Genomic DNA, 57,671 nt, shown 5'->3' on the forward strand with positions numbered 1-57,671 from the left:
GACCAAACTCCTCATTTTGCATATGTTCAGGTTCACACCACTCTCTCGACAAAAATTCTGACATTCGATACATCACCGCACAAGCAGGTCCAACCGGCATCAAAAACCAAAAAAATACACCAAATACATTTCGATGCGAAGCAATCAAAGAACGCTCAACCGCACCGCGCGCCACATCAGATGCACTCATCGATGAACAATCCTTATTTATCCAATCGGACAAATATTTACGCGCAGCATCGTCATCGCCAGCATTCAACGCAACTTGTATCGAAGTAAAGTAATGGCTGTAACGACGAAACCCTAAAGTAAGGTAGACGATAAGAACATTCCAAATAAAGGCAGCAAATGGATTTAAGTGAAGACACAACCAATAAACCAAAGCCGTTGGAATTGTGAGTGCGCCAACCACAATAAACCAGCCAGTTCTTCCATGATGAGCTTTGCCTGCGTTACACCATGCTTCGACCTTTGCGGCAAAAAACTGTACTTGCGTATATACCGGATTATCCACTCTCAGTGGCTTGAGTTGCTCAATCAAGAGCGCGAAGAGTATGGAGAGAAATGTCATAGTGAGTCTGCAAACTTCCCTTTAAGGGATGACTTAGAAAAGGTCTCCAGTGTAAACTGATTTGACCCGTTTATGAAGTAGATCACCTACTCAATCAGGTAGATCTGCACGTAAAAAATGAAATAAGTTACGCAGCATGCCAGCGGTTGCTCCCCAGATAAAATATTCTTGATATGGGATCGCATAGAAACTACGCAGACCTCGGCCATCCGGAAAATCAAATTGACGACGTTGGTGATGTTGAGGGTTCATTAAGAAACTCAAAGGCACCTCAAAAATAGAAGCAACTTCAAATGGATCAGAACGAAACTCATAAGGCGGATGCACCAATGCAACCACCGGGGCAACCAAAAATCCTGTGCCAGTAAGGTATTCTGGCAAGCGCCCTAACACTTCAATCTGAGACTCCATCAATCCCACCTCTTCTTGCGCCTCGCGCAAGGCAGTATGCTCAACGGAAGTGTCGCTTGCATCTACTCGCCCACCCGGAAAACTGATCTGCCCTCCATGATGATGTAGATGTGCCGCTCTTTGCGTCAATAACACTTGCAAACCTTGTTCACGTACAAGCAATGGCAACAACACAGATGCGGGCTTGAAATCCATTCCTCGATACAAGCTTGATTCACCTGTATTTTCAGGCGACCAAGAAAGCTCCAACTGAAAACGTTGACGTAAAAATTCCAAAGTCATTTTACTGCTTGGAAGTGCCGTCTCATCTGCGTAGGAATGAATCGCTAAAGATTGAGGATCAAAGTTGAGTATCGCCATCATTACCGCGATCATGAAAAAAGTTTACAAACAAAAAAGGGATGCCATCGGCACCCCTCTTTCTAGAATCACAAAACAAACATTGTGTAGATTACACAGCTGCTGCTTTACGATTTGGCAATTTCTCTTTAATACGAGCAGATTTACCAGAACGGTCACGCAAGTAGTACAACTTAGCGCGACGTACGTCACCACGGCGTTTCACTTCGATAGAAGCGATCAATGGTGAGTACAATTGGAATGTACGCTCAACACCTTCACCAGAAGAGATTTTACGAACGATGAAGTTCGAATTCAAACCACGGTTACGACGAGCGATAACAACGCCTTCGTACGCCTGAGCACGCTTACGTGTGCCTTCAACAACGTTAACGTTAACAACCACTGTATCGCCAGGTGCAAATTCAGGGATGTTTTTACCTAAGCGAGCAATTTCTTCTTGCTCTAATGTTTGGATCAAATCCATTTTTTTCACTCCAATTACCATCTTGCTGACGCCTATATTCGCTTACGCTATTTTGCTCAGTAGAGGATGGGATTAAACATGTGAACTGATGACTGCTTCAGCTCACGCTAAACACATGCACTCATTTTGCATGCTTGACTCGCACATAAAGTCGCGAATTTCTTACATCGGTTTGAGCGATTTTAAAAATTGCTCATCCGCTTTACTAAGCAAACCCGCCTTGCGCGCTTGCTCGATTAATTCTGGGCGCTTTTGCCAGCTCACCAATAAAGATTGCTGACGTCGCCATTTTGCGATCTCTGCGTGATTACCACCTAACAAGACAGTTGGCACGCTTTGCTCTTCAAACACTTCTGGCCTTGTGTAATGCGGGCAATCCAATAAGCCATTCACAAAACTATCTTCAACTGCCGACGCTTCATCATGCAATACACCTGGCAATTGACGAATTACCGCATCCATTAATGCCATTGCGGGCAACTCACCACCAGACAAAACAAAGTCACCTAAGCTAATTTCTTCGTCGACTTCACGATCTAACAATCGTTGATCAACCGCCTCATAACGACCACACAACAAAACCAAACCATCTTGTGCCGCCCACTCCATCACGCGTGCGTGATTGATAGGTTTACCTTGTGGTGACAAATAAAGAACTTTGGGCTTTGTCAGACCTAGATTTTGCTGCCTTGTTTTCGCGGCATGCAGCGCCATCTGCAAAGGCTTGGCCATCATCACCATGCCAGGACCACCACCATACGGCCTATCATCAACGGTTCTATGTCTGTCTGTTGTGAAATCGCGTGGATTCCAAAACTGCAATGCACATTTATCTTGCTCAAATGCTCGACGCGTTATACCAGATTGCGTAATCGCAGCAAACATTTCTGGAAAGAGCGTAATGACATCAAATTGCATTCATCACGCTCCAATAGACGAACATCGATCGATTCCAACAAATTTTGCTTTAATAATCGATGCCCCAGTCAACGACGATCTTCTTCTCTTCGCGATCAACCTCTTTAATGAAGTGATCCACGAAAGGAATTAAACGTTCATGCTTCATCAATTCCGCTTCGGGTACATCACTGCCAGCGACGCGTAAAATTGATTGAGCACCGTTGTCCATCATAGCTCGGACAACACCAAGGTCCTCACCTTGTAAATTCTGAACAGACAAGCCAATCAAATCAACCCAATAAAACTCGTCCTGCTCTAAAGCAGGAAAAGCTTCGCGCGACACTTTGACGACACATCCTTTCAAAGCTTCCGCAGCAGTCCGATCTGGAACTTCGTCCAATCTTGCCACGACATCTTCGCCATGCACTTTCGAGCTTAAGCGTTTATATTCACTTAAGCTTGAGGCACCAGCAGTTTGCGCGCTATATTCTAACCAGAACGACGGCGCATCTAACAAAGCATCTGCAGTCGTCGAGTAAGGACGAATTTTCACCCACCCTTGAAGACCAAATGCCCCTGAGACATAGCCAACAATGACCAGATCATCAGGAGCAGATTGATTTGCAGATACTTGCACTGCCTGTCTTACTTCAATTACTGCAGACAATTAAGCTGCTTTTTTTGCTACTTGAGCAGCCAAACGTGCAACAGCTGGGGACATTTGTGCACCAACACCTTGCCAGTAAGCCAAACGATCAGCAGCAATGCGAACTTCTTCTGCATTGCCAGTTGCTACTGGGTTGTAGAAACCAATACGCTCGATGAAACGACCATCACGACGATTACGTGAATCAGCTGCAACGATATTGTAGAAAGGGCGCTTTTTTGCACCACCACGAGCTAAACGAATAACGACCATAATATTTCCAAAAAATTGTCAAAGGACGGAAAAAGCCGCAAATTATAGCCTGCAAAGCAGTATCTCTGCAAGAACTATTGAATCGTGGCTTCATAAAACCCAACATTTTACCTGATTTTTGCCTTCGCTTTCTACGCTATTCCAAAGAAATTTACTACGCCGAATGAATTCGCCTCGATTCATCATGAATGCAGATCAAAAACAACAAATCCGATAAAATGGCTATTTACTCAAAAGCATTAAAAATTCCACTATGACAATCAGCAAACACAAAAACAAAACCCTTACTGTGTTGATTTGCCTCCTCTTTGGCAGTTTGGGAGCGCATCGCTTTTACCTATATGGAAAACGCGACAATTTTGCATGGCTGCATTTCATGAGCTTGCCAATTTCTTTTTTGATTTCAAAACTCTATTTCAATTTGAACTTTTTTATCACTTTCGGACCATGGATGCTATCGTTCTTAATCAGCATCCTAATGTGCTTAGTACTTGGATTAAAATCGGATGAACATTGGGATGCGCAGTTCAACCCGCACTCAGGAAGACAAAGCGCTTCCTCATGGCCTTTAGCGATTCTGCTTGTATTTAGCGTAGGCCTCGGTGCGATTTCCTTGCTGTTTGTAATGGCACGTGGATTTGATCTACTTTATACAGGTGGCGCTTACGGCTAACAGCTAACAATCAAAAAAACAAATGGCGCCAAGTTTTTTTAACTTTGCGCCATTTTTTTAACCCTATCGAATTAAAAATTTAAAACTGATCGTTGCTCAACGCCATCACACCAGCACTTCCATCCACAATCGACACACTTAAACCAAACGCGGTCGTCAAGATATGATCCGCAAAGAAACGTGCTGTCGCCAGTTTTGCCTGATTAAAGCTAGCATCACCATCACCCGCTTGCAATTTAGCGTGCGCAATTTGCGCAGCACGCGCTAACTGCCAACCACCGAAAACGACACCAGCTAATTTCAAATACGGAACGCTGCCTGAGAATACCGCTTTGATGTCAGCTTTAAAATTAGCAACCACGAAGTTGACGACCTCTTCCAAAGCCGTTGCACCAACTGCCAATTGCTTAGCAATCGCTTGCAAATCAGCATTGCTGCTCGCTGCCAATTCAGCTTGAGTAGCACGAATTTGGGCAATAAAATGTTTTGCTACCGCACCCGCATCACGTGCTGTTTTACGACCAACTAAGTCATTCGCCTGAATTGCTGTAGTACCCTCATAGATCGTCAAAATCTGTGCATCGCGATAGTATTGGGCCGCGCCTGTTTCTTCGATAAAGCCCATACCACCATGTACTTGCACACCAGTTGATGTGACGTTCAAAGACATCTCAGTCGACCATCCTTTTACGATAGGCACTAAGTATTCGTAGGCCGCTTGATTTTGCTTGCGTACTGCCTCGTCGCTTGCATGGTGCGCTTTGTCGCTCATCGCTGCAGCGACGTAAGCCAAGGCACGTGCACCTTCGATTTGCGCACGCATCGACATCAACATGCGGCGCACATCTGGATGATTAATAATCGCCACAGGACCTGGGGATCCAGCCAAATCACGTGATTGCACACGGTCTTTAGCATAAGACACCGCCTTTTGATAGGCACGTTCTGCAACTGCAATGCCTTGCATGCCAACGCCAAAGCGCGCGGCATTCATCATGATGAACATGTATTCGAGACCGCGGTTTTCTTCGCCAACTAAAGTACCAATCGCGCCACCATTGTCACCAAATTGCAGTACGCAAGTTGGGCTGGCCTTGATACCGAGTTTATGTTCGATAGACACACAGTGTGCGTCATTGCGTGCGCCTAAGCTACCGTCAGCATTCACCAAAAATTTCGGCACGATAAACAGTGAGATACCTTTGACGCCTTCTGGCGCATCTGGCGTACGTGCCAATACCAAGTGAACGATATTTTCCGCCATATCGTGCTCACCATAAGTGATGAAAATCTTGGTACCGAAAACTTTATAAGTGCCATCACCTTGTGGCACAGCGCGTGTACGAACCATCGCCAAATCCGAACCAGCTTGCGGCTCAGTCAAGTTCATGGTGCCAGTCCACTTGCCAGATACCAAATTTTCGAGGTAAGTCGCTTTGTCGGCATCACTACCAGCGGTCAACAAGGCTTCAATCGCGCCATCGCTGAGCAATGGGCACAAAGCAAACGACAAATTCGCTGCGTGCAGCATTTCCATACAGGGCGTTGCTACCAATTTTGGCAAACCCTGACCGCCAAATTCAGTAGGATGTTGCATACCCTGCCAGCCACCTTCAGCAAACATCTTGAAAGCTTCTTTAAAGCCTTTGGTAGTGAAAACTTGACCGTCTTTCCAATAGCTAGGCTCTTGATCGCCAGCCCAATTCAATGGTGCAACGACTTCGCTGGTGAACTTCGCACTCTCTTCCAATACTGCTTCTACCGTTTCAGGCGTCGCATCTTCACAGCCCGGTAAGGCATTCACATCAGCAAGACCCGCCAATTCATTCATGACAAACAAAATGTCTTTTAATGGGGCAACGTAGCTCATACAATCTCCGAATAATAAAATTAATTTTCTTGCCGAGGAAGCATAAAGGGCGCAGAGACCACCCAAGTTTTCTCTGCGCCCTCTTCGGCTTACGAATTCCTTGCGTCAATGTCGCCGTGATTTTTCAACATTTTCACGCATCTTGAACCGTCATTCCCGCAAAAGCGGGAATCCAAATTTAACACACTGACTTGAGCAAACATGGATTCCTGCTTTCGCGGGAATGACGTGTCCGCATGTTTTTAAACTTATCCCAATTCCGTTACCAATTGCGGCACGATTTCGAATAAGTCACCAACAATACCGTAATCTGCCACAGAGAAAATTGGTGCTTCTGGATCTTTGTTGATTGCCACGATAGTTTTAGAATCTTTCATACCAGCCAAATGTTGGATCGCGCCGGAAATACCGACCGCGATATACAAAGTTGGCGCAACGATCTTACCTGTTTGACCCACTTGCCAATCGTTAGGAACATAGCCCGCGTCAACCGCTGCACGAGATGCACCCATTGCTGCGCCGAGTTTGTCTGCTAATGGCTCTAAAACTTTAAATGCGTCTGCAGAACCCAATCCACGACCACCAGAAACGATGACTTTTGCCGCTGTCAATTCTGGACGATCTGATTTTGCTACCTCACGAGAAACGAATGCAGACTTGCCACTATCCGCTACCGCAGCAACCGATTCCACAGCTGCAGAACCACCTGTCGCAGCGGCATCAAAACCTGTTGTACGCACTGTAATTACTTTGATGCTGTCGGTTGATTGCACGGTAGCGATCGCATTACCAGCGTAGATTGGACGTTCGAATGTATCAGCAGATTCCACTTTCGTGATTTCTGAAATTTGTGCAACGTCGAGTTTAGCTGCAACGCGAGGCAAAATGTTTTTGCCGTAAGCGGTTGCAGGTGCCAAGATATGTGTGTAGCCAGAAGCAATCGTCAAAACTTGCTCTGCGACGTTTTCTGCCAAACCTTCAGCGAAGTAAGCAGCGTCTGCGTGTAATACTTTGCTCACGCCCGCGATTTGAGCTGCAGCTTGGGCAACCGCACCAGCATTGTGACCTGCAACCAATACGTGTACGTCACCACCGCATTTAGCAGCAGCAGTAACCGTGTTCAATGTACTTCCCTTCAAGGAAGCATTATCGTGTTCAGCGATGACGAGTGTAGTCATGATGTTTTCCACTTGTTTCCGCAAATTCACAAATGAATTTGCTTAAAAATTTGATTGAAATGAATAAAGAAAAATGTTCTCAAATAAGAAATTTAGCCGATGACTTTGGCTTCGTTTTTCAATTTGCTGACTAATGTCGCTACGTCAGGAACAATAATGCCGGCTGAGCGTTTAGCTGGCTCTGCGACTTTCAAAGTCTTGATGCGAGAAGTCACGTCCACACCCAAATCGGCTGGTTTGACGTTATCCAAAGTTTTCTTTTTGGCTTTCATGATGTTTGGCAAAGTCACATAGCGTGGCTCATTCAAACGCAAGTCGGTTGTCACGATTGCTGGCAACGTCAAACTTAAAGTTTCCAAGCCGCCATCGACTTCACGTGTCACAGTCGCCTTACCGTCCGCAACCGTTACCTTGGAAGCGAAAGTCGCTTGTGGCCAACCCAACAATGCCGCCAACATTTGACCTGTTTGATTGCAATCATCATCAATGGCTTGCTTACCTAAGATGATCAATTGTGGTTGCTCTTTATCAGCCAAAGCTTTCAACAATTTAGCAACTGCCAAAGGTTGTAGTTCTTCATCCGTTTCAACCAAAATACCGCGATCAGCACCGATCGCCATTGCTGTACGCAAGGTTTCTTGGCATTGCGCAACACCGCAAGAAACAGCGACTACTTCCGTTACTACACCAGCTTCTTTTAAACGGGTCGCTTCTTCCACAGCGATTTCATCGAATGGATTCATAGACATCTTGACGTTAGCAACATCAACGCCAGAGCCATCGGATTTGACGCGGACTTTAACGTTATAGTCAACCACGCGCTTAACTGGTACTAAGACTTTCATAGTTTTGCCTTTACTGTGCTTACTAAGATAAATAAGATAAAAAACGAAGAATAAAGCTAAAAAATTCGATTGCTAGTCTACGCACGCAGAAAATCAAAAATCAAATTTGCTGACACTAATTGACGTAAACGTAAAGCAGATGATTATAGATGTTAACAGGAAACGCGTCTGCATTTTTAGAACGTTCGTTCTTTTTTATGAAAACTGATGAATTCCTCTATGAAATCACTTCGTTTTGATAAAAAAAAACCACAAAATAATTTGTGGTTTTTGCACTTTTTCGAGATCTCTCGCTTCAAACTGTCTCAAAATTTCTCAAATAATCGATCTGAATCAAGATTGCGTATCAAGCAAAGTTGAGTTGTAGCGAGCGTCTCTTGTCTATTTGCGCTTCAAAAAATATTCGAATTCATTACTTGCTTCTAAATGCGACAATAATTCATTACCGGTTTGCTTGGAAAACGCTTTGAAATCGCGTACCGAGCCTGGATCGGTCGCTATTACACGTAAAACCTCACCAGTCACCATTTCAGATAAGGCTTTTTTTGCTTTTAAGATTGGAAGCGGGCAATTGAGGCCGCGGGCGTCCAGTTCTCTATTGAATTGCATGGTTTTTCCTGAAGCTAGAAAATAAACTTAAACCGATTTATCCAGCAAGCAAAGTCAAATCTGAATGCTGAAACATTGTGCAGATGATTTTACCGTAAATTTCTAAATATTGTGCGTCGCAACAAGAAAAATCACTTTTTCTTTCAAAATTTAGCAATTCAAAAAAACGAACGTAATAAAAAGTTGCGATTTTTTTATAAAGACAAAGGGTTAAACACAGTAATAACCCTTTGTCAGTTCACATCACCACCAACAAGTAATTACAGCTTAGCAGTCAACCAAGCAGGCACCGCCGCCAAAGCCGCAGGCAAACCATCTGGATTGGTACCACCAGCCTGCGCCATATCTGGGCGACCACCACCTTTGCCACCTACTTGCTGCGCAACGAAATTGACTAAATCACCCGCTTTCACTTTTGCAGTGCAATCAGCACTAACACCAGCGGTCAAACTCACCTTACCATCGATCACCGACGCCAATACCACTACCGCTGATTTCAATTGATCTTTTAGACGCGTTACAGAATCGCGTAGCGCATTTGCATCAGCACCGTCTAGTGTTGCCACCAAGACTTTGACACCATTGATTTCTTCGGCCTGAGACAACATCGCATCAGCTTGGTTAGCCGCTAATTTTGACTTCAATGCGGCAACTTCTTTTTCCAGCGACTTCATTTGCTCTTGCCATTGATTCAAACGAGCACCGATGTCTTCTGGTTGTACTTTCATTGTTGCAGCTACTTGGCTGATACGCGCATTCATATCTTGTACCAGATTAAACGCAACCTCACCCGTCACCGCCTCAACTCGACGAATACCTGCAGCAATACCGCCCTCAGCTACGATCTTGAACAAACCGATATCGCCAGTGCGATGAACGTGAACACCACCGCACAATTCGCGTGAAGTACCAATGTCTAAGACACGCACTTCGTCGCCATATTTTTCACCAAATAAAGCCATCGCGCCGTGTTTTACCGCGTCATCAAACGACATCAATTGCGCTTGAGTCGCGACGTTCGCCAAAATTTCACGATTCACGATCACTTCAACTTGACGAATCTCATCAGCGGTCATTGGTGCATTATGGCTAAAGTCAAATCGCGTTTTTTCTGCGTCCACCAAAGAACCTTTTTGCGCTACGTGTGAACCTAATACTTCACGCAAGGCTTTGTGCATTAAATGCGTAGCGGAGTGATTACGAATCGTATGCGCACGTAATACTTTATCGACTTGCGCACTCACCGCATCACCGACTGTTAAGCTACCAGCACTTAAAGTACCATGATGACCAAATACATCGGCTTGAATTTTCTGGGTATCAGCAACCGCAAAGGCCACAACGTTAGCAGCTTGCAACACACCCGCATCGCCACATTGACCGCCTGATTCCGCATAGAATGGCGTGACATCCAATACAACAATAGCAGCTTGGCCGGCTTCAATTTTTTGTACCGCAGCACCATCGACGTACAGCGCAATCACTTTACTGTCATAGCTCAATTGTTCGTAACCGACAAACTTAGATTTTTCACCGTTGTACTCGATCGCCGTGCTCATCTTGAATTTACCAGCAGCACGTGCCATCTGCTTTTGGTTTTCCATCGCGGCATCGAAACCAGCTTCATCCAATACCACGCCACGTTCGCGGCAAATATCGGCCGTCAAATCTAATGGGAAGCCATAAGTGTCATACAGGGTAAACGCGGTATTGCCGTCGAGATTTTTGCTGTCTTTAGCAAGCGCCGCTTCCAAAATCTTCATGCCATGCTCAAGTGTTTCGCCGAAACGTTCTTCTTCTTGTTTCAACACTTGTGCAACACGCTCGCTAGCTTCAGCTAACTCTGGATACGCTGCGCCCATTTCTTTAACCAAGTCAGCAACTAATTTATAGAAAAATGGTTTAGTTTGGCCTAGCTTGTGACCGTGGCGTAATGCACGACGCGTAATACGACGCAATACGTAACCGCGACCTTCATTACCTGGAATAATGCCATCAACAATCAAAAAGCCCGCGCAACGGATGTGGTCAGCAATGACTTTCAACGAGTTGTTGTTCAAATCGGTACAGCCCGTTTCACGCGCGGCTGCTTTAATCAAAGCTTGGAAAGTGTCAATCTCGTAATTGGAATGAACATGCTGCAAAACCGCAGCGATGCGTTCCAAGCCCATGCCCGTATCTACACATGGTTTTGGCAACGGGTGCAAAACACCTTGTTCGTCTTTATTGAACTGCATGAAAACCAAGTTCCATACTTCGATAAAGCGATCACCGTTTTCGTCAGGAGAACCTGGAGGACCACCCCAAATTTCTGGGCCGTGATCATAGAAAATTTCACTGCACGGACCGCAAGGACCAGTATCTGCCATTTGCCAGAAGTTGTCAGAAGCGTAGCGCGCACCTTTGTTATCGCCGATACGAATGATGCGTTCAGCTGGCACACCAATTTCGTTTTTCCAAATATCGTAGGCTTCGTCGTCTTCTTGATAGACGGTGACCGTTAACTTCTCTTTTGGTAAGCCATAAGTAACCGTCAACAATTCCCAAGCATAGTTAATCGCATCACGCTTGAAATAATCACCAAAAGAAAAATTACCTAACATTTCAAAGAAAGTATGGTGACGCGCAGTGTAACCAACATTTTCTAAATCATTATGCTTACCACCTGCACGTACACTACGTTGTGCTGTTGTTGCACGCGAATAGCTACGTTTATCTTGACCTAAAAATACATCTTTAAATTGGACCATGCCCGAATTAGTAAACAACAAAGTCGGATCATTACCTGGAACCAAGCTTGAGGAGCGGACAATGCTATGTCCTTTAGATTCGAAGAATTTGAGGAATTTTTCGCGAATTTCTGACGAGTTCATAGTGTATTTAAAGGCAAAGGCCATGCAAAAAGTGAATTTAACCTTTGATTATACGTGAAGAAGCAAGCATTTTTCTTCTCGAAATAAAAAAGCCACTTAGTGCACACACTCGAACTCTTACCAAGAATTTTACAAAACAAATGAATCAGTTTGCTGCTCAGATTAATTTACACTCAATCACAACGCTTTTTTATCCGCTGCGCAGGAGGCCAACTCCATAGCTAGTAGTTCTTCAATAACTTACTTAGAGAGCCATCTTTACTACCACGTTCGATTGCTTTGTCGATTCTCTCAATCACATCCTGAAATTGCTGTTTAGCGCTAGCAAAATGAATGGTATCAACAAAAATAGGATTCAAAGAAACGTTAAACCTACGCCCATTAAGCTCAGGATCGTTAAAACTTGCGATGATTTTTTCATGCAGTGCTTGATCAATCTGATCGCGACTAATAAGACGATTGAACGGAATTAAAATCACGTCGCAGCGTTTAGTAAGCAATTTCTTAAATCGCTCTTGATAAGACAAATAATCTTCTTGAACGGTAAACACCACATTGCGTGCGCGTTCATACTCGAGACCATGAGAGATTCCAACACTCGCCACGACGACTTTGTTTTTCAAATCATTAAGATCAGCGATCTGCGCATTTTCTTCGCCATAAGAGATCGCCCACAATGGAAAACTTAACACCGGTGCCGAGTAACGATATTGCGCTAATCGTTCAATGGATTTTGAAAACCCGTAGATGATTCCCTCACCTCTTAGCACTTCTCGTTGCGCACGCTTCCAAGGCAAAGTCACGATAGAAAATTTTACATGAGCTTGACGCTCAAAGTAATCAAAAACTCGCAAGACTTCTGGAGTGATGGGAATGTGCTTACCTTTTCCGTCGATATTTTCCGGGTAATACAACTTAATCTGACGAAGCGTTTCCGCTTCAGACTGACCATTGACGAGATAAAGGCAGGAGACAAGTAACAGGTGCAAAAGGAAATGACGCATAAATAGGATGAATATGATGAAAAATTCAGCACTAACAGGATGCGTCGAGTATCAACGATTTTTATCTTTTACCCAAGAAAATATTTCCACACCACATCAAAATTACCACAACACTTTCTTATTTTTCAATGCAAATTGATCTCGCTTAAGCTTAATTAATCGAGATCAAATTTTGCTCACTTCACTCAAGCTAGTTTAAGAAGTACATGAACCATAAGCAATTGGGGCATTGCAAGCTTTTATTGCAATGGATTTCAGCTAGTTAACAGGCTGAAATCCAGCCGATTAATCTGCGTAATCTGTGTAATTTTCACATTCAATGCACATCACGATCGTTGTGCTTCTTGCGATAGATTTTTCGGCTAGTCCGATTTTCTTGTGCATGCAGTTTAGCGCGCTCTGCATCTGTGACGACGCCGTCTGCTTTGGCTGCACGTTTGTCAGCCTGGATCTTCGCCTCCCGCAATTCTAAGTTCGCAGTCTCTTTCGCAGTTAGTTCCCCTGAACGTACACCATCAGCAATACGCTTTTGCTGTTGAATTTGTCGTTTAGTGATGTTTGGTGTCGCGGCTTCTTGCGCGAACGTGCTTACTGGAATCAAAGTAATCAAACCAGTTGCGAGTAATCCAGAAATAATTTGTGCTGTTTTCATCATGTATCCTTTACACATTGTGAATTCAAATACGCTGTAATTTGGGTATTCAATTTGTCGTTCATTCGATAAGACACTTATCGAGCTATGCAAATCAAATTGCATGGGACTATAACGTTATCCGAATCGATTTGACGACGACATTTTTGTAAAGGAAGTAAGTGTTTGTAACAAGGCAGCTTAGCCAGGAAAATCAGCTGGAATTAAATCAATTCTATCGGTGCAAAAGCCATCAACGCCCCATGACAAAATTTGCCTCGCTCGCTCGACCGAATTTACCGTGTAACAAAAAAGACCATACCCAGCTTGCTTTATTTGCGTCGCCCACTCTGGCGTTAAGTTTTCATGATTAGTATGCAGCGCTACAGCTTCCAATGTATTTAACGACTGCTGCCAAGTTGGCTCATAACTGTCCATCAAAAAGCCACGTGCAATTTCTGGTGCTTGTTGCTGAGCGCTGCGCAATGCATCATAAGAAAACGACGAAAACAATGGTGGAATCGCCTGCGCTCCACATTCGCGCATGAGTTCTTGGGTCAGAGCGGCAACAACGGTACCAGTCACAGCCTCAAATCCTGGGGCTGGCTTAATTTCTACATTCATCCAAATTTGATGTTTCTGGCAAAATCGGAAAACTTCTTCATAACTTGGTACTCGCACATCAGAAAATGCAGAGTCAAACCAAGATCCTGCATCCATTTTTAACAACTCTTCTGCAGAAGTTGCTGCGACTTCACCACTCGCTTGAATTGTGCGTCCAAATTCAGAATCATGCATAAGCACCGGAATTTCGTCCTTGGATAGCATCACATCAAATTCGACCGCGCGATATCCATGACTAAATCCGCAAGCCATCGCGGCCAAAGTATTTTCGGGAGCGAGACTTCCACCACCTCGGTGCGCTACAATTTTAGGATATGGCCACATTAGCTACTCTCCATCAATAGAATAAGAAAACTTCAAGAATCCATCATCAACACGACATGCAAAACTCTACACCACCACCTTCACAAAAGTCAGCACTTGGGCACATTCGCGTATTAGATCTAAGCCGTGTCTTAGCCGGACCATGGTGTTCACAAAATTTAGCAGATCTTGGTGCCGAAGTGATTAAAATTGAACGCCCAAGCGGAGGCGACGACACTCGTCAATGGGGACCGCCTTACCTCCGTGATGCAGACGGCAATAATACAAGTGAAGCAGCATACTACCTATGCGCAAATCGAGGGAAACGCGCGATCACGGTTGATATTTCTACGCCACAAGGACAAGAGATTATCCGAGAATTGGCAAAGCAATCTGATGTCGTCATTGAAAACTACAAAGTTGATCAGCTGAAAAAATACGGCTTAGATTATGCATCATTAAAGCAAGTAAAAACTGATCTCATTTACTGCTCCATAACGGGCTTTGGACAAACTGGGCCTTATGCGCATCGGGCTGGATATGACTTCATCATCCAAGGTATGGGCGGCCTGATGTCGCTCACAGGCGAGCGTGATGAATTGGCGGGAGGTGGCCCACAAAAAGCCGGCGTCGCAATTACAGATTTAATGACAGGCATGTACGCCACGGTCGCCATCTTGGCGGCACTTAGCCATCGTGACCGATGCGGTGAAGGGCAATACATTGATATGGCTTTGCTCGATGTTCAAGTCGCGATGCTGGCCAACATGGGATCAAATTACCTCACTAGCGGCAACGCACCAAAACGTTGGGGCAATGCACATCCGAATATCGTTCCGTATCAAAGCTTTACAACTTCAGACAGCCACATCATCGTCGCCGCTGGCAATGATGCGCAGTATCAAAAATTTGTACAAATTGGCGGCATGCCAGAATTAGCCGATGACGATCGCTTTATCAGTAATCCACTACGCGTAAAACATCGCGATCTTTTGGTGCCGATATTAGCAGACATGGTCCGACGAAAATCCAAGCAAGAATGGATCGACTCTTTAGAATCGGCTGGAGTCCCTTGCGGGCCAATTAATAATTTAGAGGAAGTCTTTCAAGATCCGCAAGTAATAGCTCGCCAATTGCAGCGTGAACTGCCACATCCAACTGCAGGCTCAGTTCCCTTAGTTGCTAATCCAATTCGCATGTCTGCAACACCAATCGAATACCAAAATCCACCGCCCTTGCTCAGCGAACATACCACCACGTGTTTGCGTGATTTACTTCATTTCGATGATGAAAAAATCGCAAAATTGAAACGCGATGGGATTATTTAACTCTCCCCACAGTATCGATCAGTAATACCGAGCAAAATCAACTGCGGATATGCCCTAAACACAGGTCAACTAAGCATCTTGTCACGGCGTTAGATCAGCAATTGTTTCAGACTTACCAGAGTTACTGGCCTGTCTGAACATTGACTTAGCCAAGATTCCAATCAAATTAATGGAAATATCATGCGAAAAATTGCTCTTATTGCCGCTGTACTGGTACTCACTCAACTAACTGGATGCGTCGTGCATCGATATCGATCCGAGCCAGTACGAGATTACAACGCAAATTACTCCAGCTACAACACACAATATCCTAGAGCTTATCAAGAGCAATACACAACTAGATACTCAAACCAGTATAGCGAACAATATTCGTCAACCTACCAAGAAGAAGTAGCGCAAATTGTTGATATTCGCAATATCAGCGAAGTACGCGAAAGTAGCGGTGGCGGTGCAGTGGTTGGTGCGATTTTGGGCGGTATTATTGGTAATCAAATTGGTAGAAGTGACGACCACTCCTCGTACCGTGGTCGCGGTTACAGCCGCCATCGCGGCCGCGGTCATGACAATGATGGGGCACGTGCTGTTGCGACGGTAGGTGGTGCGATCATCGGTGGTGTCATCGGTAATGAACTGGATCGTGGCACGAGTGAACAACGCGTTGTCACTGAAGTTACCATACGTCTGAATAATGGACAAACTCAGATCGTACAAATGAATAATCCTGGTCAATTTCGTGTTGGCGATCGAGTCAGAGTCAGTTATCGCAGTGGACGTTGGTTGATTATGTAAGCTGTCAACATTGCTATCCAATTAGCGACAGAGATAAGACACAAACTCACAGATTCGTATTGAGAATGAAAAAGCGCCATGTGAAAATTTTCACATGGCGCTTTTTTTGTAGCTCTAAACAAGTTGAAACGGATAAAACAAACTCAACTCAGCGCAAAAAAAATGCGAACAGTGTAGTTTCAGCCAATTTTCAATCTTGTGCTCAAGCAGTACTTACTTAGCAGCAGCTTTTTTCGCAGCACCTGCAAAGTCACCCGCGTAGTAATGTCCAATACGTTCCGGCGTAATGAATTTACGGATTGCTGCATTCACCTGATCCAAAGTCAAGGCAGCGATTTTCGCATCTAACTCTGCATCAAATGCCATGCTACGTCCCAAGAATAATTGACTACGCAAAGCACCTGCCAAGGCTGGATCTTGCGCACGACGCAAAGCATAGGTTTGTGCCAAAGCTTGTTTCGCATCTGCCAACTCGGTCGCGGTAATACCATCTTTAACAAATAAGTTCAGCTCTTCTTTGATCGCATTTTGCAAACGCTCTAAATTCTGCGGTGCAAACATCGCATACAAAGTTAAACCAGCTGTTTTGTCTAAAGCAGGAACTGAAACAGCACTGCCTACACCGTAGCTGATCCCCTCTTTCTGACGGATACGACCAAATAAACGTGACTTAATACCACCACCCAAAACGTTATCAGCAACTAATAAAGCTGGGTACTCAGGTGCTTGATCATTCAATTCAAATGGCAAATCGCCTAAGTAAAATGCATTTGCCTTATCTGGTGTTTCCAACTTAATTGAGGCACTTTCCGCAGCTACAGGCAAACTAGGCGCACGTGTGAATTTCGCAGGGCTATTCCAGTCACCAATCACTTTTGCCAACTGCGCTTTTACTGCTGGCGCATCAAAATCACCGACCAAAGTGAATTCAGCAGCGCTGGCACCGTAAAAGTTTTTATAAAAATCTTTTACCGCATCTAACTTAATCGCGCTGTATTCTGCGATACCGTCATCAATCGATGCTGCATAACGCACATCGCCTTTTTTGTACGGTGCGTTTTTCTTCACCTTCATTGCCTCTGATGCAGCAGTTTGTGGTTCGCTACGAGAACTTTCGAGAGCAGATAAGTTCTCCTTTACCAACAACTCAAACTCAGATTGTGGGAATGTTGGAGCACGCAAAACTTCACGCATGATATCTAATAAGGCAGGCAAATTCGCGCGCACAGTTTCGAAAGAAATCGCCACGTTTTGTCCAGCCCCAGAAATATTCAACTTCGCTTTTAATTCACCAAGCTTCGTATCTAATTCGGCACGAGTAAATTTGCTAGAGCCACGCATCAACATATCGGCGGCGATATTCGAAGCAACGACTTTACCAAATAAGGAAGTCTCGTCACCCAAGTGCAAATTCAAACGTCCGCTCACTGTTTCGCCACGTGTTTTCTTACTCAAGAGCGCTACTTTGGCACCATTTGGCAAACTCAATTTCTCGGTACGTTTGTCAATGTTTGCAGGTGTTGCATCGAAAGTTTCACCAGCAGCGACCTTTGCGCGGCCTTTATAACCATCGACTAACTTTGCGACATCTGGTGTATCTGGAACTTCTGCTCGATCTGGTGCCGCAACTGGAATAAATTGTCCGAAGCTACGGTTATCTTGTTTGAAGTAATTCTTCGCGACACGCTGTACGTCGGCCAATGTCAAAGCTTCGATACGATCGCGTTGAATGAAGAACAAACGCCAATCACCCATCGCAATCGATTCCGACATACTTACGCACAAACGTTGCGGATCATTGATCGTCTTTTCTAAGTCATTCAATAAAGTTGTCTTCGCACGTTTTAACTCTGCTTCTGTGACGGGATTTTTTTCCAAACCTTCGACCGTATCAATTAAGACTTTTTTCGCGGCATCAACACTTTGGTCTTTACTCAGCATCGTCAGATACATGGAATAACCTGGCTCAGCCAATTGGAAGACAATATTACCAACGCCAACCGCTTGCTTTGACTCTACCAATTGTTTATGCAAACGGCCATTCGGTGCTGATCCTAAGATATCGCCCAAGGCTGCCAAGGCTGCCGCATCCGCATGGCTACCTGGTGCAGTTGGATAAAGTACTGCGGCCATTTGTTGATCAGTGACGCGACGCACTGTCACTTCACGCACACCATCACGCGCTTGTTCACGTGTCCAAGTTTTTTCTAATTGACGGCTAGGCTTTGCAATTCCGCCAAAAGTTTTTTCGATCAACGCCAAAGTTTTGGCCGTATCAAATTTACCAGCAACCATCAACACGGCATTATCTGGCTGATAAAATTTACGATAGAACCCTTGCAGATTTTCAATCTTCACACCTTCAACGTCAGCACGCGCGCCAATCGTATTATTGCCGTAGTTATGCCAATCAAACGTCACCGCTGCCAATTGTTTCCATAACACGCGGAATGGATTGTTTTCACCAATTTCCATCTCATTGCGCACAACAGAAAATTCGGTATCCAAGTCACTGCGGGCGATTTTGGAATTGATCATACGATCCGCTTCCATACTCAATGCCCATTGCAAATTATCTTCGCTCGCTGGGAAAGTTTCGTAGTAGTTAGTACGATCATAGAAAGTCGTACCATTAAACTGCATGCCACGCTTACTTAACTGGTCCATCAAATTACCACTTGTTTTGGTGCCTTTAAACAGCAAGTGCTCCAACAAATGCGCCATACCGGTTTCACCATAACTTTCATGACGTGATCCAACCATGTAAGTCACATTGACTGTCGTAGTTGGCTTAGATGCATCCGGTGCGAGCAAGACACGTAAGCCATTGGCTAAACGATATTCTGTAATTCCTTCAACCGATGTGTATGCGACGGCAGCTGGCGACGCCTTTGTCGATTTTGCAGCTTTCGCCGCAGGCGCTTTTGCTTCTTGCGCTAACACAGGTAAAACAACCGAAGCAGAACTAAAAGCGAACGCAAAGGCGAGACAGATTGGTTTCAGTTTCATAGTATTCCCATTTGAAAGAGATAGTGAAGCAACAAAAAGAGTGTTCTTGGATTATTTTTATTGCGCCAAATCAAGTATTAATATTCTTATCGTTAATTTAACAAAACGATGTTCTCAGCATATCAAAAATGACATGCCATTAGGTGATTTCTGATCAAAATAGTTTAAACGCGGATGAAATACATAAAATGTGCGATGAGTTTCGATCCAAAATTACCAAGATGCATAATAAATTTCTTTCCAAGCAACTACATCAAGAAAAGATTTAAAAGAGAGTTAAATATGGCGGCCGAATAACTGTATTTTGATTTATCCGATTTACTAAGTATTCGACTCGTTAAATTGACGCAAACGAACAGCGACGAATAACATCAGAATTCCGGCAACAACCCCGATCCAGAGCGACGTGCCCTGCATAGCTAACCACGCTTGGTGAGTGATATTTTGCAAACTAAAATAATGTTCCGGCAAACCAATATTTCTCTGTTCAAACAGCCAACTTGCTGGGAAAACACCCGTTACGAGACGCGCGATCACATGCAATGCGTACCAGCGCACATCCCATTCAAATTTAAAGATTTGATTTATAAAGGCAAGAAACAATACAGACAAAATAGGTACTCCAATCGCCCATGGAAACACGCGTGATTTTGCCCAGGCGGATATCATTAAATACCAAGCTACACTGGGTAATGCCCAAAGTACATAGACTGGAAATAGCGCCAAAATTTTAAGTGGCGTTAAATACATTTCACGATTAAGCAACAGGGGCTCAACCATATTGACAGAGGTAAAAACTGAGATAAATGCATACAAGGATATGAAAATAAAAAATGATGCCGTTGCAATTAGCCACAGCATGGCAGGCAATATCAGCAAAGGAAAACTGCATTTCGAGAAAATGGTCTGCCAATCGGAGATAGGTAAAGATTTCCAGAACAAAATACTTCGATCCATTCGCTCTGAGTAAAGTGAACTCATTAGGTACAAAATGGAAATTACAGCACCGATACCTAAAATAAAGAAAATTACTAATTGAAATCGTATCGGCATCGCTTCTACGGTTGATGCGATAAACATTGAACTAAATTCTTTAGCCGCGAAAGGCTCTTTCTGCATTAACACAGTGTCATTCATCAAGCTATCATGTATGCGCCAGGGACTTGCCAGCAGATTGACCGAGAAATAAGCCAAGCAAATACTCAAAGTAATCACCAGTGGTCCCCAAAAAAACCAAGATTTATTTTCCCAATACTCGCGCTTTACCAACCAACCTAATGTTTGAAGGTAAGGCTTCAACTTAAAAGCGCGCGCATCATGGGTAATGCTATTTAGCGATTGAGCTTCTGTGTCTACGTTCATATTAGTAAACTCCCTTCATCATTGTGACAAACAAGTCCGTAATGGCTGGTGTCCGCATCTCCCCTAAATGTTGAAGCTGAATTCGTGACACACCATCAAATAGCATTATAGATTTACCCAACACCACGCGTTGATCGATTGGTTGCAATGCTTGTGCGGCATCAAGCATTGCCATATCAACGCTTAATTCGGCAAAGCGATTTTCAATCTCATCCATTGATGCTTGCAGCACAATCTTTCCATCTCGTATAAAAATCACGTCACTCAACATGTGCTCAATTTCCTCCACTTGATGCGTCGTAATGATGATGGTTTTGTTCTCATCAAAATAATCCTCCAACAAATGTTGATAGAATTTTTTCCGATGCATGATGTCGAGTCCCAACGTGGGTTCATCTAAAATCAACAACTTGGTATCAACCGCCATGATTAAGGCGAGATGCAATTGCACCACCATGCCTTTCGACATCGCCTTCACTTTCATAGTCGAATCCAATTTGGTCGTCGCCAAATAACGTTCCGCTTTTTCACGATTGAATTTGGGATGAACGCCCTCCACAAAATCGATCGCATCACAAACACGCATCCAGCGCGGCAAGATGGCAACATCCGAAATAAAGCAAACTTCATTCATAAGCGCATCGCGTTGTTTGCGCGGATCAAAACCTAACACGGACAACTCTCCATCAAATGGTGTTAGTCCGAGAACAGCCTTCAAGGTCGTCGTTTTACCTGATCCATTCGGACCAATTAAACCAACGATACGACCTGGATTAATTTCAAAATGGATCTGATGCAGCACCTGTTGCTTACCGAATTTTTTGCTCAACGACTTGGCCGATATCAATACGTCATTCATATAGTCTCCTGTCCGTCAGTCTCTTTTTGAGTTGACACCAGTTCACTAAGATCTAAGCCTAAACGTTGGATTCGCTGTAAAGTCGCTGGCCACTCTTCACGCAAAAAACGCAAACGCTCACTTTCAAGCAATTTTTCTTTAGCACCGTCTAATACAAACATACCTAATCCCCTCTTGGTCTCCACAATTTTTTCGTCCACTAGCTCTTGATAAGCGCGCGACACGGTAATGGGGTTTAATTGAAAATCGGCAGCGATTTGACGTACCGATGGCAGCGCATCTCCCGCCTGCAAACGTTCATCTAAGATCATCGCCACCACCTGCTCCTTTAATTGCCGATAAATCGGCGCTTTGTCATTCCAAATCACGGCCATAGGCACTCCTAAACACGATTGTTGAATTGAATAAACAATGGCAACTACATCGCTACAAAATCACTGTTGTAGTTAACTATAACACCAACATTCCATATTACAAATATTTTTAATTCATTATCGATATTATTTACATGAGATCAATTTCAAGCTGTCAGCTTGCAGCTAAAATGCGCAGTCTGGTAAATTCGCATGAGATAAACCAGCAAGAACACCCACAGGAGAAATAATGAAAATTAAAAAATTTGTTTTAAGTGCAGCAGTCCTTGCCCTATCAAGTATCGGCATGAGCTCTCACGCGATGGCCGATGGGCGTGGCTTTACAGTTGAAGATCTGGTCAAAATGGAACGCATTGTGAGTCCCGTTATTTCGCCTGATGGAAAACACGTAGTCTACGCACAGCGCACAACTGATTTGGAAAAAAATCGTGGTCGTTGGGATTTATGGTTAATCAATTTGACTGAAGCGAAGCCAATTCCTAAAAAATTGACCAATGTTACGAATAATAACGAAGGCAATAACTCAGGCCCACAATGGTCGGCGAAAGGTGATGCGATTTATTTCGTTTCAAGTCGCTCTGGTAGCGGGCAAGTTTGGCGTTTAGCCATTGCTGGTGGCGAAGCTCAAAAAGTCACCGATTTACCGCTCGATGTTGAGAGTTTCAAAGTTTCACCGACAGAGAATCAAATTGCGATGGCAATTGAAGTTTTCCGTGATTGTCCAGATTTGACATGCACCAAGGATCGCCTAGAAGCCAAAGCAAAAAATAAAGCAAGCGGCAAGATTCACGACAAACTATTTATTCGTCATTGGGACACATGGGCTGATGGTCGCCGCAATGTGTTGTTCTCTGCATCGTTAGACAATCAACATATCGCCAGCAAAACACCTGTCAATTTGTCTGGCACTTTAGAGGCTGATGTTCATTCAAAACCAGATGGCGATCATGAAGACTACGCATTTACACCAGACGGAAAACACCTCGTTTTCTCTGCACGTATCGCCGGAAAAACCGAAGCTTGGTCAACCAACTTTGATTTATTCAAAGTGTCTGCAGCTGGCGGCACCGCACCACAAAATCTAACTGCAGATAATCCAGCATGGGATGCGAAACCAGCCTTCTCTCCCGATGGTAATACATTGGCCTATCTGGCAATGAAACGTCCGGGCTTTGAAGCAGATCGTTTTCAAATCATGTTAATGGATGTGAAGACAGGTCAAAAACGCGCACTCGCAGCCAACTGGGATCGTTCGGCAAGCAATTTAACTTGGTCAGCCGACAGCAAGAATCTCTACACCAGTGCATTTGATCTCGGCCAGTTACGCTTATTTTCGATTGATGCCAATAGCGGCAAAGTGACGGCTTTAACCGACCAAGGCTCGGTAGCTGGCTACGACGTACAAGGCAATACTGCAGTGGTCGCCAAAGCAGATTTAGCATCAGGCGTGCAACTTTACAAATCCGCATTGACACCAAGCTCTTGGACACAAATCACCGAGGTGAATAAACAAGCCTTAGCGGATGTGCGTTTCGGTGAATACGAGCAATTTAGTTACGCAGGCGCCAAAGGCGAAAAAGTCTATGGTTATGTAATGAAACCATGGAACGCAAAAGCGGGACAAAAATATCCAGTCGCATTCATCGTCCATGGCGGCCCACAAAGTAGTTTTGCCAATAATTGGAGCTATCGCTGGAATCCACAAACTTATGCAGGCGCCGGCTATGCAGTAGTGTTTATCGACTTCCACGGCTCGCTTGGATACGGTCAAAAATTTACCGACTCTATTAGTCAAGATTGGGGTGGTAAACCACTAGTTGATCTCAAGCTGGGTATGGCAGCTGCAGCCAAGAAATTCCCTTGGTTAGATAGCAGTAAAGCCTGTGCACTAGGTGCATCGTATGGTGGTTTTATGATGAATTGGATCGCTGGCAATTGGAATGATGGTTTTAAATGTATCGTGAACCACGCTGGCATCTTCGATAGCCGTTCTATGTATTACACCACAGAAGAATTGTGGTTCACCGAATGGGAAAACGGTGGCACTTACTATGACGTACCTGCCAAACACGAAAAATTCAATCCATCAGCGCATGTTCTCAAATGGAAAACGCCGATGTTAGTAACACAAGGTGAATTGGATTTCCGCGTTCCAAGCGCGCAATCTTTTGCAGCATTTACTGCCTTACAACGTCGTGGAATTGATAGCCAATTACTGACCTTCCCTGATGAAAATCATCACATTTTAAAACCAGCCAATTCAATTTTGTGGCATCAAACCGTTTTGAACTGGATGGAAAAATATCTGAAGTAAAAATTAGCGTTGCAATTAAAAAAGCCCTTCAATCAGTTTGCGATTGAAGGGCGTTTTCTTATGTATCGAAAGGCACGAAACCGTAATAAGATCTCTAGATTACAAATAAAACTTAGTGCTGTGTTCGATCAATTGAAGCGAAACGCGCTAACTCGTCAGCACGCAAATTTTTCGCACGCGGAATCCACTTTAACTGCACGGCTGGGATTTGCTTCATCAAATTCTCCACTTGTGAACGTAGCTCAAGCAATGCGGCAATTTGCTTTGTTCTTGCGGATTGCAGATCCGTAATGACGACTTGGCTATCACCATAAATAATGAGTGTGTCCGCAGCATGTTGCACTGCCAATTCTAGTAGTGCGTGCAAAGCACGGTATTCGGCATAACTGCTATCGCCGTAACCAATCGAACGACTAATTTCCCAAACTTGCCCGCTTGGTGCTTTCAACACAACACCGATGTAGCAATCTCCTGGATTTGGTTGCGCTGAGCCGTCAAACCAACCGCACCAACTATGATCAAAAACCATGTTGCCTGCTTGTTTAATGGCATACTTGGTTTCGGCGACGCGCTTCTTCTGTAGTTTGATTTCCGCTTGTTTGGCGATATCTTGCTGGCGTTGCTGTAGCAACAAAGATAATCCCAATCCTGCCGCTTCCTTTGTCAAAACCTGTTCTAAAGCGAGATGAAAATCGATTCCTTGGTCTCGCGCCAAACGCCGGCTCTCGACTAGCTCACGACGAAACGCCAATCTTTGTAGGATTTCGAGATCAATAGGCATATTCTGATATTCATCCATATCCAATTTAATTAATCGCTTGCAGAAACGACGGCTAGCTGAGTTCGCATTACCACATTCCCTCTTGTGCACAGAAATTTAATCACACTTGTTGTAAGCAAGAGGCAATTTGATCTATCTAAATAACGTCAACACAGTTCCTATGATAATCTTCGAACACAATTGATGCACGGCATCTTCTTGGTAAAAGTGCGCTTGCCAAGTCTAACTATAAAAAAATGCTAAATGTTTTCCATGAATTACCTCTCCTCGATCAAGGACTTCGTCCTGAATATCAACAACACGAAGAATCAGCATGAGGCTGCCCATTACTTCATGCTAGCTTGATCGTCGCACTTATGTTTTTCGCCCCACTTCAACAAGTTCAAGCTATCCGTCGTTGGACAAACTCGCTATGGTCGCATCCGCAACGTCCGATTTGGTCTTGGTGGGTACTGGCATGCTTGATGATTGGTATTGAAGTTTTTGGTCACGATCAAATTAAAACAGCACAAATGCTGGTCTTGGCTTTGCCATTCTTACTGATTTTATTCATCCCACTAGCTAGCCCGCGACATCAACGACTCCGCGTTATTTTTGTATGCGTTGCGCTGATCGCATTCGTACTCGATAGTGTACTGAGACGTTTCATCAGCGAAGCTTATCAAGCTGCGCCAGATAGCTCGATGGTTTTAAGTGCTGTTGCCAATACCAGCTTATTAGAGTCTCGCGAGTTTATTGCTAGCTATGCGCTACCTATCATCCAATTAGTGATACTAAGTATTTTTTCTATCGGCTTTTTGGTTTTTCTCGTGTTTTCCGCTAGCGCAAGTAGCACAAACGCAAAACAATTTCGCATCCAGTCATTGTGGCTAAAAATCCTTCTCGGCGTGGCGATTATTTTGTGCGTCGTTGGCTATGCGAGTAAGCCTTGGCGCAAGCTCCATCCTCTGTACTTTTGGCCCAGAATTTCACTGGTTACGATAGAACTGAGATCGAATTGGCATGATCTGAAAGCACAACGTGAAAAGCAACTGAACTTCGCCAAATCACTACAAGCGGTAGCAGAAGGAAATACTTCATCGACCCTAGTACTGATCTTGTCCGACAGCCTCAATCGCGACAATATGTCGACTCATGGCTATCCGCGCACAACTACGCCACAACTTGAAAACCTCAGCAAACGTATGCCGGAGCAAGTAATCAATTTTCGCTATGCGTGGTCAGTTGAGGCTGCAACAATTGCTTCATTAAAGAGCTTGTTTTATCTAGATACACCGAACGCAAAACCAGTTCATTTATTAGCACTGGCAAAAGCGGCCGGCTACCATATTACTTGGATCAGCAACCATGATGGGCAAGCAATCGAACAAGAGCATGCACGATTTGCTGATCACTTAGAAATGCTGAATAACATACCTGGACGCGACAGCAGTTCCTCCGATAGCAGCACCCATCAACCACTGATCGCTGCACTAGCACGTCCTGTGCAACGCAAATTGATTGTTGTACACATGCTCGGTGCCCATCCTCAATACAAGATGCGTTACCCAGAGAATGCCAATCTATATATCGATAGTAAGGACAAAGTCTATCGTGACTTAGAGCGACAAAGACGTTCTAGTTGGTTGATCGAAAAGCGCAATGAATATGATGCAGCAATACGAAATCATGATGCGCAAGTTGTAAAAACGCTGGAAATTACCCAACAGGCGCTCGATAAAGATCAACGTGGCGCTTGGATTTTTGTCTCTGACCATGGGCAGGAAGTTGCACACACACGTAATCATGCAGGACATAGTGCAAGCACAGCGGCGGGCTTTCGAATTCCTGCCTTTATTTGGAATAATCATCCGTCAACAATCGAAGCGAATCAAGCACTAGCGCAAAGACCATTTCGATTGGATTGGCTAGGATGGACCATGCTAACGCTGATGGAAATTCAATGGACTGGACAACAAGAAAGCAAAAACATACTGAGCCCAACTTATCAGTTCAAAAATCCTGAGTTAGGTATTCCTATCTCGACGTTTCGTAACTGATCTAAGCAATTAAGCCAGACTAACTTGGTCCGTAGATGTCTTGCGTTTGGTTCCTTCATACGAATCATAATCACCGTAGAGCAGCGTCTTTAATTCAAGTCCACTAATCACAGAAATCAGATTTCTATATAGTCAAACTGCATATAAGCAAATAAATACTAAGTAGTTGGTTATAAAGTAAGCTGCACTTATCATGCAGGCTACTTTGTATGAGGCTATATGACACTCACCTACATCATCTCTGGATTCGCAGTTGGCACCTTGGTCGGATTGACCGGTGTCGGCGGTGGCTCATTGATGACGCCACTGCTCACACTCTTGTTCGGTGTGTCGCCTGCAGTAGCGGTAGGAACGGATTTGGCATTTGCTTCAATTACCAAAGCGACTGGCACCCTAACACATCGTCTGCGTGGTTCAGTCGAATGGCATGTGGTTCGCTTGCTCTGCATCGGCGCCTTGCCTGCAGCACTTGTAGCAACATTAGCATTAAAATATTTTGGTGGTTTAAGCCAGGAGTTAGGACAAATCATTCGTTATTCGATCGCGGTATCGGTATTGTTAACCGTGATTGCCATTTTGTATCGTAGTAAATTAATCGCATGGATCAATGCCCATCCAGAACGCCAGCTTGAAGGTAAAAAACTCGCGAGTGCGACGATTATTGCTGGTGCGATTTTAGGAATTTTAGTCACTATTTCCTCGATCGGCGCGGGTGCGATTGGTGCCACAATTTTGGTTTTGCTTTATCCCAAAATGCCAGCAGCACACGTTGCAGGCACCGATATCGCTTATGCAGTACCACTCACCGCGATTGCGGCAATTGGTCATTGGTGGTTAGGATCAATCAACTGGGAATTGCTAGGTTCATTATTGCTTGGTTCCGTACCCGGAATCACACTTGGATCACTGGCAGCCAAAGCGGTACCCGAAAAATTTTTGCGCGGAATTTTAGCGACAACACTCACTTTAGTGGCCTGTAAATTAGTTTTGTAATTGGCGACGTTATTAATGCTAAAACCAATCACAAAATTAATCAGAAAATCAGTTTCACTAAACAAGTTATTTATCCCATCAGCACGTTGATAATGTCGACGCCACTTTTTGGTAAGACGTTTTGAATAGGAAGTTTGAAGATGTATCGTTATGACCAACATGATCATTTAATCGTTCAAGAGCGCGTTGCGCAATTTCGCGATCAAGTAAGCCGTCGCATCGCCAATGAACTGACGGAAGATGAATTTCGTATTTTGCGTTTGCAAAACGGTTTGTACATGCAGCGTCATGCGTATATGTTGCGGGTTGCCGTACCATATGGTCTGCTGTCTTCAACACAGTTACGAAAGTTCGCTTTTATTGCGCGTAAATACGATCGCGGTTATGGTCACTTCACGACACGCCAAAACATCCAATACAACTGGATCAACTTAGAGGACACGCCCGACATCTTGGCCGAGTTAGCCAGTGTGGAAATGCACGCAATTCAAACTTCCGGTAATTGCATGCGCAATATCACGTCAGACGAATTTGCTGGCGTGGCTGCAGATGAAATTATTGATCCACGTCCGTATGCAGAAATCTTGCGTCAATGGACCACGTTTCACCCTGAATTTGCTTATTTACCACGCAAATTCAAAATCGCCATCAACGGTGCCAAGGAAGATCGTGCAGCGATTGCCGTTCACGATATCGGTTTAACCGTTGTTCACAATGATGCTGGCGAAGTTGGCTTTAAAGTGATGGTCGGTGGTGGCATGGGACGTACGCCTATTTTGGGCAGTGTGATTCGAGAGTTCTTGCCGTGGCAACACGTGATGACTTATTTAGAAGCGATTTTGCGTATCTATAACCAATTCGGTCGTCGCGACAATATTTACAAAGCGCGTATCAAGATTTTGGTAAAAGCAATCGGCGCTGAAGAATTTGCTCGTCAGGTAGAAGAAGAATGGCAAGACATTAAAGATGGTCCAGGTACATTAACTGAAGCAGAATTAAAGCGTGTGGCGGCATACTTCACTGCACCTGCTTATGCCAACATACCCGCAACTGATGAAAATTTTGTGCAATTACAACAAGAAAATAAGGCATTTTCGAATTGGGTGAAGCGGAATGTAAAACCGCATAAACAAGCAGGTTACAATGCCGTTTTGCTATCACTGAAGAAACCTGGCGTACCACCAGGTGATGCCAGTGCGGATCAGATGGATTTTGTTGCCGACTTAGCAGATCGCTATAGTTTTAGCGAAATCCGCGTCACCCATGAACAAAATTTGGTATTAGCCGATGTCGAACAAAGTCGCTTATTTGATTTATGGAAAGAAGCCAAAGCACATGGTTTAGCAACACCGAATATTGGTTTATTGACCGATATGATTTGCTGCCCAGGTGGTGATTTCTGTTCATTGGCGAACGCCAAATCAATTCCGATCGCGCTCGATATTACTGACCGTTTCAACGATCTGGATTATCTGCACGACATCGGTGAGTTGGAATTAAATATGTCTGGTTGTATCAATGCCTGCGGCCATCACCATGTCGGCAATATCGGTATTTTGGGTGTCGATAAGGATGGAAGTGAGTGGTACCAAGTGTCTATCGGCGGCGCGCAAGGCAATCAAGCAGCGATAGGCAAGATTATCGGTCCTTCATTTTCAGCCGGACAAATGCCAGAAGTGATCGACCGTATCGTACAAGTATATCTGCGCGAACGTGCCGAAGGAGAACGCTTCATCGATACCGCACAACGCTTGGGCATTGCACCATTCAAAGAATATGTTTATGCAACACCAATAAAAACGATCGAGCATCACGGAGAAGATGCCGGCTCTGCAGTAGTGTACTAGGGGGAGAAATACATGACGAAAATTATTAAAGATCGCGCGGTAGTGGAAGACAATTGGGAAATCTTGCAATTGTCTGAAGACGATACCGCCGACGCAATCGAAGTACCCGAAGGAAAAGTGATTGTGCCACTCAAAGTGTGGCAATTTCAACGTGACAAATTAATCCAACGCGCCAAAGAACGTCAAGATATCGCTGTCTGGTTTAGCAGTAATGAGCAAGCCAAAGAATTACAGCAAGACTTGCATTTATTTAACTTGTTAGCTGTCGATTTTCCTAAATTTGCTGATGGCCGTGGCTACTCTATTGCTTACAACTTACGCACACGCTTCAACTATACGGGTGAGCTACGTGCGATCGGCGACGTGCTACGCGACCAACTGTTTTATATGCAACGCGTAGGTTTCAACGCCTTTGCAGTTCGCGCTGACAAAAACATTCATGACGCTATCAAAGGTTTGACCGACTTTAGTGAAAAATACCAAAGTTCGGTTGATGAAAAAAATCCCTTATTCCGTCGTGCGGCAAGAACAGGTAGTTAAAGCCATGAACGAAACAAGCGAATACGAAATCCGATTAGCCAACACCGTCGCGATCTTAGAGAAAATTGCGAGTGAATTTACGCCCGCAGTGTTCGCCTCTAGCCTCGCGGCAGAAGACATGGTGCTAACGGATTTAATTTTGCGTCGCCAACTTAATATTGGTATTTTTTCTTTGGAAACTGGTCGTCTGCACAAAGAAACCTTGGCAATGCTAGACAAAATTCGCGCTACCTATGCTGTCGACATTCAATTGTTTAAACCGAATCTCGCAGCGGTTGAAGATTACGTCAGGCAGCATGGCATCAACGCTTTTTACGATAGCGTAGACATGCGTAAAGAATGCTGCAGAATTCGTAAGGTAGAGCCACTCAATCGTGCGCTCAAAGGTAAAAAAGCGTGGATCACAGGCCAAAGACGTGCACAGTCTGCGACACGTACCGAATTGGCCGTGCAAGAAGACGATGTCGCGCATGCAATGCAAAAATTCAACCCTTTGGCAGATTGGTCAGAAGATGATGTTTGGCACTATATCCGCAGCAACAACGTGCCTTACAATGCCTTACATGACAAAGGTTACCCTTCGATAGGCTGCGAGCCTTGCACCCGCGCCATCCAACCCGGTGAAGACATACGCGCAGGGCGCTGGTGGTGGGAAAATCCCGAGTCCAAAGAATGTGGCTTGCATGTGGTGGATGGAAAATTAGTCCGCATTAAAGCAATTTGAACGAAATTATTTGAAAACCGAATACTTAATTAAAAGGCTTAGCATGAACACCGTAGTAGAAAATCACTTCATTGATGCCGCGAGTAATCGCCATCTCGATTGGCTGGAATCCGAAGCCATCCACATCATGCGTGAAGTGGCTGCTGAATGTACTAACCCTGCCCTGCTATTTTCAGGCGGTAAAGATTCTGTGGTGTTATTGCGTATCGCTGAAAAGGCATTTCGTCCGGGCAAATTCCCTTTCCCTTTAGTACACGTCGATACCGGTCACAACTTTCCAGAAGTGATCACTTTCCGTGACAAACGCGTGGCGGAACTGGGCGAACGTCTGATTGTCGGTTCGGTTGAAGATTCAATCAAGCGTGGCACGGTACGCTTGCGTAATCCACAAACTGATTCACGCAATGCAGCACAAGCTGTAACCTTGTTAGAGACGATTGCGGAACATCAATTTGATGCTTGCATAGGCGGTGCGCGTCGCGACGAAGAAAAAGCGCGAGCCAAGGAACGTATCTTTTCCTTCCGCGATGAATTCGGACAATGGAATCCCAAAGCACAACGTCCTGAATTATGGGACTTGTATAACACCCGCGTTCACCCTGGTGAAAACATGCGTGTGTTCCCGATTTCTAACTGGACAGAACTCGATGTTTGGCAATACATCGCGCGTGAAAAGTTGGAATTACCGCCTATCTATTTCGCACATGAACGTGAAGTCATTCCGCGCAATGGCTTACTAGTTCCGGTAACAGATTTAACGCCACCACGTGCTGGCGAAACCGTAGAGAAACAAATTGTGCGCTTCCGCACCGTTGGTGATATTTCTTGTACTTGCCCGGTCTCTTCCGAAGCCGCGACTGTTGAAGCGATTATCGAAGAAACCGCAGTCACCCAAATCACTGAACGCGGCGCCACACGCATGGATGATCAAACCTCTGAATCCTCCATGGAAAAACGTAAAAAAGAAGGATATTTCTAATGAGCACCCAGCTACAACAATCCGCCACGGCCAACGACCTCACACGTGAACGCGGCCTATTACGCTTCATCACGGCTGGCTCCGTGGACGATGGAAAAAGTACGCTGATTGGTCGTTTGCTATTCGACAGTAAAGGCATCTTTGCGGACCAATTAAATGCGATTTCCAAAGCCAAGCATAAGCGTACCGTTGGTGACACCATTGATTTGTCATTGCTAACTGATGGCTTAGAAGCCGAGCGTGAACAAGGCATTACCATCGACGTCGCTTACCGTTATTTCGCCACGCCAAAACGTAAATTCATCATCGCCGACACACCGGGTCATGAGCAATACACACGCAATATGGTGACTGGTGCATCGACTGCCGATGCGGTGATTATTTTGATCGACGTCTCCAAAGTAAAATTCGGTGAAGATGGCAGCGTGGAATTGCTCACACAAACCAAGCGTCATTCCACCATCGCCCATTTGCTGCAAATCGAACACGTGATCGTGGCTGTCAACAAAATGGATTTGGTCAATTACGATCAAACGGTGTACGACCGTATCGTCGCTGCTTACCAAAGCTTCGCAGCCCAATTAGGTTTACGCGACGTGCATCCAATTCCGCTGTCCGCACTGGCTGGCGATAACGTGGTCACCAATAGCGACAATCTGGCGTGGTACCAAGGCCCGACTTTAATCGAGTTATTGGAATCTTTAAACGTGTATGACGACTGCCACGACGAGCCTTTCCGTTTTCCTGTGCAATTAGTCGCACGTCACAATGGTCACGAAGCGAATGATTTCCGTGGCTACATGGGACGCATAGAAGCGGGCAAAATCAGTGTTGGTGACAGTATCGTGGTCCAGCCTTCGGGCCAAAGCGCGACCGTCAAAGATATCCAAACTTTAGACGGCTCATTACAAACTGCAGTAGTTGGACAGTCCGTCACCATTTTGCTCAATGAGTACGTTGATATCTCACGTGGCGACATGTTGGCGGCGGCAGATCGTCCGGCGACCGTACTAAAATCTGTGAGCGCCGATGTATGTTGGTTGTCTGAAGAAGCCTTGGACTCGCGTCGCAAATATTGGTTGAAACATACGACACGTCAAGTCGCGGCACGTGTTGCGTCGATCGACACTTTATTGGATATCAATACCCAAGAACGCCGCCCAACTGATACACTTAAATTGAACGACATCGCTCGCGTCAATATCAATGTACAGCAAGCCTTAGCAGCCGATGCTTACGACATCACTCGTGCTACTGGCGCATTTATTTTGATCGACGAAGTCACCCATCAAACTGTCGCAGCGGGAATGATACGTCTTGGCTAATCTATCTGAATCAACTTCGCCCTCGATCCAACAGGAAACAGGCATCGTCTATTTAGTCGGTGCTGGTCCAGGAGCAGTTGATTTGATTACGGTGCGTGGTGCCAAACTGTTAGCGCAAGCGAATATTGTTTTACACGACGCATTGGTCACGCCAGAAATGCTGGAACTATGCCCACAAGCGATCAAAGTATCGGTAGGCAAACGTAGCGGACAACGCTCTGCTGCACAAGAACACATCAATCAACAATTGATCGAAGCAGCGCAACAACACGCCATCGTAGTGCGTCTAAAAGGTGGCGACCCGATGTTGTTTGGTCGTGCAGATGAAGAAATGACAGCGTTGGAACACGCTGGAATACGTTTCGAAATTGTACCCGGCATCACTACCGCAATGGCAGCCGCAGCCAGTGTACAACTTCCATTAACCAAACGCGGCGTAGCGCGCAGTGTCGCGCTTTTTACCTCCAGTACCGCACCCGGTGAGGCTGCGGAAACACGCATTCCAGATTGCGACACCTTAGTTCAATACATGGGTGGCAAAGAAGCGATACTCACTGCGCAACGCATGTTAGCGAAAGGTTTTTCACCTGATCTACCGATTGTGATCGTGCAAAGTTGCAGCCGTCCAGAAGAGCAGCACCTGCATCTGAAACTATGTGATTTAGCAAACGGCTTGCCTGCCTGTGATGGCCCTGTACTGGTAATGATGGGCGAAGCGATGCGTCAGCGCAACTAAGTTTGCGTACTTAAGTTTGTGAAACTAAGTTTGCGTAGCTGAATACGATTGATTATCTAAAATCAATAGCCTCATTCAATTCTTGATGAGATATACGCTTCAAGTTTCAAACATTTTGTTAAATCCATGTGAATACATGATTTCGCAAAAAACTTGCGCTAGAATAAGTTTCATTCTCGCAATGGCTCGTAAAATTGCCGTTCTGAAACTTTCGACTCTCAACAGTCATTAGGCGTCACATGGAATATTTTGAATGGAATGATAGCTTGAGTGTTCACGACAGCATGATCGATGAGGATCACAAAACCCTCATTGGTATGGTCAATGAATTGCATGACGCAGCTGACCTCGGTCAAGACTACATAACACTCTCGAACATTTTACAAAGGCTTGCCACCTATACGCAGGAGCATTTTCAGAGAGAAGAAGATCTCATGAAGTCCATCGCCTATCCTCGATTCAAGGCGCATAAAGAACAACATAGAAAACTATTGGAGCGCGTCACTGACTTACAGAACGAGTTAAATCGGGCGCGTGAACTAGTTGCAATCGAAACTGCAGAGCTCTTACGTTTCTGGCTTACTTCACATATTTTACTCAGTGACAAACACTTGGCAGATACCTTACACGGTACTTTAGTGATGTCGAAGACTGAGCAATTGCCGACTACGGATTAACCGCAACCGCGCGCAAGCAATAATCACGTATAGCTTGTAAAACGCCCGCATCCTCACCAGCAGCCGCCACTTGCTGAATCTGTAGAGTCGGATATTGCTGGCGTATCTCTTCCACCATCAAAGGTAAGTCACGTAATAAATGCCCACCCTGCCCTAAAAAAATCGGCGTAATCGTAATCGACTCATAGGACAGATCAACCAAATTTTTTACCACTTCTGGTAATTGCGGTTGCATCAATTCCAAGAACGCCAATTCAACTTTGAGTTCTGGTTCACTCTCTTGAGTTAATTTTTGCAGTCGTAAAAATGGCTCGGCCCAGCTCGCTGCACGTGCGCCATGTGCAAATAAAATTAATGCTTGTTTCTTCATAAAAACCTTAAAAATTGAGCTTTACGTAACTTCATGAAGTTAAGGACTTGAATGATTAATGTCGTTCAACATAACGCAAACCTGCGTAGGCAAGCAGAGAAAAAATTAGACTTGGAAAGAGCGCCGTCATCAAAGCCGGCCAAGTATTAATTTGTCCTAAATACGCAAACAAACTATTCACCAAATAGAACACCATTCCCAACATAATTCCACTAAAAATGCGCAAACTGATTCCGCCGTCACGCGCATGCAGATAGGCGAATGGCAGTGCTAAAGCCATCATCACAAGAATCGAAATTGGGTAGGTAAGCTTTTTCCAAAATGCGATTTTATAGCGTTCTGTCGATTGCTTGTTTTCAGTCAAATGCCTGGTGTAGGAAGCCAACTCAAACGCCGACATACGATCTACTTCCGTAAACAATACAGACAAAATATCTGGTGTGATTTCCGAATTTAATTCCTTAGTCGCTAATTTATGTGTGTCTGACTCAATCATGGTCTGCGTCGCTAAATTTTGCGGGAAGCTCGTCTCCACCACATCACTTAACTCCCAAGTATGCGATCGCACATAGACGGCTTGTTTCGCATTGATCTCGCGCAGCAATTGAAAATTGGTATCGAACTCGTAGATCTTCACACCAAGTAGTACGCGCTCAGGTGACACTTCACGCACATTCAAAAAACGCGTACCAATCACGGCAGCATTGCTATCATTACTGCGAATTAAGTCTTTCGTCCACAAGCCACTACGAAATCCTTGCGTGAGCGGTGCGGATGCTGCTTGCATACTAATTTGCTTAGAAAGCTTGGTCGACATCGGCGCGACGACTTCACCTAAAAAGTAAGTAAACAAAATAAATACGATAGCGATTTTCCCTAGCATTTTTGCCGCGGTCCAAGACGACATACTTGCCGCGCGCATAATCGTAAATTCAGAATTACTCGCAAATTGTGCCAACACGTAGATCGTGCCAATCAATACCGCAATCGGTAAAAAATCATAGGCATTGCCAGGAATATTCAACAAAACAGTGAAAATCGCGTGCTTTAACAAATAGCCATTCTTATTAACCGATCCCAACTCTTTCATCAAATCAAAGAAAGACGTGAGGACCAATAAGGCAAAAAGCACAAAAAACACCGAGCGAATGATTTCACTACCAAAATAGCGTTGTAGTACTTTCATTAGTTACCCACCATCTGATCGTGATCGACACATTGCTGTTTGGTTTTACGATAAATTTGGCACTTAATACGTCCCCAAACACTCATTGGATGGCAGCTGCTATTCACTTTTAGACGCCACATGAAAAAGAAGGTAATTAGAACTGCCACCACAAGATGCATAGGCCACGATGCTTGCCAAAAACTCATACGTCCCTGCACCACGGATAATTGCAGCATATTCAAAATATTTAAATTCACCGCAACCAAAATTAACGCAACGATCATATTCGCGGATCGGCCAACCCGTGGATTGACATAACCTAAGGGGATCGCCAATAACATCAATAACAATCCCATAAATGGTAATGAAACCCGCCACAACAATTCACCATCTCGCACGGGACTAGGCTCTTCAATCAGCGTTTTTGAGGGCAAGGCTTTTGCTGATTTATTATTCGCCTCAACACTGCTTTGGGTTGACAAAAGAACGGCATATTTTTCAAATTGCATCATTTGAAAATCGCCTTCAGTCGGCAAACCATCGTAACGCCGCCCTTGGCTCATGACTAAGAATCGATCACCATGCTCATCGATTTCGACTCTGCCCTCTTTCGCCACAATCACGCTAGAACGGCCATCGTTAATCATGCTTGTGAATATATTTTGTACCTTGCTTAAATCACCTGATACTTCTTCCACAAATGAAACACGACCACCGCCACGCGATTCTTGAAATTTACCTGGCGCAACTTTCGCAATATCTTCGCGTTTTTCGTAACGATTACGCACCTCTTGCATTTGCTCATTCGCCCATGGTGACACTAATAAGCTGAGCGTAGCAGCCACCAAAGTTAAGGGAATGGCGATACTCAAAATCGGGCGAATCCAACGCGTCAAACTCAAACCTGATGCGAACCAAACTACCATTTCTGAATCTTGGTAGGCACGGGTGACCACCAGCAAAACCGAAATGAAACCGGTGAGTATCAATAAAATGGGGAAGTAATCGAGCGAGTAAAAGCCAATTAAAATCAATACATCACTAGAGGCAATTTTGCCGCCCGCAGCGTCACGCAGAATACGAATCAGCATAAAGGTGACGGTGATGGTAAATAGTGTCGTAAACACAGCGCTGGCAGCACTAAATAATTCTCGTCTGAGCGCACGTTGAAAAATCATAATCGAGTAGATCTTATTAGTAGTTATGGAGACTAAGCAAGGGGGTTATAATAGTCGTTTTACGTATTTAAGCGAAATTCAAAAAAATAACGCTGATCGACAATAAGGAGCAAGACGTGGACTTTAGCATAAAAACACTAGCAGCCAAAAGCACAGCAGCAGACAATGCCAGCACCATCAAGACCGCTTGTATCGTCGTTGGCGTGTTCGAAAATAAAAAATTATCAACAGCTGCAACGCAACTCAACAAAAAAGGCGTCATCGACGCCGCATTGAAATCAGGCGATATTTCTGGGAAATCTGGTTCTACGCTAATGCTGCGCAATCTGGCTGATGTCAGCGCTGAGCGCGTCTTATTGGTTGGTCTAGGTGACGATCCCAACAAAGTATCTGAAAAAGCTTACATCGCAGCTGTACAAAACGCAGCGCGTGGCTTGAATAATCTTGGTGGCACTGACGTTAGCTTAATGTTGCCTGCAGTCGATGGACGCGATTTAACTTGGGCGATTCGTCAAACTGTGATTGCATTCAGAGAAGCGATTTTCCGTACCGACGCACACAAGAGCAAAAAAGACACGGTCGCCGCCAATGTCAAAAAAGTCGCGATCTATGTAGCAGCAAACGAAGCGCCTGTAGCAAAAGTCGCTCTAGCGCAAAGTATCGCTTTGGTGAATGGTATGGAATTGACCAAAGAATTAGGCAATATGCCTGCCAACTTCTGCACACCTACCCACTTGGCGAACACCGCGAAAAAAATCGCTGCTGATTTCAACATGGGTGTGGAAGTATTAGAGCGTAAGCAAATCCAAGCCTTAAAGATGAATAGCTTCTTGTCGGTGTCAGCTGGCACCGATGAACCACCAAAGTTCATTGTCTTGAAGCACATGGGCGGCAAAGCTAAAGACGCGCCGGTGGTATTGGTTGGTAAAGGCATTACGTTTGACTCCGGTGGTATTTCTTTGAAACCAGGCGCAGGCATGGATGAAATGAAATACGACATGGGCGGCGCAGGTTCTGTACTCGGCACCATGCGTGCGATTGGCGAAATGAAATTGAAATTGAATGTGATCGCCGTCATTCCAACTTGTGAAAACATGCCATCTGGCAGCGCGACTCGTCCTGGTGATATCGTCACTTCGATGTCCGGCCAAACGATCGAGATCTTAAATACCGATGCAGAAGGTCGTTTAATTTTGTGTGATGCATTAACTTATGTTGAGCGCTTCAAACCAGCAGCGGTCATTGACGTTGCAACTTTAACTGGTGCCATCATTACTTCACTTGGTCATCACACGACTGGTTTATTCACACGTCATGATGATACGCATGACAAGTTGGCTGAAGAACTTCTGAGCGCTGGTAAGCAAGCCAACGACGTTGCATGGCGTTTGCCAATTGGCGAGCTGTATAACGAGCAATTAAAATCCAATTTTGCTGATATCGCGAATATTGGTGGTCCAGCAGCAGGTTCAATCACAGCAGCTTGTTTCCTCGAGCGTTTCACTAAGAAATACACTTGGGTACATTTAGATATCGCTGGCGTTTCTTGGAAATCTGGCGCAGCAAAAGGTTCGACAGGTCGCCCAGTGCCTATGCTGGCGACCTTCTTGATGAATCGCGCAGGCTAAACTTCAGTATCTAATTACAAGACGCGCTCCATGCCCGCATCGAGCGCGTTTTTTCTTGTTCGCGCATCTATCGCCATCATCTGAGATTACTTATGAAACTAGTCACCTGGAATGTTAATTCTTTAAAAGTCCGCCTACCACAAGTGTTGCAATGGCTGGAAATGAATCCTGTTGATGTCTTGTGCATACAAGAAACCAAATTAACCGATGATAAGTTCCCTCAAGCGGAGATTGAAGCTGCTGGATATCAGGTCGTCTTCACCGGCCAAAAAACATATAACGGGGTTGCGATCATTTCCCGTCACCCAATTGAAGCCGTACAAAAAAATAATCCGCTATTCGAAGACGAGCAACAACGCATCATCGCTGCGACCATCGCAGGCATGCGGATTATCTGTGCCTACGTACCAAATGGACAAGCATTAGACTCGGAAAAATACCCTTACAAACTTAGTTGGTTGGCGGCCTTACGCGATTGGGTCAAGGCGGAATTAGAACAACATCCACAACTTGCGCTGCTAGGTGATTACAACATCGCACCAGATGACCGCGATGTGCATGATCCTGCTGCGTGGGAGGGCATGAATCTCGTATCCCCTGCCGAACGTGCTGCGTTTCAAGCGCTGCTCGATCTCGGCTTAAGTGATAGCTTCCGCCAGTTTGAACAACCTGAAAAAACTTTTAGCTGGTGGGACTATCGCCAACTTGGATTCCGTCTAAATAAAGGCGTGCGGATTGATCATGTATTACTATCAAAACCGCTCGCAGATCGCTGTACTTCTTGCGTCGTTGATCGAGTACCGCGAAAATGGGAACAACCATCCGATCATGCTCCCGTCATTGCAACTTTGGATTAACTTAGGCTAGCAAAAATTTAAGCTAGCGACCAATGCCTCAAAAGCCGATTAGAAAAACTAGTCGGCTTTTTTATTGATCTGTCACAAAATCATGAAGATTTGGCGTGTATATTCTTTTAGAAGCAATAAAAACGGCGATGTGATCGCTTTTCATGAAACTATGTAACAAGTAAATCAAAATAGAACTATTTTTTCATTCCTAGCCAATACGATACTCATGTCAAATCCAGATAATTTTCAAGGTCTAAGCGAACAAGAAGCGCAAGCACAATTTTTGATTGATGGCCCAAATGAACTGGCAACGGCAAAGGCGCAGAATGTTTGGCAAATCGCTTGGCATGTCATCTCAGAGCCAATGATTCTCTTGTTAATCGCATGTGGATCGATTTATCTCATTTTGGGTGACTGGCATGATGCAGTCGTTCTTTCTGGCTTTGTGATGGGCATGGTCATAATTAGTTTTTACCAAGAGCGTAAAACCGAACGTGCGCTTGAAGCCTTGCGTGATTTGTCCGATCCACGTGCAATCGTGATTCGCGCAGGACAACGTATCAGCATTCCGAGTAAGCAAGTCGTGACCGGTGATTATCTTGTGTTATCAGAAGGCGATCGTGTCGCAGCCGATGGGATTTTAATCTCTTCTCTCAATTTAACTGTCGATGAATCCTTACTCACTGGTGAATCCTTGGCTGTGACCAAAGTGACTTTCAACGAGTTGGCAACTGATCAAAGGCATGAGATGCATGATCGTGTTACTCAACTCCCTTCGTCAGAAGTACAACAGCATCATGACAAGTCTTTTCAACAGATCACTATGGGTGCCGCTGGCGGTGACAATACGCCGCTTGTGTTTTCAGGCAGTCTCGTCGTACAAGGTCAAGGTATTGCAATTGTACGAAGCACAGGGACGAACACAGCCATAGGCAAAATTGGCAACGCCTTAGCGGAAATTCAAGAAGAACCAACCCGCGTGCAAAAAGAGACTAAACACGTAGTCAAATACGTCGCACTGGCTAGCTTGAGCTTAGCTATTTTATTAGCGGTCTGGTATGGCTGGAGTCGCACAGATTGGACCCGTGGCATCTTGGTTGGATTAACGTTTGCAATGGCGATGATTCCCGAAGAGTTGCCCGTCGTACTGACAATTTTCTTGGGTATTGGTGCATGGCGGATTGGTCAAAAGAATGTATTAACACGCCGTATCCCAGCCATCGAAACACTAGGATCAGCCAATGTCTTATGTGTCGATAAAACCGGGACCTTAACGCAAAACAAAATGGCCTTGGCACAACTTGTAAAAGGTGAGCATCAATTCGATTGCGCTCATCAGAAAACTTTGCCAGAAGATTTACATGAGGTATTGGAATTCGCTGTACTGGCAAGTCAAAGCCAAGGTAGTGAACCAATGGACCAAGCCCTACAGCAAACTGGACAGGAATTACTCGGCGATAGCGAACATCTACACAAGAATTGGCAGCTACTACAAGAATATCCGCTGACCAAACAATTGCTTGCAATATCGCGCGCTTGGAAAAACACCGATCAAAATACAGATCAAAACACAGATCGCATCGTCATTGCCAGCAAAGGCGCACCCGAAGCAATCGCTGAGCTTTGCCATTTGAGTGTCGATGAATCCGCCTCGCTGATGCGACAAGTCAATACGATGGCGGAGCAAGGTTTACGCGTTCTTGCGGTGGCAAAAGCAGAGTTAACGTCAATATCCAATGGCACGGATTTACCTAGCCATCATCATGATTTCAACTTTCAATTACTAGGCTTGGTTGCCTTCGCCGACCCTATTCGCAATGGCGTTCCCGCCGCAATTCAAGAATGTCGCGATGCTGGCATACGTGTCATGATGATCACCGGAGATTATCCAGCTACGGCATTAAACATTGCCAATCAATGCGGTATCGATACGAGTGCTGGTGCCTTATCTGGCACACAAATGCAAGCCATGTCGGATGTAGAGCTACAGCAGCAACTACAGCATGTGCATGTGTTTTGTCGCGTCATGCCAGAACAAAAATTACGCATCGTTAGACTGCTCAAACAAAGCAATGCGGTGGTCGCTATGACAGGCGATGGCGTGAATGATGCTCCTGCTCTAAAAGCCGCGCATATCGGGATTGCGATGGGCAAACGAGGAACCGATGTAGCGCGTGAATCGGCTGATCTCGTTTTGCTTGATGATATGTTTTCATCGATCGTTGCGGCGGTGCGTTTAGGCCGACGCATCTTTGACAACTTACAAAAAACACTGAGCTTTATCATTGCTGCACATGTACCTATCGTCGCGCTATCATTTTTACCAGTGATGTTTGGCTGGCCCGTTTTACTGATGCCAGTTCATATATTGATCCTGGAATTAATTATCGACCCAAGTTGTTCATTGGTATTCGAAGCCGAGCAAGAAGAACAAAACATCATGCAACGCCTACCGCGATCTATGCATTCAAGCATTTTCCAAGCCAAAGTTTTATGGCGTGGTTTTTGGCAAGGTAGCATTATTTTTCTAATGGTCTTAGCAATCTACTGGTTCACGATTCAACATGGCATCGCCAACGATGAAGCACGCGCCATCACGTTCACCGCGATCGTTGTTGGCAATCTCGGATTTATCTTCCTCAATCGTTCGCTGAGTGGCAATTTACAACAGGCACTGAAGGCATCGAATCCGATATATTGGTGGGTCAATGGTGGAACGCTGATTGCCATGATTTTGATCCTAAGCATCGCCAATCTTCGACAGCTATTTTATTTTGGCAATCCAGATGCATTGCACTTATTATTCAGTGCAATGTTTGCTGCCTGCGTAGTGTGCGCAATCGCGATCATGCAAAGTGCCTTTCTAAAAACAAGAAATGTCAGCACGAAAGCCCCAAAAATTGCCATTTAAGATATGAAATATTTTTAAGAAATCTTATCTTTAAATACAACAGTTTAAATAAAATTTCCAAGAGGCAAGCTTATCTGCTACATTGTGATTTGACGAAATGCATAATCAAGCACAGAATTTGGATGAATCACTTAGCTGCAAATAAGTGCGGATCGCTCAGTGACAGGCGCTGAGCCAATCAATGCAAGATGAGGTGCGTTTTTCTCAATGTGGAGCGACACTGTGTCATGAATAAACCCGAAGCCCTAGCTTTACTGGTGGAACAAGCGCGTCAAGGAGAATTAATTTTTTCTGCGAGCGTTGCCACCTCCCTCAAAGTACAAGAAGCAATTGACGTTGCAGATTGCAGCCTTGATACAGCAACCAAAATTATTTTGAACGAACCGCTACTCGCTGCAAAAGTCGTTGCAGTAGCGAACAGTGCGGCCTACTCACGCGGATCTGAAGTAAGCAATGTACGTTCGGCAATCGCACGTTTAGGCTTTAACACCTTGCGTGGCCTAGTCGCTTCTGTGGTCATGCGACAAATTGCTGGAGCCAGCAGAAATCCCGTGATTCGCGCAAAAATCAATCAGTTGTGGGAACACTCCGCACAGGTCGCGGCACTGTCTCAAGTGATTGCCAGACGCGTCACAAAACTAAATCCAGATACAGCCATGTTCGCGGGTATCGTGCACGAAGTTGGTGGTTTCTACCTACTCTCACGCGCTGAAGAATTTCCCTGCTTATTAGAACCAGATGATTTATCCGGTGCCAACGACGATGAAAATTTCGATGAATTTAGCGAAGCCGCAACAAAAGAAGAATCGCAAGACGCCATCATCGGCCGCGCTGTCTTAAAAAACCTGAACCTGCCAGCCGAGGTAAATGAAGCGGTAGAAGCGATGTGGTACGGACTACATGCAATGCCACCAGAAACCTTGGGAGACACCTTACTGCTCGCTAACGATCTAGCAAAAACTGTCTCTCCACTAGATACCAGAACAGACTCCGAAACCAACCGCTGCGAATCAGAAATCGACTTTGTCGTAGGTGAAGGTAGTTTGCTTAGTATTCTTGAAGAGTCGGAAGATGAAGTAATTACTTTGTCTGCGGCATTGATTATTTGAGACGACAAAAATCTTTATAAACTCTTCATTTTGTAGAAAAGGGGTCTCGACTATGATGTCGCAACCCCTTTTTTAATTGAGATAAAAAAACTAATCTAAATCAATTATGCTTGCAAAGCATTTTTGATCTGTTGCAAAGATAAGGGATCTTCTATCGTCGTCAAATCTCCCGCATCTCTTCCTTCACACACGGCTTGAATCGAGCGTCGTAGTAACTTACCCGAACGCGTCTTGGGCAACATCGCCACAAAATATACGCGCGAGGGACGGGCTACCGCGCCTAGCTGTTTATCGACGACCGCCATCACTTCAGCTTCCAAAGCTTTTGCTAACTCACGTGTTGCCGCACGATCTGGATTTTTGATAATTGCAAACGCAACTGCGGCTTGCCCTTTCAATTTATCTTCGATACCGACTACCGCCACTTCCGAAATTTGTGGATGACTAGAAATGCTTTCTTCAATTTCACGCGTACCTAAACGGTGACCAGCCACATTAATCACATCATCGGTACGTCCCAAGATAAAGAAGTAGCCGTCTGCATCGCGTATGCCCCAATCAAAAGTGGAATACAACTGCTCATGCGCAAAGTTAGTCCAATACGTTTGCACAAAGCGTTGATCATCGCCATACACAGTCTGCATACAACCCGGTGGCAAAGGCCCTTTAATCGCCACCACACCTTTTTCATTCGGACCACAAACCGCACCCGTAGCTTCATTGATGATGGTCACGTTGTAGCCATACATGGCGATACCTGGACTACCGAGGCGCGTATCTTTGTGTTCGACACCACGCGCCACCGACAAGATAGGCCAACCCGTTTCGGTTTGCCAGTAGTTATCAATAATCGGCGCACCTAATTCTGTCGCGATCCAATTCGACGTCGTTTCATCGAGTGGTTCACCCGCCAAGTACAAAGCCTTGAGGGAAGAAATATCGTACTTCTTCATCAGCTCCACTGGATGCTTCTTCAATACCCGCACTGCCGTCGGTGCTGAGAACATGCGTGTGACTTTGTATTTCTCAACAATACTCCACCATACACCCGCATCAGGACGAATCGGCGTGCCCTCGTACATGATGGTCGCCATACCTGCAATCAAAGGGCCGTACACGATGTAAGAATGGCCGACCACCCAACCAATATCAGACGTTGCGAAATAGGTTTCACCCGCATTGCCGCAGAAGATATTTTTCATCGATGAGGCTAATGCCACCGCATAGCCACCGACATCACGCTGCACGCCTTTGGGTTTGCCTGTGGTACCCGAGGTGTAGAGCACGTAGGACATTTCATTCGATTCGAGCCACGTCACTGGCACTTGCGCGTTCATGTGTTGTTCACGTAATGCCGCATAATCAACATCCCGACCATCAACCAAGTTCATCGCATCCAGACCACGATTGACTAACAGTACTTTCGCGGGTTTGTGCTCAGCCAATTGAATTGCTTCATCGAGCAAAGGTTTGTAAGGAACGGCCTTACCGCCACGCATCCCGGCGTCGGCAGACACCACCAATACGGGTTTGGCATCGTCGATACGTGTTGCCAAACTCTTAGAGGCGAAGCCACCGAACACCACGGAATGCACAGCACCGATGCGTGCACATGCCAACATGGCAAATGCTGCTTCGGCAATCATGGGCATATAGATTAAAACTCTATCGCCCTTCTTGACTCCGAGATCCAACATCATCGCTGCCATGCGCTGCACTTCGACATGCAGTTCAGCGAAACTGTAGGTTTTCTCGGAATTGGTTTCAGTCGAAATGGCGATCAATGCCGCCTTATCCGACTGTGTCTCCAACCAACGATCAATCGCGTTATAACAAAGATTCGTCTCGCCACCGACAAACCATTTGGCAAAAGGTGGTTTGCTGTGATCGAGTACTTGAGTATAGGGTTTGTGCCAACTGATGAGTTGGGCTTGTTGATCCCAGAAGCTAACAGGGTCTTGAATTGAGGCTTGATAAAAATCTTGGTAGTTCATGGTGTCTCCAGTTTTTATAGCGTTTTGGTTTGAATTCTGTTTGGCGTTTCTTTTGATTGTTATTTGTTTTGCTTAATCGCCTTTTGTACTACATCAAGTTTGTGCTTTGATTCTTATATGGCTCATTCAACTTTCACTGTCTAACTGCGTTCTCTGGCCGGGTGTGGCCCGGCGGCCACTCACTTTTCTTGCTTCGCCAAGAAAAGTGAGCAAAAGAAGGCGACGCAGGTATCGCTGCCCTTCGGGTACCCAATTGCGCAGTGCAAAAATGGGGAGAGTCAGAAACTCGCTACGCTCAAACATCTGCCTCTCTTTTTCCCATTTCTGCCCAGCACAATTGGCAGCGCTACATGCGGGAACATCAAAACCTACAATCACAACGGTCATTGGTGACGCAAAAAAACTTTTGAGGCTGATTGTTTGGGGGTTGCTTTTGACCTTCATCCACTTCTGACACTGCCAATTGTGCAAGACAGAAAATGGATAAAGAAAGCTTCGTTGTTTGAGCGCAGCGAGTTTCGAAGCTTTCCCATTTTTTGTCTTGCATAATTGGGAACCCGAAGGGCAGTGGCAGCGTGGTCGCCTTTTTTGGGTTACCTTTTTTGGCGAAGCAAAAAAGGTAACTGGCTGTCGGGCCACCCCCGACCTACAGACCTCAATTCAAAACAGCAAACTCAAAAACAATCCCCAGGCACCCGCACAAACCCTTCCATCAAAACCCGAGCACTACGACTCATGCTCGCCTTCTTCACCACCCATTCACCATCGACCAACTGCGCCTCAGCACCCACACGCAACGTGCCAGAAGGATGACCAAACCGCACAGCAGAACGCGCACCACCACCGGAGGCTAAATTCACTAAAGTGCCAGGGATGGCTGCCGCTGTGCCAATCGCCACTGCCGCTGTTCCCATCATCGCGTGATGCAATTTACCCATCGACAATGCGCGCACGCATAAATCGATTTCACTGGCTTTCACTTGTTTTCCACTCGAGGACACATAATCCAAAGGTTTGGATACAAATGCGACTTTCGGAGTGTGCTGACGCTTCGCCGCTTCGTCGATGTGCTTGATCAAACCCATACGTACTGCGCCATAGGCTCGTATCGTTTCGAATTTGGCTAGGGCTGCGGTATCGCTATTGATCGCATCTTGCAGTTCAGTGCCGGTGTAGCCAATTTCTTCCGCATTCACAAAAATGGTTGGAATACCCGCATTGATCATGGTCGCTTTTAAAGTGCCGATGCCTGGTACTTCTAAATCATCGACTAGATTCCCGGTTGGGAACATCGAACCACCAGCGCCCTCTTCTTCGGCCGCTGGATCCATAAATTCGAGTTGAACTTCAGCGGCAGGAAAGGTGACGCCGTCGAGTTCGAAGTCGCCTGTTTCTTGCACTTCACCGTTAGTCATCGGCACATGGGCAATGATCGTCTTAGCGATGTTCGCCTGCCAGATGCGCACCACGGCGATACCGTTTTGCGGCACATTGTCGACCAAGCCCATGCTGATCGCGCATGAACCCACTGCAGCGGAAAGATTGCCGCAATTGCCGCTCCAATCGACGAAAGCTTTATCAATAGCGACTTGACCAAATAAATAGTCAACATCGTGATCTGGTTTAGTACTCTTCGCCAGCAATACTGTTTTCGAAGTGCTTGAAGTCGCACCACCCATGCCGTCGATTTGCTTACCATAAGGATCGGGACTACCGATCACGCGTAACAACAAGGCATCGCGTGCCGCACCGGCCTGTTGGGCTGCGGCTGGCAAATCTTGCACGCGGAAAAATACACCTTTACTAGTGCCACCACGCATGTAGACGGCGGGGATTTTGATTTGGGCTGGGTGGGACATGGTTTTCCTTACTCTCTCAATTTCTTGTACGGTTCAGCTACACGGCTGAGTGTGTTAGTCGTCACTCCTGCGAAGGCAGGAGCCCAGCGTCTTTCGTCGACTGATCAAGCTCACTCATCAACGTCACTGGATTCCTGCGTGCGCAGGAATGACAGTCGTTATTTACTCAAGCTTCGTAGGGCGGGTGCAACCCGCGCTGCTCTTTCCATCACCTTTGTTACTCAAAGTTCTGGCGGCGCGGGTTGCACCCGCCCTAGGTTTCTCTTACTCCTCCTTCCCCTTCAAGGGGAAGGTCGGGATGGGGATGGGTCTCGCACGAGAAACCTCGGTAGGTGTTCTATCCTCAACCCATCCCCACCCTAGCCCTCCCCTTGAAGGGGAGGGAAGTACCGAGCAAATCCGACACTGCTACGCAACCACAGGCTCACGCAGATTTCGAAGACGCCAAAAAGTCCTGCGCGAAACGTTGCAAGACCCCACCTGCTTCGTAAATCGACACTTCTTCGGCAGTATCTAAACGGCAAGTCATCGGTACTTCTAAGCGTTCACCATTTTTACGATGAATGACTAAAGTTAAGGTCGCGCGTGGTGTCCGTTCGCCAATCACGTCATAGGTTTCGGTACCATCGAGCCCCAAGGTCAAACGATTCACGCCTGCTTTGAATTCGAGTGGCAAGACGCCCATACCAATCAAATTGGTGCGGTGTATGCGTTCAAAACCTTCGGCAACGATGACTTCGACGCCGGCCAAGCGAACACCTTTGGCCGCCCAATCGCGTGAAGAACCTTGGCCATAATCCGCGCCAGCGATAATGATCAAAGGCTGCTTACGTTCCATATAGGTTTCGATCGCTTCCCACATGCGCGTGACTTTGCCTTCTGGCTCAATGCGCGCTAAGGATCCCGCTTTGATTTCGCCGTCAGCATCACGCACCATTTCGTTCTTCAAGGTTGGATTCGCGAAGGTGGCACGTTGTGCGGTTAAATGATCACCGCGATGCGTTGCATAGGAATTGAAATCTTCTTCCGGCAAACCCATTTTTGCGAGGTACTCACCTGCCGCACTATCGAGCATAATCGCGTTCGATGGAGACAAGTGATCGGTCGTGATGTTGTCGCCCAAAACTGCCAAAGGACGCATACCCTTCATCGTGCGCTCGCCTGCCAAAGCGCCTTCCCAGTACGGTGGACGGCGGATGTAGGTCGATTGTGCACGCCAATCGTAGAGCGGCGGCACACTCGCTGCTTGCTCGGTCGAGATCGCAAACATTGGCTCGTACACTTTGCGGAACATGTCAGGCTTGACGCTAGACTTCACAATCGCATCGATTTCTTCATCGCTAGGCCAGATATCTTTCAAGCGGATTTCTTTGCCATCAACCACGGTCAACACGTCTTTTTCGATATCGAAACGGATCGTGCCAGCGATCGCATACGCGACGACCAATGGAGGCGAAGCCAAGAAAGCTTGCTTCGCATATGGATGAATACGTCCATCGAAATTGCGATTACCAGACAAGACTGCCGTCGCATACAAATCACGGTCAATAATTTCCTGTTGGATTACTGGATCTAAAGCACCGGACATACCGTTACACGAGGTACATGCATACGCCACCACGCCAAAACCCAGCGCTTCCAAGTCTTGCATCAAACCGGCTTCTTCCAAGTACAAAGTGACGGCTTTGGAGCCAGGCGCCAAAGAAGACTTGACCCAAGGTTTGCGCGTTAAGCCCAAACGATTGGCATTGCGTGCCAACAAACCCGCAGCAATCACGTTACGTGGATTTGAAGTATTGGTGCAGCTGGTAATCGCCGCGACAATCACTGCGCCATCAGGCATTTGGCCTGGCACATTGTCCCAAGCCGCTGCGATGCCTTTTGCTGCTAAATCTGTCGTAGCAACACGGGCATGCGGATTCGATGGACCTGCCATATTGCGCACGACGCTCGACAAATCAAACTGCAAGACACGTTCGTATTCGGCTGTCACCAAAGCATCGGACCACAAGCCAGCGACTTTGGCATAAGTCTCCACCAAAGCAACTTGAGCATCTTCACGACCGGTCAATTTCAAATAATCGATAGTTTGCTGATCGATACTGAACATCGCTGCCGTCGCACCGTATTCAGGTGCCATGTTCGAAATCGTAGCACGATCACCGAGTGTTAAAGCCGCAGCACCGCTGCCGTAGAATTCGAGATACGCACCAACCACTTTGGACTTACGCAAGAATTCTGTGAGTGCCAAGACGATATCGGTCGCTGTGATACCAGGCTGCGGCTTACCGCTGAGCTCGACACCAATAATGTCTGGCAAGCGCATCCACGAAGCGCGACCGAGCATAACGTTTTCAGCTTCAAGACCACCCACCCCAATCGCGATGACACCGAGTGCATCGACGTGTGGTGTGTGACTATCTGTACCCACCAAGGTATCTGGGAATGCCACGCCATTTTGATTGTGCACCACGGGCGACATGCGCTCTAGATTGATCTGATGCATGATGCCGTTACCTGGCGGGATCACATCGACGTTCTTAAACGCCAATTTCGTCCAGTTGATGAAATGGAAGCGATCTTCATTGCGACGATCTTCAATCGCACGGTTCTTTTCAAACGCTTGCGGATCAAAACCACCGCATTCGACCGCCAAAGAGTGATCAACGATCAGCTGCACTGGCACCACAGGATTGACTTGCGCTGGATCCCCACCTTGTTCGGCAATCGCATCACGCAAACCCGCCAAATCAACCAGCGCTGTTTGCCCCAAAATATCGTGACACACCACGCGCGCTGGGAACCACGGAAAATCGAGCTCACGCTTACGTTCGATTAACTGCTTTAAGGAATCCGTCAAGGTCGCAGGATCGCAACGACGCACCAAGTTCTCAGCCAAGACACGCGAGGTGTAAGGCAGCTTGGCATAAGCCCCCGCCTCGATCGCTTCCACCGCTTCACGGGCATCGAAATAATCGAGTGAAGTACCGGGGAGGTTTTTGCGGAATTGTGTGTTCATTCATTGTTCCTTCTTTTGTTATTGCTAGCTCAGCATAGCTTTGATCATGGCTGCTCTTCACTGCTGAAATGGATCGTTTAGAAAATCCGTAGTCGGGATGCAGCGCTAGGCGGCAAACGGAGCAATATGTCGATATTGCGAGTATTGCCAACAACGCGATGCGCCCGAATACGGGTTTTAAAAATGATCCAAATTTACTTTCTGTCTTTCAATGGCACAAACGCCAAATCTTCTGGGCCAACATAATTCGCACTTGGACGAATGATCTTATTGTCGATACGTTGTTCAATAATGTGTGCTGACCAGCCCGATGTACGTGCGATTACGAACAAGGGTGTGAACATCGCTGTCGGTACGCCCATCACGTGGTAAGACACGGCAGAGAACCAATCCAGGTTCGGGAACATTTTTTTGATGTCCCACATCACTGTCTCCAAACGCTCTGCGATGTCATACATTTTGGTCGAGCCCGCTTCGACCGACAAAGTACGCGCGACTTCTTTGATCACTTTATTGCGTGGGTCGGACACAGTGTAGACAGGGTGACCAAAACCAATCACCACTTCTTTATTTTCAACGCGGCGTTTGATATCAGCTTCTGCTTCGTCTGGATTGTCGTAACGTTTTTGGATTTCAAACGCGACTTCGTTGGCACCACCATGTTTTGGACCGCGCAAAGCACCGATCGCACCCGTGATGGCGGAATGAATATCGGAACCTGTACCAGCGATCACGCGGCTCGTAAATGTCGACGCATTAAATTCATGTTCTGCGTACAGAATCAAGGAAGTGTGCATTGCACGTACCCATGAGGCTTGTGGTTTTTCGCCATGCAAGAGATGCAGGAAATGGCCGCCAATAGAATCATCATCTGTTTCGACATCGATACGTTTGCCGTTGTGGCTGAAGTGGTACCAGTACAAGAGCATAGAACCGAAAGACGCCATCAAGCGATCAGCGATATCGCGTGCGCCTGGCACATTGTGATCATCTTTCTCTGGCAAAGTACAACCCAAGACCGATACGCCAGTACGCATCACATCCATCGGATGCGAAGATGCTGGCAAAGCTTCTAAAGCTGCTTTCAAATTCGCTGGCAAGCCGCGCAAGGCTTTCAATTTTGCTTTGTAAGCTGCGAGTTCTGCCACGTTTGGCAATTTACCATGCACTAACAAGTGCGCGATTTCTTCGAATTCGCAATTGTCTGCCACGTCCAAAATATCGTATCCACGGTAATGCAAATCGTTACCGGTTTTACCGACGCTGCATAACGCTGTATTGCCAGCAGCAACGCCAGACAAAGCAACGGATTTTTTTGGTTTGAATGTTGGATTTTCTTGTGTGGTCATTTCTTTTCTCCAAAGTATATTCAGTATTTTTTAAACTTCTCAACACGAAGGCGCTTCTAGTTTGCACCCTCCCCTTCAAGGGGAGGGCTGGGGTGGGGATGGGTTTCGGTAGTCACTCAAACTGCCCCCCATCCCCCTCCCAACCTCCCCCTTGAAGGGGGAGGAGCAAATACCGCCAAGCCCCTACGTTAAGTGGTTTTGACTCTCAATCTATTTACTTCGCTTTTTGCTGCGCAAACAAAGCATCTAACTTCTGTTCAAAATCGTGGTAGTTGATGCGCTCGTAGAGTTCCATGCGCGTTTGCATGGTATCGACCACATTCTTCTGTGTGCCATCGCGACGAATCGCGGTGTAGACGTTCTCTGCTGCTTTGTTCATGGCGCGGAAAGCGCTCAATGGGTAAAGGACCAAGCCCACATCGGCAGACGCCAATTCTTCTACCGTGTACAAAGGTGTGGAGCCAAATTCTGTGATGTTGGCGAGGATAGGTACTTTCACTGCACTAGCGAATTGCTTGTACATATCGAGTTGGGTAATCGCTTCTGGGAAAATCATGTCTGCACCGGCTTCAACGCAAGCCAATGCGCGATCAATTGCAGCTTCCAAACCTTCTACCGCCAGCGCATCGGTACGCGCCATGATGACGAAGTTGTCATCGGTACGCGCATCCACTGCCGCTTTCACGCGATCGACCATTTCTTGTTTGCTGACGATTTCTTTGCCTGGGCGATGACCGCAACGCTTAGCGCCGACTTGGTCTTCAATATGCATCGCGGCTGCGCCGAACTTGATCATCGATTTCACAGTACGTGCCACGTTGAATGCTGATGAGCCAAAACCAGTATCGACGTCGACCAACAAAGGCAGATCGCAGACATCGGTAATACGACGCACATCGGTCAACACGTCATCTAAATTGGAAATACCCAAATCAGGCAAACCCAAAGAACCAGCGGCAACACCGCCACCGGACAAATAAATTGCTTTAAAACCTGCGCGTTTCGCCAACAAAGCGTGATTCGCGTTGATCGCGCCAACCACTTGTAATGGAGACTCTTCTTGCATCGCCTTACGGAAGGCAGCACCTGCGGAATATTGAGACATGTTTTTTTCCTTTTTTAGTTGGATGCAGCTACTATTGCAAAGCGCGTGCCAGCATCAAGACATATTCAAGTTAAAACACGGAGACATATTAGAAATCAAAGACTTAAGTGATGAGACATGAATACAATCCCGACTAAATCACTAGGCAATAGAGCGAAAACACGTTGCAGCCGCAACGCATTTGAAACATAATTGAAACGCATTTTGAAACACCACATGAAACATTGCTTGAAACACTATTAGAAACTCCACCCAAAACTCACCATGAGCCGTCGCCCTCCCATCCCGCGTGATCCACAAGATAAGCCGATTATTTGGACAGTCTCGATCTCACGCCTGTTCGACTTATTTCGCGACATCATGGTTGAGTACGACGCTAGCGCCGACATTGAGCCTATCCACCTTGGTTTTGAAGAGGCTGCACAAGTTTTACGTGAACGTCTACAAACAGAGCGTTGCGATGCAGTGATCGCGGCAGGCTCCAATGGTGCTTATCTTAAAAATCGCTTACCGATTCCCGTCGTCATTGCCAAAGCCAGTGGCTTTGACGTGATGCAAGCCTTGGCGCGCGCACGCAAGGTTTCGCGTCAAATTGCCATCGTCACCTATCAAGAAACCATGCCGGAATTAGCTGAGTTTAAAGCGACCTTTGGCTTTCAAGTGGAACAAAGAACTTATGTGACGGAAGAGGATGCTAAGAGCCAGATCAGTGAACTCAAGGCGATGGGGATACAAGCTATCGTCGGTGCGGGCTTAATCACGGATTTAGCCGAAGAAGCCGGAATGACGGGAATTTTCATGTACTCCGCAGGCTCTATCCGTCAAGCCTTTGACGACGCAATCGAGATTTCGCGCTTAACCCGCTTAGAGGCTTCAAAAGGACGGCAACAACCAGTGGGAGAATTACGCGCACGCCACAGTATCAATGATTTACGCGGCGATTCAATGCAGATGCAAGAAGTGCGGCAATCCATCATGTTATACGCGCGCTCACCTGCCACCGTATTATTACAAGGCGAAACCGGCACCGGCAAAGAATTGGCAGCGCAGGCAATCCATAAAGAAAGTGCACGTGCACGACAAGCATTTGTGGCGGTGAATTGCGGCGCCATCGCCGAGTCCTTGCTGGAATCAGAATTATTTGGCTATGAAGAAGGCGCCTTCACTGGCTCGCGTCGTGGCGGACACGCCGGTCTGTTTGAAGCAGCACATCGAGGCAGTTTATTTTTAGATGAAATTGGTGAAATGCCTTTGAATCTGCAAACACGCTTACTACGCGTATTAGAAGAAAGAGAAGTTGTTCGTGTCGGTGGCATACGCCCGATACCAGTAGACGTGCGCATCATTAGCGCAACGCACTGCGACCTCGAACAAAAAGTGCGCGAGGGACGATTTCGCGCCGATTTATTTTACCGCCTAGCGGTGCTACGTTTGCACTTACCTTCTTTACGTGAGCGCCCCGATGATCTAGTCTCACTAGCACAATGGAGCTTGAAGCAAGCTTGCGCGGCGATAGGCACACGCGCACATCCAAATGCACAAAATGAGTTGGCGCATTGTCACTTTATTTTGAAACAATATGCGTGGCCGGGAAATGTGCGAGAACTACGCAATGTGATCGAGCGACTGGCGCTACATCTATCAGCGGCACCACTACAAGCCATTACGCCAGGCTTTCTAATAAAATTATTACCAGAGCTGCAATCGGCTTTCACTACAAGTCTGGATAAACTAGGCACAACTTCTAACACCGGCTCATCAATCGAAACTGATAAATCAAGCGGCGATTCAGATCGCACATTAGATCGTGATTTAGATTCCGATTTAGATTATCTAATGAGAAAATTTAATAATAATCGAGAAGATATCGCGCGCCATTTAGGAATTAGTCGAACCACCTTATGGCGTCGACTCAATAACAAAAAATCTTTGACCGAAAAGAAACAATAAGTAACAAATCAAACAAAAAAAATGCAGTATAACTCAGTCTATTTTTTCAAAAAGAGACGCTTCGGTTAAAATTCAGTATTCCGAACCTTGGCCAAAACAGGATATCTTCATGACAAGCAATGCGACAATAAAAAAATTACTGATTGTTGATGACAGCAAAGTATCTCGCATGATTATTCGTGCTCGCGTGTTGGCGGTTTATCCAGATTGGGAAATTCTTGAAGCTAGTACAGGTGCAGAAGGCATCACGCAAGTGCGAGAGCATCAACCTGATTTCTGTACCATGGATATAAATATGCCTGGCATGTTAGGTACCGAAGCAGCAGAAATTATCTTGAAAGACTTTCCGCAGATTCGCGTGGTGATTTTTTCTGCCAATATTCAAGAAAGCTTTCAAGATAGAGCGAACGCCATGGGCGCCATCTTTGTGGCAAAGCCGATTACCGAAAAATCAATCGCAGAAGCATTACATTATTTCTTAGGATAATTGTGGACAGTCTAAGCGAACTCCATCTTGATGCGCTGGCAGAAGTCTTTAATGTTGGCGCTGGCCGTGCTGCCGCCAGCTTAAGTGAAATTGTTGGCGACGAAGTCAAGCTATCGGTACCTTCAGTCGAAATCAAAAAGAGCGCCGAAGTGGACTCGACGGTGATTGATTTCAACAATGCCAAATTTGGTGTTGTTAGCCAACATTTTTCAGGACCATTCGACGCACAAGCATTACTACTCTTTACCGAAAGTCATGCTTTAGAAATCGTGCGCGATATGATGGGCTCACAAATGAGCATCGAAGAACTTGCAGAGTTTGAACAAGAAGCGATGTGCGAGTTGGGCAATATCATTCTCAATGCCTGCTTATCCGCGATGGCAGATATGTTGCATATCTCGCTAAATAGCTCTCTGCCTGACTATCGTATCGCGTCAACGGAAGACATTTTTAAAAGTCTGCAAAATTCAGACGATCAACCGTATATCCTCGTATTACATATTGACCTCTCTATCGAGAAGCGTCATTCAGAAGGACATTTAATTTTCTTATTAAGTTCGATGTCACTTCGTAGTTTAGTGCAGCAATTAGAGCTGTTTTTAGGAAAAATTGAATGAATTTTGTAGAACAATACCAGAGTAAAATTTTTGATAGTTTGAACCTCGGCCTTATCGTTGTCGATGCAAACGAAAAAATTTTATTGTGGAATACTTGGTTAGAAAAACACTCTGGCATTACCAGTGAGAATGCGATCGGACAAACCATTGCCGACGTGTTTCCGGTTGCACCAAGTTCAGCGTTTCTATCTGCATTACGCAATACGATTAATTATGGATTACCTGCAGTGCTTTCAAATGCCTTGCATCGTTCGCCGTTACCTTTATTCTCGTTTGATGAAAGCTTCAAAAAGCAAATGGCGATTCATCAATCCATCACCATTTCCCCTTTGGTTGCTGAAGAAGTTGGACACTGCTGCTTAATTCAAGTGAGCGATTCCAGCACATCGATACGCCGCGAGAAAATGTTGCGCTCGCATTCTGAAGTATTGAAAAAAGATGCGACCACGGATAGTTTAACTGGACTTTACAATCGACGCTTCTTCGACGAACACTACAAAATCTCTTTAGGACAAGCGATTCGACAGAAGCATCCTTTATCGATTTTTATGGTCGATATCGATTACTTCAAGCAATATAACGACTACTACGGTCATCCGGCTGGGGACAAAGTGTTGATGCAAGTTGCGACGACTTTAAAAGCACAACTGTCACGTTCTTCCGACATGCTGGCTCGATATGGTGGTGAGGAATTTGTTCTGATCTTGCCCAACATGAGCAACGATCATGGCATGCAATTCGCGCAGAAATTGATTAGCGCAGTCAATCAACTGGCGATCCCACATCTCAAATCCAAAGCAGATAAAACAATTACAATCAGCATCGGCTTTAGCACCTACGATCCAAATCAACATCGTGAAGTGTCGACCCTCATTGATGCTGCTGACACCGCACTGTACAAGGCAAAACAGCAAGGTCGCAATCAGGCTTGCTTTATGCCTTTGGATACACTGCTATCGCATCGTCTACAAATTCACGCAGATTAATTATTGTTAAAATTACCACCAAATATCTTCTAGGTCGGCAGTCTACGTCAGGCCAATGAAGATAATGATAATTCTAAAGTTAACATCGTACTTTAATGATAGCCACGTAGGACTTGCGCCAAACTGCCATTTTTCTTGCCGCGTAGGATAGCGGCATCGATTTTCGCTATCACCTCAAGG

At 45.7% G+C, this 57,671-nt stretch carries 50 protein-coding genes (2 of these 50 cut by a window edge); 21 read left to right on the forward strand and 29 right to left on the reverse strand.

What is annotated here, in order from left to right:
- The 6 genes from IE103_RS04910 to rpsP form a co-directional block, all read right to left on the reverse strand.
- Nucleotides 1–571, reverse strand: the 5' portion of a protein-coding gene (locus IE103_RS04910; RefSeq protein ID WP_189344835.1) for a CobD/CbiB family protein. The gene continues 383 nt to the left of window position 1, outside the view; the window shows 571 of its 954 coding nt (coding positions 1–571); the start codon lies at nucleotides 569–571; the stop codon falls past the left edge of the window.
- A 90-nt stretch (nucleotides 572–661) separates the two neighbouring features.
- Complete coding sequence (locus IE103_RS04915) at nucleotides 662–1,342, reverse strand: CoA pyrophosphatase (RefSeq protein ID WP_189345117.1); 681 nt, start codon at nucleotides 1,340–1,342, stop codon at nucleotides 662–664.
- Nucleotides 1,343–1,433: 91 nt separating this feature from the next.
- Nucleotides 1,434–1,808: a 50S ribosomal protein L19 gene (gene rplS, locus IE103_RS04920; protein WP_189344836.1), complete on the reverse strand. Its 375-nt coding sequence runs from the start codon at nucleotides 1,806–1,808 to the stop codon at nucleotides 1,434–1,436.
- 162 nt (nucleotides 1,809–1,970) lie between these two features.
- Complete coding sequence (gene trmD, locus IE103_RS04925; protein WP_189344837.1) at nucleotides 1,971–2,726, reverse strand: tRNA (guanosine(37)-N1)-methyltransferase TrmD; 756 nt, start codon at nucleotides 2,724–2,726, stop codon at nucleotides 1,971–1,973.
- Between the two features lie 49 nt (nucleotides 2,727–2,775).
- A complete protein-coding gene (rimM, locus tag IE103_RS04930; protein WP_229827077.1) occupies nucleotides 2,776–3,375 on the reverse strand; it encodes a ribosome maturation factor RimM in 600 nt (199 codons plus the stop codon).
- A complete protein-coding gene (gene rpsP, locus IE103_RS04935; protein ID WP_189344838.1) occupies nucleotides 3,376–3,627 on the reverse strand; it encodes a 30S ribosomal protein S16 in 252 nt (83 codons plus the stop codon).
- Between the two features lie 478 nt (nucleotides 3,628–4,105).
- On the opposite strand from rpsP, the gene IE103_RS18325 reads away from it, so the two are divergent.
- Complete coding sequence (locus IE103_RS18325; protein WP_229827125.1) at nucleotides 4,106–4,300, forward strand: hypothetical protein; 195 nt, start codon at nucleotides 4,106–4,108, stop codon at nucleotides 4,298–4,300.
- A 79-nt stretch (nucleotides 4,301–4,379) separates the two neighbouring features.
- Here the strand turns inward: IE103_RS18325 and IE103_RS04945 are convergent, their stop codons facing one another.
- The 8 genes from IE103_RS04945 to ugpQ all read right to left on the reverse strand — a co-directional run bounded on the left by IE103_RS04945 (nucleotide 4,380) and on the right by ugpQ (nucleotide 14,258).
- Nucleotides 4,380–6,170: an acyl-CoA dehydrogenase gene (locus IE103_RS04945; protein ID WP_189344840.1), complete on the reverse strand. Its 1,791-nt coding sequence runs from the start codon at nucleotides 6,168–6,170 to the stop codon at nucleotides 4,380–4,382.
- A gap of 248 nt (nucleotides 6,171–6,418) precedes the next feature.
- Nucleotides 6,419–7,348, reverse strand: a complete 930-nt coding sequence (locus IE103_RS04950; RefSeq protein ID WP_189344841.1) for an electron transfer flavoprotein subunit alpha/FixB family protein — start codon at nucleotides 7,346–7,348, stop codon at nucleotides 6,419–6,421.
- Between the two features lie 92 nt (nucleotides 7,349–7,440).
- Nucleotides 7,441–8,193 (reverse strand): electron transfer flavoprotein subunit beta/FixA family protein, encoded by a 753-nt coding sequence (locus IE103_RS04955; protein ID WP_189344842.1) that lies wholly within the window; start codon nucleotides 8,191–8,193, stop codon nucleotides 7,441–7,443.
- Between the two features lie 381 nt (nucleotides 8,194–8,574).
- Entirely contained in the window at nucleotides 8,575–8,802 is a 228-nt protein-coding gene (locus tag IE103_RS04960) for a sulfurtransferase TusA family protein (protein WP_189344843.1), read from the reverse strand.
- A gap of 260 nt (nucleotides 8,803–9,062) precedes the next feature.
- Nucleotides 9,063–11,675: an alanine--tRNA ligase gene (gene alaS, locus IE103_RS04965; protein ID WP_189344844.1), complete on the reverse strand. Its 2,613-nt coding sequence runs from the start codon at nucleotides 11,673–11,675 to the stop codon at nucleotides 9,063–9,065.
- A gap of 221 nt (nucleotides 11,676–11,896) precedes the next feature.
- Nucleotides 11,897–12,679, reverse strand: coding sequence for a substrate-binding periplasmic protein (locus tag IE103_RS04970; protein ID WP_189344845.1), 783 nt, complete (start codon nucleotides 12,677–12,679; stop codon nucleotides 11,897–11,899).
- A 316-nt stretch (nucleotides 12,680–12,995) separates the two neighbouring features.
- On the reverse strand, nucleotides 12,996–13,334 hold the full coding sequence (locus IE103_RS04975) for a hypothetical protein (RefSeq protein WP_229827078.1): 339 nt from the start codon (nucleotides 13,332–13,334) through the stop codon (nucleotides 12,996–12,998).
- Nucleotides 13,335–13,511: 177 nt separating this feature from the next.
- On the reverse strand, nucleotides 13,512–14,258 hold the full coding sequence (gene ugpQ, locus IE103_RS04980) for a glycerophosphodiester phosphodiesterase (protein ID WP_189344846.1): 747 nt from the start codon (nucleotides 14,256–14,258) through the stop codon (nucleotides 13,512–13,514).
- A gap of 56 nt (nucleotides 14,259–14,314) precedes the next feature.
- Here ugpQ and IE103_RS04985 point away from each other — a divergent pair, with 56 nt between their 5' ends.
- Together IE103_RS04985 and IE103_RS04990 are read left to right on the forward strand one after the other, a co-directional pair.
- On the forward strand, nucleotides 14,315–15,565 hold the full coding sequence (locus IE103_RS04985; RefSeq protein ID WP_189344847.1) for a CaiB/BaiF CoA transferase family protein: 1,251 nt from the start codon (nucleotides 14,315–14,317) through the stop codon (nucleotides 15,563–15,565).
- A gap of 180 nt (nucleotides 15,566–15,745) precedes the next feature.
- Nucleotides 15,746–16,354 (forward strand): outer membrane lipoprotein, encoded by a 609-nt coding sequence (locus tag IE103_RS04990; protein WP_189344848.1) that lies wholly within the window; start codon nucleotides 15,746–15,748, stop codon nucleotides 16,352–16,354.
- 213 nt (nucleotides 16,355–16,567) lie between these two features.
- Here IE103_RS04990 and IE103_RS04995 read toward each other — a convergent pair whose 3' ends face one another.
- From IE103_RS04995 to IE103_RS05010, 4 genes are all read right to left on the reverse strand, one after another.
- On the reverse strand, nucleotides 16,568–19,363 hold the full coding sequence (locus IE103_RS04995) for a M16 family metallopeptidase (protein ID WP_189344849.1): 2,796 nt from the start codon (nucleotides 19,361–19,363) through the stop codon (nucleotides 16,568–16,570).
- Between the two features lie 321 nt (nucleotides 19,364–19,684).
- Nucleotides 19,685–20,725, reverse strand: a complete 1,041-nt coding sequence (locus tag IE103_RS05000; RefSeq protein ID WP_189344850.1) for a hypothetical protein — start codon at nucleotides 20,723–20,725, stop codon at nucleotides 19,685–19,687.
- Nucleotide 20,726: 1 nt separating this feature from the next.
- Nucleotides 20,727–21,584: an ABC transporter ATP-binding protein gene (locus IE103_RS05005; protein ID WP_189344851.1), complete on the reverse strand. Its 858-nt coding sequence runs from the start codon at nucleotides 21,582–21,584 to the stop codon at nucleotides 20,727–20,729.
- Nucleotides 21,581–21,958, reverse strand: a complete 378-nt coding sequence (locus IE103_RS05010) for a GntR family transcriptional regulator (RefSeq protein WP_189344852.1) — start codon at nucleotides 21,956–21,958, stop codon at nucleotides 21,581–21,583. Before IE103_RS05010 ends, IE103_RS05005 begins: the two co-directional genes overlap by 4 nt.
- A 229-nt stretch (nucleotides 21,959–22,187) precedes the next feature.
- On the opposite strand from IE103_RS05010, the gene IE103_RS05015 reads away from it, so the two are divergent.
- Nucleotides 22,188–24,272, forward strand: coding sequence for a S9 family peptidase (locus IE103_RS05015; protein ID WP_189344853.1), 2,085 nt, complete (start codon nucleotides 22,188–22,190; stop codon nucleotides 24,270–24,272).
- A gap of 112 nt (nucleotides 24,273–24,384) precedes the next feature.
- Here the strand turns inward: IE103_RS05015 and IE103_RS05020 are convergent, their stop codons facing one another.
- Nucleotides 24,385–25,053 carry a ribonuclease HI family protein gene (locus IE103_RS05020; RefSeq protein WP_189344854.1) on the reverse strand — a complete coding sequence of 223 codons (669 nt, stop codon included), beginning with the start codon at nucleotides 25,051–25,053 and terminating at the stop codon, nucleotides 24,385–24,387.
- A 356-nt stretch (nucleotides 25,054–25,409) separates the two neighbouring features.
- Between IE103_RS05020 and IE103_RS05025 the strand changes: the two genes are divergently transcribed.
- The 9 genes from IE103_RS05025 (at nucleotide 25,410) to IE103_RS05065 (ending at nucleotide 34,913) form a co-directional block, all read left to right on the forward strand.
- On the forward strand, nucleotides 25,410–27,092 hold the full coding sequence (locus IE103_RS05025) for a sulfatase-like hydrolase/transferase (protein WP_189344855.1): 1,683 nt from the start codon (nucleotides 25,410–25,412) through the stop codon (nucleotides 27,090–27,092).
- A gap of 219 nt (nucleotides 27,093–27,311) precedes the next feature.
- Nucleotides 27,312–28,085, forward strand: coding sequence for a sulfite exporter TauE/SafE family protein (locus IE103_RS05030; protein ID WP_189344856.1), 774 nt, complete (start codon nucleotides 27,312–27,314; stop codon nucleotides 28,083–28,085).
- Between the two features lie 140 nt (nucleotides 28,086–28,225).
- Nucleotides 28,226–29,932 carry a nitrite/sulfite reductase gene (locus IE103_RS05035; RefSeq protein WP_189344857.1) on the forward strand — a complete coding sequence of 569 codons (1,707 nt, stop codon included), beginning with the start codon at nucleotides 28,226–28,228 and terminating at the stop codon, nucleotides 29,930–29,932.
- A 12-nt stretch (nucleotides 29,933–29,944) separates the two neighbouring features.
- On the forward strand, nucleotides 29,945–30,472 hold the full coding sequence (locus IE103_RS05040) for a DUF934 domain-containing protein (RefSeq protein ID WP_189344858.1): 528 nt from the start codon (nucleotides 29,945–29,947) through the stop codon (nucleotides 30,470–30,472).
- 4 nt (nucleotides 30,473–30,476) lie between these two features.
- Nucleotides 30,477–31,196: a phosphoadenylyl-sulfate reductase gene (locus tag IE103_RS05045; protein WP_189344859.1), complete on the forward strand. Its 720-nt coding sequence runs from the start codon at nucleotides 30,477–30,479 to the stop codon at nucleotides 31,194–31,196.
- A gap of 43 nt (nucleotides 31,197–31,239) precedes the next feature.
- Nucleotides 31,240–32,175: a sulfate adenylyltransferase subunit CysD gene (gene cysD / locus IE103_RS05050; RefSeq protein ID WP_189344860.1), complete on the forward strand. Its 936-nt coding sequence runs from the start codon at nucleotides 31,240–31,242 to the stop codon at nucleotides 32,173–32,175.
- Nucleotides 32,175–33,500 (forward strand): sulfate adenylyltransferase subunit 1, encoded by a 1,326-nt coding sequence (locus IE103_RS05055; RefSeq protein WP_189344861.1) that lies wholly within the window; start codon nucleotides 32,175–32,177, stop codon nucleotides 33,498–33,500. Before cysD ends, IE103_RS05055 begins: the two co-directional genes overlap by 1 nt.
- On the forward strand, nucleotides 33,493–34,236 hold the full coding sequence (gene cobA, locus IE103_RS05060; RefSeq protein WP_189344862.1) for a uroporphyrinogen-III C-methyltransferase: 744 nt from the start codon (nucleotides 33,493–33,495) through the stop codon (nucleotides 34,234–34,236). Before IE103_RS05055 ends, cobA begins: the two co-directional genes overlap by 8 nt.
- 239 nt (nucleotides 34,237–34,475) lie before the next feature.
- Nucleotides 34,476–34,913 (forward strand): bacteriohemerythrin, encoded by a 438-nt coding sequence (locus IE103_RS05065; RefSeq protein ID WP_189344863.1) that lies wholly within the window; start codon nucleotides 34,476–34,478, stop codon nucleotides 34,911–34,913.
- Here IE103_RS05065 and IE103_RS05070 read toward each other — a convergent pair.
- The 3 genes from IE103_RS05070 to lptF are packed head-to-tail and all read right to left on the reverse strand — an operon-like array spanning nucleotide 34,903 to nucleotide 37,629.
- Nucleotides 34,903–35,283, reverse strand: coding sequence for a sirohydrochlorin chelatase (locus IE103_RS05070; protein WP_189344864.1), 381 nt, complete (start codon nucleotides 35,281–35,283; stop codon nucleotides 34,903–34,905). The two genes, IE103_RS05065 and IE103_RS05070, sit on opposite strands and share 11 nt — an antisense overlap.
- 55 nt (nucleotides 35,284–35,338) lie before the next feature.
- A complete protein-coding gene (gene lptG / locus IE103_RS05075) occupies nucleotides 35,339–36,469 on the reverse strand; it encodes an LPS export ABC transporter permease LptG (RefSeq protein ID WP_189344865.1) in 1,131 nt (376 codons plus the stop codon).
- Entirely contained in the window at nucleotides 36,469–37,629 is a 1,161-nt protein-coding gene (lptF, locus tag IE103_RS05080) for an LPS export ABC transporter permease LptF (RefSeq protein ID WP_189344866.1), read from the reverse strand. Before lptF ends, lptG begins: the two co-directional genes overlap by 1 nt.
- Nucleotides 37,630–37,745: 116 nt before the next feature.
- Between lptF and IE103_RS05085 the strand changes: the two genes are divergently transcribed.
- The 4 genes from IE103_RS05085 (at nucleotide 37,746) to IE103_RS05100 (ending at nucleotide 44,125) form a co-directional block, all read left to right on the forward strand.
- Nucleotides 37,746–39,257, forward strand: coding sequence for a leucyl aminopeptidase (locus tag IE103_RS05085; RefSeq protein ID WP_189344867.1), 1,512 nt, complete (start codon nucleotides 37,746–37,748; stop codon nucleotides 39,255–39,257).
- 92 nt (nucleotides 39,258–39,349) lie between these two features.
- Nucleotides 39,350–40,114 (forward strand): exodeoxyribonuclease III, encoded by a 765-nt coding sequence (gene xth / locus IE103_RS05090; protein ID WP_189344868.1) that lies wholly within the window; start codon nucleotides 39,350–39,352, stop codon nucleotides 40,112–40,114.
- A gap of 217 nt (nucleotides 40,115–40,331) precedes the next feature.
- The gene (locus IE103_RS05095; RefSeq protein WP_189344869.1) at nucleotides 40,332–43,016 is read left to right on the forward strand and encodes a cation-translocating P-type ATPase; all 2,685 of its coding nucleotides are present in this window, start codon (nucleotides 40,332–40,334) and stop codon (nucleotides 43,014–43,016) included.
- Between the two features lie 227 nt (nucleotides 43,017–43,243).
- Nucleotides 43,244–44,125 (forward strand): HDOD domain-containing protein, encoded by an 882-nt coding sequence (locus IE103_RS05100; protein ID WP_189344870.1) that lies wholly within the window; start codon nucleotides 43,244–43,246, stop codon nucleotides 44,123–44,125.
- A 104-nt stretch (nucleotides 44,126–44,229) separates the two neighbouring features.
- Here IE103_RS05100 and IE103_RS05105 read toward each other — a convergent pair whose 3' ends face one another.
- From IE103_RS05105 to prpB, 6 genes are all read right to left on the reverse strand, one after another.
- Nucleotides 44,230–46,176, reverse strand: coding sequence for a propionate--CoA ligase (locus IE103_RS05105; RefSeq protein WP_268248946.1), 1,947 nt, complete (start codon nucleotides 46,174–46,176; stop codon nucleotides 44,230–44,232).
- A gap of 69 nt (nucleotides 46,177–46,245) precedes the next feature.
- Nucleotides 46,246–46,563, reverse strand: a complete 318-nt coding sequence (locus tag IE103_RS05110; RefSeq protein ID WP_189344872.1) for a hypothetical protein — start codon at nucleotides 46,561–46,563, stop codon at nucleotides 46,246–46,248.
- A 230-nt stretch (nucleotides 46,564–46,793) separates the two neighbouring features.
- The gene (prpF, locus tag IE103_RS05115) at nucleotides 46,794–47,978 is read right to left on the reverse strand and encodes a 2-methylaconitate cis-trans isomerase PrpF (protein WP_189344873.1); all 1,185 of its coding nucleotides are present in this window, start codon (nucleotides 47,976–47,978) and stop codon (nucleotides 46,794–46,796) included.
- Nucleotides 47,979–48,402: 424 nt separating this feature from the next.
- The gene (gene acnD, locus IE103_RS05120) at nucleotides 48,403–50,997 is read right to left on the reverse strand and encodes a Fe/S-dependent 2-methylisocitrate dehydratase AcnD (protein ID WP_189344874.1); all 2,595 of its coding nucleotides are present in this window, start codon (nucleotides 50,995–50,997) and stop codon (nucleotides 48,403–48,405) included.
- Nucleotides 50,998–51,191: 194 nt separating this feature from the next.
- Nucleotides 51,192–52,346: a bifunctional 2-methylcitrate synthase/citrate synthase gene (gene prpC, locus IE103_RS05125; protein WP_186914754.1), complete on the reverse strand. Its 1,155-nt coding sequence runs from the start codon at nucleotides 52,344–52,346 to the stop codon at nucleotides 51,192–51,194.
- Between the two features lie 214 nt (nucleotides 52,347–52,560).
- Nucleotides 52,561–53,451, reverse strand: coding sequence for a methylisocitrate lyase (gene prpB, locus IE103_RS05130; RefSeq protein WP_189344875.1), 891 nt, complete (start codon nucleotides 53,449–53,451; stop codon nucleotides 52,561–52,563).
- A 264-nt stretch (nucleotides 53,452–53,715) separates the two neighbouring features.
- Here prpB and prpR point away from each other — a divergent pair, with 264 nt between their 5' ends.
- The 4 genes from prpR (at nucleotide 53,716) to IE103_RS05150 (ending at nucleotide 57,491) form a co-directional block, all read left to right on the forward strand.
- The gene (prpR, locus tag IE103_RS05135; protein ID WP_189344876.1) at nucleotides 53,716–55,401 is read left to right on the forward strand and encodes a propionate catabolism operon regulatory protein PrpR; all 1,686 of its coding nucleotides are present in this window, start codon (nucleotides 53,716–53,718) and stop codon (nucleotides 55,399–55,401) included.
- A gap of 109 nt (nucleotides 55,402–55,510) precedes the next feature.
- Nucleotides 55,511–55,888 carry a response regulator gene (locus tag IE103_RS05140; RefSeq protein ID WP_189344877.1) on the forward strand — a complete coding sequence of 126 codons (378 nt, stop codon included), beginning with the start codon at nucleotides 55,511–55,513 and terminating at the stop codon, nucleotides 55,886–55,888.
- Nucleotides 55,889–55,890: 2 nt separating this feature from the next.
- The gene (locus IE103_RS05145; protein WP_189344878.1) at nucleotides 55,891–56,505 is read left to right on the forward strand and encodes a chemotaxis protein CheC; all 615 of its coding nucleotides are present in this window, start codon (nucleotides 55,891–55,893) and stop codon (nucleotides 56,503–56,505) included.
- On the forward strand, nucleotides 56,502–57,491 hold the full coding sequence (locus IE103_RS05150; protein ID WP_189344879.1) for a sensor domain-containing diguanylate cyclase: 990 nt from the start codon (nucleotides 56,502–56,504) through the stop codon (nucleotides 57,489–57,491). The genes IE103_RS05145 and IE103_RS05150 overlap by 4 nt, the downstream gene beginning before the upstream one ends.
- A gap of 92 nt (nucleotides 57,492–57,583) precedes the next feature.
- Here the strand turns inward: IE103_RS05150 and IE103_RS05155 are convergent, their stop codons facing one another.
- A protein-coding gene (locus tag IE103_RS05155) for a substrate-binding periplasmic protein (protein WP_189344880.1) crosses the window boundary here: on the reverse strand, nucleotides 57,584–57,671 show its 3' end. The gene runs 740 nt beyond the window's last position; the window shows 88 of its 828 coding nt (coding positions 741–828); its start codon lies beyond the right edge, outside the window; it ends in the stop codon at nucleotides 57,584–57,586.

It is taken from the genome of Affinundibacterium macrobrachii (assembly GCF_014652415.1).
GTDB classification, from domain to species: domain Bacteria; phylum Pseudomonadota; class Gammaproteobacteria; order Burkholderiales; family Burkholderiaceae_D; genus Undibacterium; species Undibacterium macrobrachii.

What these genes read in the sequence shown, in the direction of transcription:
- IE103_RS04915 (WP_189345117.1), bottom strand. Translation starts at nt 1,342, where the DNA reads ATGGCGATACTCAACTTTGATCCTCAATCTTTAGCGATTCATTCCTAC.
- rplS (WP_189344836.1), bottom strand. Translation starts at nt 1,808, where the DNA reads ATGGATTTGATCCAAACATTAGAGCAAGAAGAAATTGCTCGCTTAGGT.
- trmD (WP_189344837.1), bottom strand. Translation starts at nt 2,726, where the DNA reads ATGCAATTTGATGTCATTACGCTCTTTCCAGAAATGTTTGCTGCGATT.
- rpsP (WP_189344838.1), bottom strand. Translation starts at nt 3,627, where the DNA reads ATGGTCGTTATTCGTTTAGCTCGTGGTGGTGCAAAAAAGCGCCCTTTC.
- IE103_RS18325 (WP_229827125.1), top strand. Translation starts at nt 4,106, where the DNA reads ATGTGCTTAGTACTTGGATTAAAATCGGATGAACATTGGGATGCGCAG.
- IE103_RS04945 (WP_189344840.1), bottom strand. Translation starts at nt 6,170, where the DNA reads ATGAGCTACGTTGCCCCATTAAAAGACATTTTGTTTGTCATGAATGAA.
- IE103_RS04950 (WP_189344841.1), bottom strand. Translation starts at nt 7,348, where the DNA reads ATGACTACACTCGTCATCGCTGAACACGATAATGCTTCCTTGAAGGGA.
- IE103_RS04955 (WP_189344842.1), bottom strand. Translation starts at nt 8,193, where the DNA reads ATGAAAGTCTTAGTACCAGTTAAGCGCGTGGTTGACTATAACGTTAAA.
- IE103_RS04960 (WP_189344843.1), bottom strand. Translation starts at nt 8,802, where the DNA reads ATGCAATTCAATAGAGAACTGGACGCCCGCGGCCTCAATTGCCCGCTT.
- alaS (WP_189344844.1), bottom strand. Translation starts at nt 11,675, where the DNA reads ATGAACTCGTCAGAAATTCGCGAAAAATTCCTCAAATTCTTCGAATCT.
- IE103_RS04970 (WP_189344845.1), bottom strand. Translation starts at nt 12,679, where the DNA reads ATGCGTCATTTCCTTTTGCACCTGTTACTTGTCTCCTGCCTTTATCTC.
- IE103_RS04975 (WP_229827078.1), bottom strand. Translation starts at nt 13,334, where the DNA reads ATGATGAAAACAGCACAAATTATTTCTGGATTACTCGCAACTGGTTTG.
- ugpQ (WP_189344846.1), bottom strand. Translation starts at nt 14,258, where the DNA reads ATGTGGCCATATCCTAAAATTGTAGCGCACCGAGGTGGTGGAAGTCTC.
- IE103_RS04985 (WP_189344847.1), top strand. Translation starts at nt 14,315, where the DNA reads ATGCAAAACTCTACACCACCACCTTCACAAAAGTCAGCACTTGGGCAC.
- IE103_RS04990 (WP_189344848.1), top strand. Translation starts at nt 15,746, where the DNA reads ATGCGAAAAATTGCTCTTATTGCCGCTGTACTGGTACTCACTCAACTA.
- IE103_RS04995 (WP_189344849.1), bottom strand. Translation starts at nt 19,363, where the DNA reads ATGAAACTGAAACCAATCTGTCTCGCCTTTGCGTTCGCTTTTAGTTCT.
- IE103_RS05000 (WP_189344850.1), bottom strand. Translation starts at nt 20,725, where the DNA reads ATGAACGTAGACACAGAAGCTCAATCGCTAAATAGCATTACCCATGAT.
- IE103_RS05005 (WP_189344851.1), bottom strand. Translation starts at nt 21,584, where the DNA reads ATGAATGACGTATTGATATCGGCCAAGTCGTTGAGCAAAAAATTCGGT.
- IE103_RS05010 (WP_189344852.1), bottom strand. Translation starts at nt 21,958, where the DNA reads ATGGCCGTGATTTGGAATGACAAAGCGCCGATTTATCGGCAATTAAAG.
- IE103_RS05015 (WP_189344853.1), top strand. Translation starts at nt 22,188, where the DNA reads ATGAAAATTAAAAAATTTGTTTTAAGTGCAGCAGTCCTTGCCCTATCA.
- IE103_RS05020 (WP_189344854.1), bottom strand. Translation starts at nt 25,053, where the DNA reads ATGCCTATTGATCTCGAAATCCTACAAAGATTGGCGTTTCGTCGTGAG.
- IE103_RS05025 (WP_189344855.1), top strand. Translation starts at nt 25,410, where the DNA reads ATGTTTTTCGCCCCACTTCAACAAGTTCAAGCTATCCGTCGTTGGACA.
- IE103_RS05030 (WP_189344856.1), top strand. Translation starts at nt 27,312, where the DNA reads ATGACACTCACCTACATCATCTCTGGATTCGCAGTTGGCACCTTGGTC.
- IE103_RS05035 (WP_189344857.1), top strand. Translation starts at nt 28,226, where the DNA reads ATGTATCGTTATGACCAACATGATCATTTAATCGTTCAAGAGCGCGTT.
- IE103_RS05040 (WP_189344858.1), top strand. Translation starts at nt 29,945, where the DNA reads ATGACGAAAATTATTAAAGATCGCGCGGTAGTGGAAGACAATTGGGAA.
- IE103_RS05045 (WP_189344859.1), top strand. Translation starts at nt 30,477, where the DNA reads ATGAACGAAACAAGCGAATACGAAATCCGATTAGCCAACACCGTCGCG.
- cysD (WP_189344860.1), top strand. Translation starts at nt 31,240, where the DNA reads ATGAACACCGTAGTAGAAAATCACTTCATTGATGCCGCGAGTAATCGC.
- IE103_RS05055 (WP_189344861.1), top strand. Translation starts at nt 32,175, where the DNA reads ATGAGCACCCAGCTACAACAATCCGCCACGGCCAACGACCTCACACGT.
- IE103_RS05065 (WP_189344863.1), top strand. Translation starts at nt 34,476, where the DNA reads ATGGAATATTTTGAATGGAATGATAGCTTGAGTGTTCACGACAGCATG.
- IE103_RS05070 (WP_189344864.1), bottom strand. Translation starts at nt 35,283, where the DNA reads ATGAAGAAACAAGCATTAATTTTATTTGCACATGGCGCACGTGCAGCG.
- lptG (WP_189344865.1), bottom strand. Translation starts at nt 36,469, where the DNA reads ATGAAAGTACTACAACGCTATTTTGGTAGTGAAATCATTCGCTCGGTG.
- lptF (WP_189344866.1), bottom strand. Translation starts at nt 37,629, where the DNA reads ATGATTTTTCAACGTGCGCTCAGACGAGAATTATTTAGTGCTGCCAGC.
- xth (WP_189344868.1), top strand. Translation starts at nt 39,350, where the DNA reads ATGAAACTAGTCACCTGGAATGTTAATTCTTTAAAAGTCCGCCTACCA.
- IE103_RS05095 (WP_189344869.1), top strand. Translation starts at nt 40,332, where the DNA reads ATGTCAAATCCAGATAATTTTCAAGGTCTAAGCGAACAAGAAGCGCAA.
- IE103_RS05100 (WP_189344870.1), top strand. Translation starts at nt 43,244, where the DNA reads ATGAATAAACCCGAAGCCCTAGCTTTACTGGTGGAACAAGCGCGTCAA.
- IE103_RS05110 (WP_189344872.1), bottom strand. Translation starts at nt 46,563, where the DNA reads ATGAAGGTCAAAAGCAACCCCCAAACAATCAGCCTCAAAAGTTTTTTT.
- prpF (WP_189344873.1), bottom strand. Translation starts at nt 47,978, where the DNA reads ATGTCCCACCCAGCCCAAATCAAAATCCCCGCCGTCTACATGCGTGGT.
- acnD (WP_189344874.1), bottom strand. Translation starts at nt 50,997, where the DNA reads ATGAACACACAATTCCGCAAAAACCTCCCCGGTACTTCACTCGATTAT.
- prpC (WP_186914754.1), bottom strand. Translation starts at nt 52,346, where the DNA reads ATGACCACACAAGAAAATCCAACATTCAAACCAAAAAAATCCGTTGCT.
- prpB (WP_189344875.1), bottom strand. Translation starts at nt 53,451, where the DNA reads ATGTCTCAATATTCCGCAGGTGCTGCCTTCCGTAAGGCGATGCAAGAA.
- prpR (WP_189344876.1), top strand. Translation starts at nt 53,716, where the DNA reads ATGAGCCGTCGCCCTCCCATCCCGCGTGATCCACAAGATAAGCCGATT.
- IE103_RS05140 (WP_189344877.1), top strand. Translation starts at nt 55,511, where the DNA reads ATGACAAGCAATGCGACAATAAAAAAATTACTGATTGTTGATGACAGC.
- IE103_RS05150 (WP_189344879.1), top strand. Translation starts at nt 56,502, where the DNA reads ATGAATTTTGTAGAACAATACCAGAGTAAAATTTTTGATAGTTTGAAC.